36 protein-coding genes and 2 pseudogenes (1 of these 38 running past the window's edge) are annotated in these 57671 nt (G+C 63.9%); 18 read left to right on the plus strand and 20 right to left on the minus strand.

Going from position 1 to position 57671, the window contains the following annotated elements; translation table 11 throughout:
- Positions 1–101: 101 nt before the first annotated feature.
- Positions 102–788, minus strand: a complete 687-nt coding sequence (locus tag QMX96_RS04190) for a lysophospholipid acyltransferase family protein (protein WP_177332951.1) — start codon at positions 786–788, stop codon at positions 102–104.
- A gap of 45 nt (positions 789–833) precedes the next feature.
- On the minus strand, positions 834–1418 hold the full coding sequence (locus QMX96_RS04195; protein WP_043861164.1) for an acyl-homoserine-lactone synthase: 585 nt from the start codon (positions 1416–1418) through the stop codon (positions 834–836).
- Between the two features lie 222 nt (positions 1419–1640).
- On the opposite strand from QMX96_RS04195, the gene QMX96_RS04200 reads away from it, so the two are divergent.
- Both QMX96_RS04200 and QMX96_RS04205 read left to right on the plus strand, forming a co-directional pair.
- A complete protein-coding gene (locus QMX96_RS04200) occupies positions 1641–2354 on the plus strand; it encodes a LuxR family transcriptional regulator (protein ID WP_274096714.1) in 714 nt (237 codons plus the stop codon).
- Between the two features lie 136 nt (positions 2355–2490).
- Entirely contained in the window at positions 2491–4386 is a 1896-nt protein-coding gene (locus QMX96_RS04205) for a sigma-54-dependent Fis family transcriptional regulator (protein WP_282361211.1), read from the plus strand.
- Positions 4387–4487: 101 nt separating this feature from the next.
- Here the strand turns inward: QMX96_RS04205 and aldA are convergent, their stop codons facing one another.
- Both aldA and QMX96_RS04215 read right to left on the minus strand, forming a co-directional pair.
- On the minus strand, positions 4488–5921 hold the full coding sequence (aldA, locus tag QMX96_RS04210; RefSeq protein ID WP_058541274.1) for an aldehyde dehydrogenase: 1434 nt from the start codon (positions 5919–5921) through the stop codon (positions 4488–4490).
- 17 nt (positions 5922–5938) lie between these two features.
- Positions 5939–8095: a PQQ-dependent dehydrogenase, methanol/ethanol family gene (locus QMX96_RS04215; protein WP_054915158.1), complete on the minus strand. Its 2157-nt coding sequence runs from the start codon at positions 8093–8095 to the stop codon at positions 5939–5941.
- A gap of 364 nt (positions 8096–8459) precedes the next feature.
- Between QMX96_RS04215 and QMX96_RS04220 the strand changes: the two genes are divergently transcribed.
- On the plus strand, positions 8460–9296 hold the full coding sequence (locus tag QMX96_RS04220; protein ID WP_043861160.1) for a bifunctional allantoicase/(S)-ureidoglycine aminohydrolase: 837 nt from the start codon (positions 8460–8462) through the stop codon (positions 9294–9296).
- A gap of 66 nt (positions 9297–9362) precedes the next feature.
- Here QMX96_RS04220 and QMX96_RS04225 read toward each other — a convergent pair whose 3' ends face one another.
- From QMX96_RS04225 to QMX96_RS04260, 8 genes are all read right to left on the minus strand, one after another.
- On the minus strand, positions 9363–10244 hold the full coding sequence (locus QMX96_RS04225) for a LysR substrate-binding domain-containing protein (RefSeq protein WP_275727690.1): 882 nt from the start codon (positions 10242–10244) through the stop codon (positions 9363–9365).
- Positions 10245–10350: 106 nt separating this feature from the next.
- Positions 10351–11169 carry a sulfite exporter TauE/SafE family protein gene (locus QMX96_RS04230; RefSeq protein ID WP_231390634.1) on the minus strand — a complete coding sequence of 273 codons (819 nt, stop codon included), beginning with the start codon at positions 11167–11169 and terminating at the stop codon, positions 10351–10353.
- Between the two features lie 22 nt (positions 11170–11191).
- On the minus strand, positions 11192–11515 hold the full coding sequence (locus QMX96_RS04235; RefSeq protein ID WP_253086396.1) for a DUF3325 domain-containing protein: 324 nt from the start codon (positions 11513–11515) through the stop codon (positions 11192–11194).
- Between the two features lies 1 nt (position 11516).
- Complete coding sequence (locus tag QMX96_RS04240; RefSeq protein WP_282361212.1) at positions 11517–13040, minus strand: PepSY-associated TM helix domain-containing protein; 1524 nt, start codon at positions 13038–13040, stop codon at positions 11517–11519.
- Position 13041: 1 nt separating this feature from the next.
- A complete protein-coding gene (locus QMX96_RS04245) occupies positions 13042–13326 on the minus strand; it encodes a hypothetical protein (RefSeq protein WP_043861156.1) in 285 nt (94 codons plus the stop codon).
- A complete protein-coding gene (locus QMX96_RS04250; RefSeq protein WP_282361213.1) occupies positions 13326–14687 on the minus strand; it encodes a sensor histidine kinase in 1362 nt (453 codons plus the stop codon). The genes QMX96_RS04245 and QMX96_RS04250 overlap by 1 nt, the downstream gene beginning before the upstream one ends.
- Positions 14684–15394, minus strand: coding sequence for a response regulator transcription factor (locus tag QMX96_RS04255; RefSeq protein ID WP_213605856.1), 711 nt, complete (start codon positions 15392–15394; stop codon positions 14684–14686). Before QMX96_RS04255 ends, QMX96_RS04250 begins: the two co-directional genes overlap by 4 nt.
- A gap of 105 nt (positions 15395–15499) precedes the next feature.
- A complete protein-coding gene (locus QMX96_RS04260) occupies positions 15500–17716 on the minus strand; it encodes a TonB-dependent siderophore receptor (RefSeq protein ID WP_253086395.1) in 2217 nt (738 codons plus the stop codon).
- Between the two features lie 396 nt (positions 17717–18112).
- Between QMX96_RS04260 and QMX96_RS04265 the strand changes: the two genes are divergently transcribed.
- Together QMX96_RS04265 and QMX96_RS04270 are read left to right on the plus strand one after the other, a co-directional pair.
- The gene (locus QMX96_RS04265) at positions 18113–20239 is read left to right on the plus strand and encodes a methyl-accepting chemotaxis protein (protein ID WP_282361214.1); all 2127 of its coding nucleotides are present in this window, start codon (positions 18113–18115) and stop codon (positions 20237–20239) included.
- A gap of 198 nt (positions 20240–20437) precedes the next feature.
- Positions 20438–21589: an aminotransferase class V-fold PLP-dependent enzyme gene (locus QMX96_RS04270; protein ID WP_282361215.1), complete on the plus strand. Its 1152-nt coding sequence runs from the start codon at positions 20438–20440 to the stop codon at positions 21587–21589.
- A 106-nt stretch (positions 21590–21695) separates the two neighbouring features.
- On the opposite strand, the gene QMX96_RS04275 is transcribed toward QMX96_RS04270, so the two are convergent.
- Positions 21696–23075 carry an amino acid permease gene (locus QMX96_RS04275; protein WP_043861150.1) on the minus strand — a complete coding sequence of 460 codons (1380 nt, stop codon included), beginning with the start codon at positions 23073–23075 and terminating at the stop codon, positions 21696–21698.
- Between the two features lie 531 nt (positions 23076–23606).
- On the opposite strand from QMX96_RS04275, the gene QMX96_RS04280 reads away from it, so the two are divergent.
- The 10 genes from QMX96_RS04280 (at position 23607) to QMX96_RS04325 (ending at position 44315) form a co-directional block, all read left to right on the plus strand.
- Positions 23607–24011: a hypothetical protein gene (locus tag QMX96_RS04280; RefSeq protein WP_282361216.1), complete on the plus strand. Its 405-nt coding sequence runs from the start codon at positions 23607–23609 to the stop codon at positions 24009–24011.
- 93 nt (positions 24012–24104) lie between these two features.
- Complete coding sequence (locus QMX96_RS04285; RefSeq protein WP_282361217.1) at positions 24105–30677, plus strand: SDR family NAD(P)-dependent oxidoreductase; 6573 nt, start codon at positions 24105–24107, stop codon at positions 30675–30677.
- 34 nt (positions 30678–30711) lie between these two features.
- Complete coding sequence (locus tag QMX96_RS04290) at positions 30712–32028, plus strand: NAD(P)-binding domain-containing protein (protein ID WP_054915169.1); 1317 nt, start codon at positions 30712–30714, stop codon at positions 32026–32028.
- Positions 32029–32056: 28 nt separating this feature from the next.
- On the plus strand, positions 32057–35593 hold the full coding sequence (locus QMX96_RS04295) for an alpha/beta fold hydrolase (RefSeq protein ID WP_282361218.1): 3537 nt from the start codon (positions 32057–32059) through the stop codon (positions 35591–35593).
- A complete protein-coding gene (locus QMX96_RS04300; RefSeq protein WP_282361219.1) occupies positions 35590–37080 on the plus strand; it encodes an NAD(P)-binding domain-containing protein in 1491 nt (496 codons plus the stop codon). The genes QMX96_RS04295 and QMX96_RS04300 overlap by 4 nt, the downstream gene beginning before the upstream one ends.
- Positions 37068–39728 carry a beta-ketoacyl synthase N-terminal-like domain-containing protein gene (locus QMX96_RS04305; RefSeq protein ID WP_282361220.1) on the plus strand — a complete coding sequence of 887 codons (2661 nt, stop codon included), beginning with the start codon at positions 37068–37070 and terminating at the stop codon, positions 39726–39728. The genes QMX96_RS04300 and QMX96_RS04305 overlap by 13 nt, the downstream gene beginning before the upstream one ends.
- Positions 39725–41542, plus strand: coding sequence for an ACP S-malonyltransferase (gene fabD, locus QMX96_RS04310; protein WP_282361221.1), 1818 nt, complete (start codon positions 39725–39727; stop codon positions 41540–41542). Before QMX96_RS04305 ends, fabD begins: the two co-directional genes overlap by 4 nt.
- Positions 41539–41802: an acyl carrier protein gene (locus QMX96_RS04315; protein WP_043860793.1), complete on the plus strand. Its 264-nt coding sequence runs from the start codon at positions 41539–41541 to the stop codon at positions 41800–41802. The genes fabD and QMX96_RS04315 overlap by 4 nt, the downstream gene beginning before the upstream one ends.
- On the plus strand, positions 41795–43525 hold the full coding sequence (locus QMX96_RS04320) for a fatty acyl-AMP ligase (RefSeq protein WP_282361222.1): 1731 nt from the start codon (positions 41795–41797) through the stop codon (positions 43523–43525). The genes QMX96_RS04315 and QMX96_RS04320 overlap by 8 nt, the downstream gene beginning before the upstream one ends.
- Positions 43512–44315, plus strand: a complete 804-nt coding sequence (locus QMX96_RS04325) for an alpha/beta fold hydrolase (protein WP_282361223.1) — start codon at positions 43512–43514, stop codon at positions 44313–44315. Before QMX96_RS04320 ends, QMX96_RS04325 begins: the two co-directional genes overlap by 14 nt.
- On the opposite strand, the gene QMX96_RS04330 is transcribed toward QMX96_RS04325, so the two are convergent.
- Together QMX96_RS04330 and QMX96_RS04340 are read right to left on the minus strand one after the other, a co-directional pair.
- The gene (locus QMX96_RS04330) at positions 44305–44595 is read right to left on the minus strand and encodes a DUF3077 domain-containing protein (protein WP_282361224.1); all 291 of its coding nucleotides are present in this window, start codon (positions 44593–44595) and stop codon (positions 44305–44307) included. The genes QMX96_RS04325 and QMX96_RS04330 overlap by 11 nt on opposite strands.
- 776 nt (positions 44596–45371) lie before the next feature.
- Positions 45372–45737 (minus strand): DUF2388 domain-containing protein, encoded by a 366-nt coding sequence (locus QMX96_RS04340; RefSeq protein ID WP_123752376.1) that lies wholly within the window; start codon positions 45735–45737, stop codon positions 45372–45374.
- A 202-nt stretch (positions 45738–45939) separates the two neighbouring features.
- On the opposite strand from QMX96_RS04340, the pseudogene QMX96_RS04345 reads away from it, so the two are divergent.
- Positions 45940–47072: pseudogene (locus tag QMX96_RS04345) on the plus strand (IS3 family transposase).
- Between the two features lie 500 nt (positions 47073–47572).
- Here the strand turns inward: QMX96_RS04345 and QMX96_RS04350 are convergent.
- Positions 47573–49240, minus strand: a complete 1668-nt coding sequence (locus QMX96_RS04350) for a DNA cytosine methyltransferase (RefSeq protein ID WP_260328898.1) — start codon at positions 49238–49240, stop codon at positions 47573–47575.
- 13 nt (positions 49241–49253) lie between these two features.
- On the opposite strand from QMX96_RS04350, the gene QMX96_RS04355 reads away from it, so the two are divergent.
- The gene (locus QMX96_RS04355) at positions 49254–49712 is read left to right on the plus strand and encodes a very short patch repair endonuclease (RefSeq protein WP_123752375.1); all 459 of its coding nucleotides are present in this window, start codon (positions 49254–49256) and stop codon (positions 49710–49712) included.
- A gap of 21 nt (positions 49713–49733) precedes the next feature.
- On the opposite strand, the gene QMX96_RS04360 is transcribed toward QMX96_RS04355, so the two are convergent.
- From QMX96_RS04360 to QMX96_RS04375, 4 genes are all read right to left on the minus strand, one after another.
- On the minus strand, positions 49734–51797 hold the full coding sequence (locus QMX96_RS04360) for an AIPR family protein (RefSeq protein ID WP_123752374.1): 2064 nt from the start codon (positions 51795–51797) through the stop codon (positions 49734–49736).
- A complete protein-coding gene (locus QMX96_RS04365) occupies positions 51790–52761 on the minus strand; it encodes a PD-(D/E)XK motif protein (RefSeq protein ID WP_282361225.1) in 972 nt (323 codons plus the stop codon). The genes QMX96_RS04360 and QMX96_RS04365 overlap by 8 nt, the downstream gene beginning before the upstream one ends.
- Positions 52748–55405 (minus strand): Z1 domain-containing protein, encoded by a 2658-nt coding sequence (locus QMX96_RS04370; RefSeq protein WP_282361226.1) that lies wholly within the window; start codon positions 55403–55405, stop codon positions 52748–52750. Before QMX96_RS04370 ends, QMX96_RS04365 begins: the two co-directional genes overlap by 14 nt.
- A gap of 85 nt (positions 55406–55490) precedes the next feature.
- On the minus strand, positions 55491–56960 hold the full coding sequence (locus QMX96_RS04375; RefSeq protein WP_123752371.1) for an ATP-binding protein: 1470 nt from the start codon (positions 56958–56960) through the stop codon (positions 55491–55493).
- A 180-nt stretch (positions 56961–57140) separates the two neighbouring features.
- Here QMX96_RS04375 and QMX96_RS04380 point away from each other — a divergent pair.
- Positions 57141–57671, plus strand: a pseudogene (locus tag QMX96_RS04380) (IS3 family transposase) (its annotated part continues 69 nt past the right edge of the window); the annotation flags it as partial.

The raw sequence follows: 57671 nt of genomic DNA on the forward strand, positions 1-57671 counted from the left end.
CATGCGTGGGGGTTGTGGTTCAAGGCGGCGAAGTGACGGGCCTCTTCGCCCGCAAGGCTGGCTCCTGCAGGAACCAGCCTTGCGGGCGAAGGCCCCGGCAACTACACGATGGGCAACCCATTGTTGACCACTTCCCGCGTATACGACGCCAGCTGCTTGGCATCCATGCTGGCCACCAGGTCGGCCTCGATGGGCCGGTGCGCCACGATACTCACATCGGTGCAGCCCAGGGCGTTGTGGCGGATCCGGCGCACTGCCGGGCTGATGGTCACGGGGATGATGCCGATGCCCATTTCCTTGGCGATGCGAAATGCACCGGTCTTGAACGGCAGCACGCCCTGCCCTGTGTTGCGCGTGCCCTCGGGGAAGATCCAGAGCGATGTATTGCTGTCGGCCACGCGGGTGGCGATGCGCCGCAGGCTGGTGATCGACGCGCGCGGGTTGCTGCGGTCGATGAACAGGCTGCCGGTCAGCCAGTACAGTTGCCCGGCCAACGGCAGCCAGCGCAACGATTGCTTGCCCACGATCACCGTGCCTGGGCGCAGCGCCTGGGCCACGACAAATGCATCGTGGTTGCTTTGGTGGTTGGCCACATAGATGTAGGAGCGGTCGGGCGCGATGGCGTCGAAACCACCGACCTCGACGCGCACGCCAAAGATCCAGTTGATGGCCCTGTAGACCTTGCAGGCCAGGTAGAGGTTGTCCTGCTTGCGCGGATTGAGCAACAGCACCAGGCACAGGAACGGAAACGTCACCACCACGAACAGCACGACCAACAGCCAACGCACACACGCAATCATTGCTTTACCACCTTCCCTCGACATGTTCACCCGTCACGCTGCCAGTTGCAGTGCGCGGGTCGTCTGGTCATCGATTTCGATCCAGAAGGCCAGCACCGGCTTGTCGTCAATCATCTGCGGACGCGCGATTCTTCGCGTGGTCACGCCCATGCGCTTGAGCAACCGCTCGTTACCCATTGCAGTAAAGGCAATCAGCCTGCGCGCCCCCTGGGCACGGGCCACATCGATCACCTTGCCGACCATCGCCACGGTATTCTGCCAAGCCTGTTCAGCCGACAGGTATTGGCCTTTGGGCGAACTCATGGCGAAGCGCGAGAGCTCCCATATGTCCTGCTGATAGGGGAGCGGCGCATCGCCAACCAGGTGCGGAAACACTTCTGCCAGCAGGTACGGGCGATGGGTGGGGATCAGGCGGGCACAACCGAAAATATTCTGTTGCTTGTCGCATGCCAGCACATACAGCGTATCGGGGCGGTCGAACTCATCCCACTCCTGACCCTCGGGACACTGCAATGGCCAGCCCAGCTCCCTTACAAACACCTGGTAGCGGTACTCGGCCAGTGCGCTCGCCATGGTGCGCGGAAAGTCTTTGATGGTCCCGGTTACAGCAGTGAACATGAAAACGCCCCAACTCAAAGAGCTGGGAGTACAACAAACCCTCCGGAGCCTATATAGCTGCCCGAAAGGGCAGGTTTATTCGTAGGAAAAACCTGAAATGCCAGCGCACTGATGGCCATTTGCTACAGAAGTTTTCCGCGAAAACTGTACCGTACGGTATAATTCGGGCCTGTTTGCACTCTCCATTGGCCGAGCACATTCCACCCATGAAAGGCACATTGCGTGAATGACTGGCGCGAGCACTTCATTGCCGTGGTGACGGGGTGCCGCAACGAAAGCGAGCTGTTCAGCGAGCTGACCCGGCTTACCCGCGAGCTGGACTTCGAGTTCTGTTCCTATGGGCTGAAGAATCCGCTGCCGATCGCCGCCCCGCAGTTCATCCTGCGCTCCAACTACCCCAGCGCCTGGGAAGCCAGGTACGTGGCCGAGGACTATTTTTCCTGCGACCCGACGGTGGCCCACGGGCTGACCCGCACCACGCCCCTGCAGTGGGCCGCCGCGCAACAGCAGCACCAGCAGGCATTCTGGGAAGAGGCGCGGCACTACAGCCTGGACCACGGCTGGTGCCTGTCGGTGCAGGGCGACTACGGCACCATCGGCCTGCTGTCCCTGTCCCGCCCGGATGACCCGATCTCCACACTGGAACTGGACGCCAAGGAAGCCAAGCTCATCTGGCTGTCGCAACTGGCGCACAGTGCCATGACCGGCTTCTTTGCCCAGACCCACCTGCCCGAGGCCCAGAAGACCCTGACCGCACGGGAGAAAGAAGTGCTCAAATGGACCGCCGTGGGCAAGACCTACAGCGAGATCAGCATCATCCTCACCATCGACAGCCGCACGGTGAAGTTCCACCTGGTCAACGCCATGCGCAAGCTGCAGGCCAGCAACAAGGCCGAGGCGACGGTGAAGGCAATTCTGCTGGGGATGCTTTTCTAGGCCAGGGCTGCATCAATAGCTGAAAATTCCCGACACAGCGACTAAGGTAGGCACAGATCGGTGCCCGCCCCTGGCCCGAGACAACAAGATGACGGTGAGCCGCCCCTGCGCGCGCCACGGTCGACGGGAGCCCAGCATGCAGCATACCCAGACCAGCCCGAGCGATCTCGCGGCCTTCGTCGACGATCACTTCCCCGAGCGCGGCATCCGCCCCGACCCTGTCATTGCGCAGTCCTGGTACCGCAGCGTGGTCGAGCATCGCCTCGACCCCGGCGCCGCCGGGCGTACCCATGTGCTGGGCGCCGACGCCATCCGCCAGCATCAACAGCAGCACCAGCAATACCTGGCCATCGCCAGCCAGGGCGTCAGCGGCCTGGCCAGGCGCGTGGTGCCGGCCGGGTTCGCGGTGCTGCTCAGCGACGAACACGGCATCACCCTCGACACCCGCCTGCCCGAAGCCAGCCACATCTATACCCAGGCCGGGCTGGTGGTGGGCGCGCGCTGGGACGAGTCGATTGCCGGCACCAACGGCATCGGCACCACCCTGGCCGCCGCGCAGCCGCTGATCATCCACCGCGAAGAGCACTTTCTGGCCTCCAACTTTCGCCTGAGCTGCTCGGTGGCGCCGATCTTCGACGCCCAGGGCCTGCTGCGCGGCTGCCTGAACGCCACTTGCCTGAACAGCAACGGGCCCAAGGAGGCGCAGTACCTGACCCTGCAACTGGTGATCCTGTATGCGCGGCTGATCGAGAACGCGCACTTTCGCGAGTGCTACCGCGACCGCCTAACCCTGTCGCTCAAGCCCATCGACGACATAGCCGACCTGGCCAACGAGCAGTTGCTGGCGCTGGACGACAACGGCCGCATCATCGGCGCCAACCGCGCCACCTTCGTTGCCCACCAGCGCGATGCGGCGCCGCTGCTGGGTGCGCGCATCGACAGCCTGCTGCCAACCTCGATGGATGAACTGCTGCACCTGACCCAGGGCGGTGCACGCGGCGTGCGCCTGCGCGGGCAGCAGGACGACGCCTTGCTGGATGTGGGCCTGCGCATACCGTCGCAGCGCCACCGCCCTGCCCCGGCCAGACCGCCGGTGCGCAGCAGCCACCCCGACCTGCAGCAGCTGGCCGGCGGCGATGCGCGCCTGCAACAGGCGGTGCAGCGGGTGCGCAAGGTGCTCGACAAGGACCTGCCGATACTGATCACCGGCGAGACCGGCACCGGCAAGGAGGCATTCGCCCGCGCCATCCACCAGGCCAGTGCGCGGCGCGCCGGGCCGTTCATCGCGCTCAATTGCGCGGCGATTCCCGAGACGCTGATCGAGAGCGAGCTGTTCGGCTACCGCGGCGGCAGCTTCACCGGGGCCGACAAGAAGGGCATGAAGGGCAAGCTGGAACTGGCCGCCGGCGGCACGCTGTTTCTGGACGAGATCGGCGACATGCCGGCGCACCTGCAAACCCGTTTGCTGCGGGTGCTGGCCGAGCGCGAGATCTTCCCGATCGGCGCCCAGGCGCCGGTGGCGCTGGACGTGCAGGTGGTGTCGGCGACCCACCAGGACCTGCACGGGATGATTGGCGACAAGCGCTTTCGCGAGGACCTCTACTACCGCCTGGGCGGCATGAGCCTGGCGTTGCCGGCCTTGCGCGAACGCAGTGACCGGGGCGCGTTGATCGAGCAGTTACTGGCGGCGCAGAGCAGCGGCGTGCGGTTGACCGAACAGGCCCGCCAGTGCCTGCATGCCCATGCGTGGCCGGGCAACATTCGTCAGTTGCTCAATGCATTGCGCTACGCGGTGGCGTTGGCCGAGGACGGGGTGATCGACGTGGATTGCCTGCCGGCGGAAGTGGTGCAGGTGGTGCGCGGCGAGCCGCTGCGCATCGACAGCCAGGACCCGGCCAGCGAGTTGCTGCAAAGGTTGCGGCGCCATCGCTGGAACATCAGTGCGGTGGCGGCTGAACTGGGGGTGGCGCGCTCGACGCTGTATCGGCAGATGAAGAAGTACGGGGTGGTGCAGCCCAATGATCGGTTGTGATGGCAGGGGTTGCTGTGCAACCCATCGCGGGTCGAGCCCGCTCCCACAGGCTGTGGGAGCGGGCTTGACCCGCGATGAGGCCCTAACAGGCTACCTGGGCCTCAGATCTGGATGTAGACCACATGGGTATGCGTGTACTCATACAACCCATGCTTGCCATCGGCCCCACCGATCCCCGACTTGCGCGTGCCGGCATGGAAGCCCTGCATGGCTTCGAAGTTCTCGCGGTTGATGTAGGTCTCGCCGAAATCCAGCGCGTTGCTGGCATGCATCGCTGCACTCAGGCTGCGCGTGTACAGCGATGAGGTCAGCCCGTATTCACTGTCGTTGGCCAGCGCAATCGCCTCGTCCAGGCTCTCCACGATCTGGATCGGCAACACCGGCCCGAAGATCTCCTTGCGCATGATCTCCATGTCGGCCGAGCAGCCGGCCAGCACCGTCGGCTGGTAGTGGAAGCCCTGCCCGCGATCGGCCACCGCGCCCCCGGTCACCAGCTGCGCGCCCTGCCCGGTGGCGGTGCGCACCATCTGCCCGACCTTGTCCAGGGCGGCCTGGTTGATCAGCGGGCCCATGTCCAGGTCCGCCTCGGCCAGCGGGTCACCATAACGGGTGGCGGCCATGGCGCTGGCCAGTTTGTCGGTGAACTCATCCGCCACCTCGCGCTGCACGTACACCCGCTCGGCGCAGTTGCACACCTGCCCGGTGTTGATCACCCGCGACGCGGTGATCGACTTGACCGCCAGCTCCAGGTCCGCATCAGCCAGCACGATAGCCGGCGCCTTGCCGCCCAGCTCCAGGTTGAGCTTGGTGATGTTCGGCGCCGCCGCGGCCATGATCCGCGAGCCGGTGCCCACGCTGCCGGTGAAGCTGATCAGGTCGATGCCGGCGTGGCTGGTCAGGCGCTGGCCCACGGTCGCCCCGGTACCGCACACCACGTTGAACACGCCGCTGGGCAGGTCGGTCTCGGCCACCAGGCGGGCGAACTCGAAGCAGTTGATCGGTGTTTCTTCGCTGGGCTTGATCACGATGGTGTTGCCCGTGAGCAGGGCCGGCGCCATCTTGCGGGCGATCAGAAAGAACGGGAAGTTCCACGGCAGAATCCCGGCCACCACACCCAGCGGCTTGCGCAGCAGAAAGATGCTTTCACCGGCGCGGTCGCTGGTGAGCACCTCGCCTTCCAGGCGTCGCGCCCACTCGGCCATGTAGTCCAGGTAGTCGGCGGTGAAGTTGACTTCGACCAGGGCCAGGCCGAGCACCTTGCCCTGCTCGGCGGTGATGATGCGCGCCAGGCGCTCGGCGTTGTCGCGCACCTTGCTGGCGATCTTGCGCAGGTAGCCGGCGCGCTCGATGGCCGGGCGCGTGGCCCAGCCCTTCTGGGCCTTGCGCGCGGCGGCAATCGCCTGCTCCACCTGCGCGTCACTGGCCTGGGGCACGCGCCCCAGCAGTTGTCCATTGGCCGGGTTGTGCACCTCGATCTGCGCGTCGCTGTCGACGAACGCATTGGCGATGTAGTTCTGGTAGATGACGTCACTCATGGGTCAATGGCTCCTTTTCAATGGGATGACTTGGCGCTGAACTGCTTCCAGGTATCGCCTTCCTGATGAAGGTCGTGGGCGCGCTTGATCAGGTACTGGTGGATCTGGTCGACCTGCTCGGGGGTGAAGGCGTCGGCGAACGACGGCATGCCATCCGGCACGCGGCCACCGAAGAGGATGCCGAGGAACATCTGGTGCTTTTCCGGGGTGAGCTTGCGCAGGTCGGGCAGCACGCCGCCGCTGACCGCGTGGATACCGTGGCACTGCGAGCAGTAACCGTCGTACAGCTTGGCGCCCGCCTCGATCGATGCGGTGTCGTTGCTCAACGCGGGTGGTTTGGGGGTGTCCGGGCGTGGCGCCGGCTCTTGCAGCTTGGCGGTGCCGCCCAGCTTGTAGGTCAGCACCTGGGCGTACGGCTGCACGCCGGCCCGCAGCGACAGGGCACCGGCAAAGGTGGAGAACGCGCCGCCCCAGCCGGCCATGAAGGTCACGTACTGCTCGCCATCCACGCTGTAGGTGACGGGCGCGGCCATCACGCCGCTGGCAGCCGGTTGCTCCCAGAGTTTTTCGCCGGTGTCGGCGGCATAGGCGATCACCCGCCCGTCGGCGCTGCCCTCGAACACCAGGTTGCCCGCGGTACTCAAGGTGCCGCCGTTGAAGATGGTCACGTAGGGCACTTCCCAGGCGGCCTGCTGCTTGACCGGGTCCCAGGCGATCAGCTTGCCCGACCAGCTCTTGGCCATCTCCAGCAGGCCTTCGGCACCTTCGGGCATCATCCCGGTGCGCAGGCCCAGCTGGTACATGCTCTTGAACGGATTGCGCTTGGGCGCCTCGGGGATGTGCTCGTAGTAGGCCGACATGATGTGCGCCGGGATGTACACCAGCCCGGTGTCGGGGTTGTACGACATCGGCTGCCAGTCATGCGCACCCCAGAACGCCGGGGTCACCAGGTTGCGCTTGCCGTTCTTCCAGTAGGCGGCGTTCTCTTCGTCCAGGATCGGCCGCCCGGTCTTCATGTCCATGCCCTTGGTCCAGCTCTGCGGCACGATGCCCTTGGCCGACAGCAGCTCGCCGGTGGCGCGGTCGATCACATAGAAGAAGCCGTTTTTCGGCGCCTGCATCAGCACCTTGCGCGGCTTGCCGTCGATGGGCAGCTCGGCCAGGATCATGTGCTGGGTGGCGGTGTAGTCCCAGGCATCGCCCGGGGTGGTCTGGTAGTGCCACACGTATTCGCCGGTGTCGGCATTGACCGCCACGATGGACGACAGGAACAGGTTGTCGCCCTTGGCCTGGCTACGCCATTTGGGGTCCCACAGCGAGCCGTTGCCCACGCCGATGTACAGCAGGTTCAGCTCCGGGTCGTAGGCGAACGAGTCCCAGGCGGTGCCGCCACCGCCCTGCTCCACATAGGCATCGCCGAACCAGGTCTTGGCGGCGATCTCCATGCCCTTGCCCTCGGGCGGCAGCTTGGGGTCGCCCGGCACGGTGTAGAAGCGCCACGCCTCCTTGCCGGTTTCGGCGTCGTAGGCGGTGACATAGCCCCGCACGCCGAACTCGGCGCCGCCGTTGCCGATCACCACCTTGCCGTTGACCACCCGAGGGGCGCCGGTGATGGTGTAGCTGCGCTTGTGGTCGGCGCGGGTGTCGACCGACCAGGCGCGCTGGCCGGTCTTGGCGTCGATGGCCTCCAGGCGCCCGTCGAGCACGCCCACGTAGACCTTGCCCTTCCACACCGCCACGCCACGGTTGACCGCGTCGCAACAGGCTTCGCCGGCGCGGTGGCGGTCCGATTGCGGGTCGTACTTCCAGATCAGCCTGCCGTCGCGCGCATCCAGCGCGTACACCACCGAGAACGGCCCGGTGGTGTACATCACCCCGTCGACCACGATGGGGGTGGCTTCCACGCCACGGTCCAGGTCCAGCTTGTAGCTCCAGGCCAGGCCCAGCTGGCCGACGTTCTGGTCGCTGATCTGCTTGAGCGGGCTGTAGCGCTGTTCGTCGTAGGTGCGCCCGGTGCTCATCCAGTTACCGGGCTCCTTGTCGGCGGCGATGATGCGCGCGCCATCGACGTTGGCCGGGATGTCCGCAGCCAGCGCCGGTGTACCCGCCAGGCTCAGCAGCACGGCAACGGCAAGGGATTTGAGGGGAAGCGAGGCGAGGCCAGTCTGTCTCATGGGAGTGTCCTGTTCTTATTAGTGGCGCAGTCTTCGCGCTGCGCCATCAGCTCATCGCAACCGCCATGCCAGCTGTGACATGAACCGCCACAACCGCTCTGGCACGCGGCTTTTCGCGCGCCGCACCGATGCCGCCCGCGCTGCAATCAACGCTACAGGTGTTGCATCACCCGCTACACAGGGCGCACACCTGTAGCGCAGTGTTGGCCCGGCGCACGCCGCATTCACAAATCGAATGGCAGGGATTTCAACATTTAATTTGTGGATAGCTAAAGATGGTCATAACGTAGCGGTGCAATCCCTGAACGGGGCCGCCCGCCGCAGGCTGGCCCGGGGGGCACAACAACAAACATCGAGACTGTCCATGTCCAGAACCACTTACTTCGCCCCCCACGGCGGGCACCCGGCTCAGACCGAGCTGCTGACAGACCGTGCCATGTTCACCGAAGCCTACGCGGTGATCCCCAAGGGCGTGATGCGTGACATCGTCACCAGCCACCTGCCCTTCTGGGACAAGATGCGCATGTGGGTCATCGCCCGCCCGCTGTCGGGTTTCGCCGAGACCTTCTCGCAGTACATCGTCGAAGTTGCCCCTGAAGGCGGCAGCGAGCGCCCGGAGCAGGACAAGAACGCCGAGGCGGTTCTGTTCGTGGTCGAAGGTGAAGTCGACATCACCCTGCAAGGCAAGCCGTACACCCTCAAGCCAGGCGGCTACGCATTCATTCCGCCGGGCGCCGACTGGAGCCTGCGCAACAACAGCGCGGCCAACGTGACCTTCCACTGGATCCGCAAGCACTACCAGGAAGTCGAAGGCCTGGCGCACCCGGAAGCGTTCGTCACCAACGAACAGGACGTTACCCCGATCCCGATGCCGGGCACCGATGGCGCCTGGGTCACCACCCGCTTCGTCGACATGGCCGACATGCGCCACGACATGCACGTCAACATCGTGACCTTCCAGCCGGGCGGCACCATCCCGTTCGCGGAAACCCACGTGATGGAGCACGGCCTGTACGTGCTGGAAGGCAAGGCGGTGTACCGCCTGAACCAGGACTGGGTCGAAGTGGAAGCCGGCGACTTCATGTGGCTGCGCGCCTTCTGCCCGCAGGCCTGCTACTCGGGTGGCCCTGGCCCGTTCCGCTACCTGCTGTACAAGGATGTGAACCGCAACGTGAACCTGACGCTGAACCCAAAGCGTTAAGCAGGTAGCGATGCAGAAAGCCCGCCGTGACTGGCGGGCTTTTTTGTGGGGAAGTGACCCGCAGGCTCACACCGCCTGTGCTTCGAGCAGGCCGGTCAACACGCCCGCCAGCGCTCGTACCATCGGGTCGGCCGTCTGGCGATGCAGAATCAGAATCTCGTAGCTGTCGATCACCGGCAGGCCATCCGCCTCGCCGAGCACCCGATGCTCGGCGGTGACGGCGCGTGGCGGCAGCAGGCTGATGCCCATGCCGTCGGCCACGGCGGCCTGAATGCCGCTGAGGCTGGAGCTGGTGAACGCGATGCGCCAGCGCCGGCCCAGGCTCTCTACTGCGCTGATGATTTCGTCGCGGTACAGCCCGCGTGGCGGAAAGGTCACCAGCGGGATCGGGTCCAGCGCCAGGGCCGGGTTGTGTGCGCTGTCGATCCAGCGCAATTGCTCCGGCCAGCTGGCCACCCCTTCGCGACCGTTGCGCCGCTGCTTGAGCAGCACCAGGTCGAGCTCGCCGTTGTCGTAGCTCTGGCTGAGGTCGCGGCACAGGCCGCTGGTGACTTCGAGCTTGACCTGCGGGTGCCTGCGGTTGAACGCCGACAGTGCGTTGGTGGTGCGCCCGCCAACGAAGTCTTCGGGTACGCCCAGGCGCAGGGTCACGCCGACCGTGGCGCCGGCCAGGGCTTCGAGCATCTGGTCGTTGAGGGCGAGCATGTGGCGGGCATAGCCGAGCAGGGTCTGGCCGGCGTCGGTGGGCAGCACCTCGCGATTGCCGCGCTCGAGCAGGCGGTGACCGACCATCTCCTCGAGGCGCCGGACCTTCTGGCTGATGGTCGACTGGGTGGAATGCAGGCGCGTGGCCGCCGTGGTGAAACTGCCGCAGTCGGCCACCACCACGATGGCGCGCAGCAGGTCGAGGTCGAACAGAGACCTGTTGGGTTTGAGGCTGAGGCTCATGGCGGGATTCAGGTTTTGAATGGGTAGGCGGTTTTCTAGCATGTGCCGGGGGGTTGGGCAAATGCGCGAACCTGCAGGAGCCGGCCTAGCCGGCCAAAGGGTTGGGTTACCCCAGCAGGTTCGGCACAGACGAAATCAGCAGCGAGACACCCGAGGCAGTCAGCAAGCCCAGCACGATACGGCGAAACTGCAGGTCGCTGATGCCGATGTACAGGCGCGTACCAAGGAAGGTCGGAATCAGCATGGCCGGCGCGACGATGGCGAAGAACGGCAGCATGTCCACCGTAACGATGCCGGTGCCCAGGTAGGTGAGCATGGTCACGAACAGCATCGACAGGTTGAAGTTCTGGATGATCGAGCGCTGCAGGTCGCGCTCGTAGCCCTTGAGGGTGCACCACAGCGTCGGGACCGTGCCGGTGAAACCGCCAAGACCACCCATAACGCCACCGATCACACCGATGACGCCATCGACCAGCCGGCCGGCCAGCGGGATTCTCGGCAATCTGCCGGCCAGCAGCATGACCGGGCACCAAGTCACCAGCAGGGCCCCGAGCAAGGTCTTGAACCAGTGCATGTCCAGGTTGGGCAACAGCGCAACACCCAGAGGAATGCCGGCCAGGCCACCGAGGATGAAGGGCAGCAGGCGTTGCAGGCTCAAGCCCCGGCGCACCGAGAACGCGGCCACCACCTGCCCGGTGAGGCCGCCGAACACCGCCAGGGTGGCGGCCAGCTTCGGGTCGAGCACCCAGGCCCAGAACGACATCGCGACCATGCTGAAGGCGAAGCCCGAAAGCCCCTGGACGAACCCCGCAACAACGGCCCCGAGAGCGACCACCAGGTAGATCGTGAGCATCTGCAAGACATCCGGGGTGACTGTGAACGAGTTAGCGATGATGCCATCGCGCAGGGGGGGCCTGTCCAGCATGTCAGCCCCCACTGCAACATCGTCACACCGCCAGCAGCACGCCCCACAACGGCAACGCTGCGGCCAGCCAAACCATTGCACGCGGCCAGTACGGCAACAGCATCGCCACCCCGAACCCGGCCAGTGAAATACCGCCAAACCAGGCTACCGGCCCCATCGCCCAGCCCCAGGCCACGCCACTGACCCACAGGCTGATGGCCAGCGCCGACCAGCCCGCCGACCGCAGGGCCACCCGCATCCAGGGTGCAGGTGCCCTGCCCCACACCTGCTTGTAGTGCCGCTCCAGCCCCAGGCACAACGCCAACATGCCCACATAGGCAAACACCACCGCGCCGATCATCAGCATGTCATTGCCCCTCCACCGCTACCGTCGCACGCTTGCGCGCAGGTTTTTCTTCACGCGGCGCCACGCAGCGCCATGCCGTATACGCCAGCAACCCACCCAGCACCACGCTGGTGGCCTCCAGCACGCGGTGCGCCGGGTCGTGCTGTGCGGTCAACGCGCCCAGCACCGGCAGGCCGATGCACAGTACCGCGGCCAGCCCCAGCTGCTCGGCCCAGGCGCGCTGCGCCGGGCGCAAACCGGCATGCAGCAGCGACAGCAACCACACCGCGAAGAACGCCTTGACCTCCCAGTTGGCCCGCTGCGCCAGCTCCACCGGCAGCAAGCGGTTGGCCCACAGCAAGCCTGCGCAGGCCAGCATCAGGCCGGCGACGAACGCCACGTTGAAGCTCTCGGCCACCTTGTACCAACGCTGCGCCGACACCGAGGCACTGGCGTACTTGCGCCGGCGCTTGACGCAGAACAGCACCAGCCCGGTGCCGATCATCGCGGTGCTGACCAACGCACACACGAAGTACAGCCAGCGCATCGGATAGCCGCCGAACTGCGCGAAGTGCAGCCCCGCCATCACCCGCTGGGTGAGCACGGCAGGCCGCATGTCGGGCACATCGCGCAGCAGCTCGCCGCTGACGCCGTCGAACACCATGGCCTGCCCCTTGCTCAGGGCGATGCGATAGCCCAGGGTCGGGCGCACCTCGATCCGCGCGGCCGCCGTACCGGGGTTGGAGATACCGATGCTGCTGATGGCGCCCAGCCGCTCTTGCGCGCTGGCCAGTACCGGGGCCAGGTCCACCAGCGCGGCTGGCTGCTTGAGCGCCGCGCGCGGCGTGGGCAGACGCTGCTCGCCCTGGGCCTTGTAGTACGCCTGGTTGTCACCCTCGAACAGCGCATCCACCGCCGCCGGCATGTAGATCAGCAAAAAGATCACCAGCCCGGTGTAGGTGATCATCAGGTGAAACGGCAACAGCAGCACCGCGCTGGCGTTGTGAAAATCCAGCCACGAGCGCTGGCCCTTACCGGGGCGGAAGGTGAAGAACTCCTTGAAGATCTTCTTGTGGATCACGATGCCGCTGACCAGCCCCACCAGCATCACGATCGCCAGGGCGCCGACCACGAAGATGCCCCAGTTGCGCGGCAGGTTCAGGGTGAAGTGAAAGCGGAAGAAGAAGCTGCCGCCGGCCGTTTCGCGCACCTCGATCGGCTCGCCGGTATGCGGGTCGAGCGCGGTGCCGCCACCGCGTCGACGCTCGCCGGACGCTACCTGCAAACCGGGCGAACGCGCATCCGGCAGGCTGATGTTCCAGTTGCTGGCGCCCGGTGCATGCTGGGTCAGGTAGGCCAGCCCGCGTTGCGCGGCCTGCAACTGGGTGAGGTCGTGGCTGCGCACCTCGGGGCGCATCCAGTTGTCGATTTCGCTGTCGAACACCGCCAGCGTACCGGTGGCGAATATCGCGAACAGCAGCCAGCCGAAGATCAAGCCGGCCCAGGTGTGCAGCCACGCCATGGATTGGGTGAAGGTATTTTTCATCTCACAGGCTCCACAACTGCGGCCAGAAGCCGACCGCCGCCAACGGCACCGCCAGCGCCGCCGGCCACCACGCACGCAGGGCATCGCGACTGGCGAAGGCCCACAGGAACGCGCAGGTGTAGAACGCAAAGGACGGCAGGCTGGCCACGATCACCGCATCCACCGCAGGCATTGGCAGCACACGGGCCAGAAAAGCCGTGGCCGCATAGCTGAATGCATAGCCGCCCAGCAAGGCGGCCGCCGCGCGCGACACAATCAACAACCAGACCGGTCGGGTGTTGCTCATCAGGTTTCTCCTTGTGCTGCCGCTGGCAGGCGCAGGTTCACGCGCAGGCCCGGCTTGAGGTTCTGTGCCCATACCTGGCCGCCCTGCAACTGCACCCGGCAACGGGCGATCGTCAGGCCCAGGCCGAAGCCGTCGCCGCCCGGGCGTGCGACGTCGAGTCGGGTGAAGGGTTGGAAGATGGTCTCCAGCGCAGCCTCGGCCACGCCGGGGCCCTGGTCGTCGATCCACAGGTGCCAGCAATCGCCATCGCGCCGGCCGCCCAGGCGCACCTGCCCGTTGGCAGGCGAATGGCGGATGGCATTGCGCACGATGTTTTCCATCGCCTGGGCCAGGCCGTTGAGGTGGCCGCGCACCAGGCAGTCTTCGGTGAGCGCCATGGGCAGTTGCCCCTCGCGCCAGCCGGACTCGAAACAGGCGTTCTCGCGTACCACCTCCCACAGGGTCTGCACCTCGACCGTGTCCAGCGCCAGTTGCGGGCGCTCGGTGCCGAGCCACACCAGCTCCAGGGTGTCGTCGACCAGCTGGCGCATGCACTGCACCTCGCGGGTCAGGCGCTCGCGCAACACGTCATCGTCGGGCTCGTTTTCGGCGGCCATGTGCAGGCGCGTCAACGGCGTGCGCAACTCGTGGGACAGGTCGGCGAGCAGGCGCTGCTGCAGCGACACGGTCTTTTCGAGGCGCTCGGCCATGTGGTCGAAGGCCCGCCCCAGATCGCCCAGTTCGTCGCTACGCCGGGAAATCGCCGGGTCGACCCGGGTGTCCAGGCGGTCGGCACGCAGGGCATTGGCCTGGGCGCGCAGGTGCGCCAGCGGGCCGATCAGCACGCGATACAGCAGAAAACCCGCCAGCAGTGCCAACAGCGCCGGCAGCAGCCCGTGGATCAGCAGTTGCACCAGCAGCGGACGCATCGACGGCATGAAGCGCTCGGGCAACTGGATCACCAGCCTGCCGGCCTGGGGCGCCTCGGGGAACGGCACGCTGATCGCCGGCAGCTCGGGGGAGCGCTTGCTCATGGGCCAGTCGAGCTCGCGCATGAACGTCACGTACTTCTGCTGCTCATCGGTCAGCGTCTGGCTGCTCAACGAGCGCAGGTCGCTGCCCAGCACCAGCGCCCAGCCCGGCTCGCGGATCTTCAGGTCGGCCAGCCACCGGTCGACGCCTGGCATACCGCCGCTGCGCCACGCCGCGTGGGCCTCCACGGCGTAGCCCTTGAGCACCTGGCGCGCCTCCTCGCTCAGGTGATAGCTCCTGCGCTCCAGGTGCGCACCGCCCGAGCGGCTGAACCAGATGATCGACAGGCACAGCACCACCAGCAGCGCGCACAGTTTCCACAGCAGCGAGTGACGTCCGGGCAAGCTCATGCCGGCACCTGTGTCAGCACGTAGCCCTTGCCCCATACCGTGGCCAGGCGGCCGGCATAGCCGATGGCGGCCAGCTTGCGGCGCACGTGGCTGACGTGCATGTCCAGCACGCGATCCTGCTGGGAGAACGGCCTGTGCAGCACCTGCTGGTAGAGGAACGGCTTGCTCAGCACTTCCTCGGGGTGCGCCAGCAGCACTTGCATCAGGCGGTACTCGATGGGGGTGAAGCTGGCCACCGCGGTGCCCAGCTGCATGTCCTGGCGCATGTCCTTGCGCAGCGCCGCCGGCTCGCCCTGCGCGCCTTCCGGCGCGGCCCGCTCATAGGCGACCCGGCGCAGCACCGCATCGATGCGCACGTCCATCTCGTTCATGCTGAACGGCTTGGGCAGGTAGTCGTCGGCGCCCTGGCTGAAGCCGACGATGCGGTCCTGCTCGGCACCCAGTGCCGACATCAGGATCACCGGCACCATGAACCGCTCGCGCAGTTCACCCAGCAGTTGCAGGCCGTCGCGACCGGGCAGGAGGATGTCCATGAGGATCAGGTCGAAGGCCGTCCAGACCTGCAGGTCGGTGCTGTCGTCCACGCCATGACAGACGCTCACATCGAAACCGCGGCGACGCAGGTGCTGTTCCAGATGGGCCGCCAGCAGCGGATCGTCCTCGACGGCCAGAATCTTCGTGGCAGGTTGTGCTGATAGATAACTCACGCTTCACCTTGGGTAGTACGGGTGTAGAGGGCCTGAAAACACAAAAAGCCGCCCCGGGCCGATCGATGCGCGATCGACCCGGGGCAGCCTGTAGGCAATGGCGGCTCAGAACGAGATGTTCAGTGCCGCGAACAGCGCCCGGCCCGGCTGGTTGTAGGTGTTGGCGCCCGAACTGCTGGCGTTGCCACCCCGGTGGATCTGCTTGTCGAACACGTTGTTCACGCCAAAGCGCACGTCGTAGTTCTTGGTGATCTTGTAGCCGGTGCTCACATCGACCAGGCCGTAAGCTTCGACGTCCTGCTGGGCATCCAGGTCGTAGTTCTGCTGGGTGCGGTAGTTGTAGGTCGGCGACTTCTGCTTGCCGAAGTAGGTACCGGCGACCTGGAACGACAGCTTGTCGGTGGCACGCCAGTCCAGGGTGCTGTTGACCGTGTACTTGGGAATCACGCTCAGCGGCTCGCCGGTGTCGCGGTTGTCGTTGTTGAGCATCAGGGTGAGGTTGGTGTTCCAGTCCAGCGACGGGGTCAGCTCGACGAAGAAGTTGCCTTCCACCCCTTCCACCAGTGCCTTGCCGGCGTTTTCCCACTGGGTCACGCGGCGACCGCTGTTGATGTCGTAGATCACGTCGGTGCCACCGATGATCTTGTTCTTGTAGTCGTTGCGAAAGTACGTCGCGCTGGTGCGCCAGGTGCCACGGTCGTAGAGCAGGCCGATTTCCTTGTTGACGCTGGTTTCGGGGTCGAGGTTGGGGTTGCCCTGCAGGTAGCAGCCGCCGTTGTTGGTCTGCTGGGTGCTGCAACCGTTGCCCTTGCTGTAGAGCAGGTAGTTGGGGTTGGCCTGGTACAGGTTCGGGGTCTTGTAGGCCCGTGCGATACCGCCCTTGACGGTGAGGTCGTCGGTGAGCTTGTGCGCCACGTTCAGGCTCGGGCTGTAGTTGTCGCCGAACTCTTCGTGGTGATCCAGGCGCAGGCCCGGGGTGATGGTGGTGTCGCCGATCACGATGTTGTCTTCGGCGAACAGGGCGAAGCTCTTGGCCGACATCTTCGAGTCGCTGCGATCGAAGCCTGCGATTTCATTGCCGGCACCACCGCTGGGGTCGAAGCTTTGCGGGCGCAGCGAGCCCTTGTCGTTGAGCACTTCGTACAGGTACTCGCCACCCAGGGTCAGCACATGTTCGCTGCTGTCGAGGCTGAACGGCAGGTTCACTTCGCTGGACAGGCGCGTGTTGCGCAGGCGCGACATGTCGGCACCGGTGTCGTTGATCGAGCCTTCCGGGCCACCGGCCAGGCCTTCGTTGAGGCGCCAGTTGCGCACGTATTCATACGACAGCGACGACTTGGTCGAGCCCCACTGGAAGTCGCCCAGGTGCGTGAGGTCGTAGGTGCTGCGCTGCATTACGTTGGTTTCGTGGCCGTACAGGCTGGAGATGCGCTCCACGTCACCGCCGCCGTTGCTGTTCATGGTGTCGCCGGCGTAGATGTTGCCCTGGCGGCTGTAGCCGCTGCCCAGCTCCAGGCGGTGCTCATCGTTCAGGCGCCAGCTGAGCAGGCCGTTGATGTCCTTGTTGCGCACGCCTTCGCGGCCGGCCACCAGCGCGCTGTTGGCGCTCTTGGCGTTGATGTCCAGGTCATCGGCGTCGGTCTTGGCCAGGCCGCCATACACACGGAACGCCAGGTCGTCGGTGAGGCCGCCGCTGAGGCTGAAGTTGGTGCGCTTGCTGGCGCCTTCGGCGTGGTCTTCGGGCAGCGTGGTGAACAGGCTGACGTTGCCCTGCAGTTCCTGGGTGGGGCGCTTGGTGATGATGTTGACCACCCCGCCCATGGCGCCGGAGCCATAGCGTGCAGCAGCCGGGCCGCGCAGGATCTCGATGCGCTCCACCGCCTCGGCCGGTACCCAGTTGGTTTCGCCACGGGTGTCGCGGTCGCCGTTCCAGCCGTAGCGCACTGCGTTGCGGGCGCTGGAGGGCTTGCCGTCGATCAGGATCAGGGTGTTTTCCGGGCCCATGCCGCGCAGGTCGATCTGGCGGTTGTTGCCGCGCGCGCCGCTGGCGCTGTTGCCGGTGAGGTTGACCCCCGGTTCGCGACGGATGATGTCGGACAGGTCGTTGGCGGGCGGGTGACGCTTGATGTCCTCGGCGGTGATGATCGAAGAGCCCAGTGCCTGCTTGGCTTCCTGCTCGGCGGTGACCATGGTGTTCTGGATCACCAGGGTGTTCTCGCCGTTCTGCTCGTCATCGGCCTGGGCCGAGGTGGCAATCAGGGCCGGCGATGACAGCGCGACAAAGGCCCAGGCCAGGCTGTTGGGGGTACTTCTGGACTGCATTTCACGTCTCCGTCACATCAAGCACAAGGGCAGCCTGCACGGCAGGGCTGCCACAAAGAGACGCCAAATATAATGATTCTCAAATGGGTTTAAATCTTATTTACGAAATTTACATATGGTTCCGCCTGGGCTGATAACCAGTCTGTCTAATTTAATAAACAAACCATCAGTCATCACCCGCGAAAAAACGGAAAAATCGGCAATTTTGCGTTTTATCTGTGAACAACCCGCCTCAAAGTGGAAATATTAATTGACACTTGTCTGTCAATTTTCTTATGGTCCGTGCCTCCTGTATGCCATCACTGCGCCACCCCTGCCGAGCACCGCCCAACGATGCCCACCCGCGATCCAGAGCGGGCCGTTGCTGCTCGACACCGTGAAATCAAGGACCTGATCATGTTGCTGCGTCGCCTGCGAATTCAATGGAAGATCACCTTGCTGGCGGGCCTGTGCCTGCTGGCCGTCGTGGTGGTGCTGATGGTGGCGACACGGGTGCAGTCCTCGCGCAGCGCCACGCTGGTGAGCAGCGCCAGCACCCAGATGCTCGACCAGAACGCGCGCCTGCGCCTGCACACCTACGCGCAGCTGCAGGCGGCGCAGATCCAGCGCTACTTCCAGAGCGCCTACCTGTACGGCAACGGTTTTGCAGACCTGGTGATGTACCTGCGCGCCCAGGGCAATGGCGACCTGCGCCAGGCCCTGACCCGCGAAACCGAACGGGCGCTGGGCAACAACCCCGAACTGCTCGGGCTGTACCTGGTGTTCCTGCCCGATGCGCTGGACGGCAAGGACGCGGCCTTCGTCAACCAGGCCCGCGCGGGCAGCAACGAGGCCGGACGGTTCTCGTTGTACTGGTCGCAGCCCAGCCCCGGCACCCTGGAGCGCGAGGCGATGCCTGAATCGATGCTCGCCGACACCAGCGTGTCGGCCAATGGCTCGGTCTCCAACCGCTGGCTGACCTGCACCCTGGAGAGCGGTGACACCTGCATGGTGGAGCCCTACTTCGACACCGTGGGCGACCGCACCCCGCTGACCACCAGCATCTCCATCCCGCTCAAGCACAACGGCAAGCTGATCGGCGTGCTGGGTGTGGACATCAGCCTGGACAACCTGCAGCTGCTGAGCCTGGAGGGACGCAAGGACCTGTTCGACGGCAACGGGCAGGTGAGCATCGTCAGCGCGACCGGCCTGCTGGCCGGGCACAGCGAGGACAGCGGCCAGTTGAGCAAGCACTTCGAGCAGGTGTTCGGCACCGACTCCAGGGCCCTGGCCGAACAGATGCGTGCCGGCAAGGCGGCCGAATTCAACGACAACGGCCTGCTGCAGGTGAGCCAGTCGTTCGCCCCGGTGCCCGGTGCCCAGCCGTGGAGCGTGCTGCTGGAGGTGCCCGAGCGGGTGCTGCGTGCGCCGGCCGTGGAACTCAACAATCGCCTGGACACCTACAATGCCAGCGCCAACCTCGGCAGCCTGTTGATGGCACTGGTGGCCGCGGTGGTGGGGTTGCTGGTGATCTGGCTGACCGCGCGCGGCGTGACCCGCCCGATACTGGACGTGGCGGCGATGCTCAAGGACATCGCCAGTGGCGAGGGCGACCTGACCCGGCGCCTGGAGTATGCGGGCAAGGACGAGCTGGGTGAGCTGGCGGGCTGGTTCAACCGGTTTCTCGACAAGCTGCAGCCGGTGATTGCCGACGTGAAGGCCTCGGTGCACGACGCACGCGGCACCGCCGATCAGTCGGCGGCACTGGCCAGCCAGACCAGCGCCGGCATGCATCAGCAGTACCGCGAGGTGGACCAGGTGGCGACGGCGTCGCACGAGATGAGCGCGACTGCGCAGGATGTGGCGCGCAACGCCGCGCAGGCCGCCGAGGCTGCACGCGGCGCCGACCATGCCAGCCGCGAAGGCCTGGAGCTTATTGGCGACACCACCCGCGCCATCGAACAACTGGCCGGCGAGATGACCACCAGCATGCAGGAGGTGGAACACCTGGCCACGCGCAGCGAGCAGATCGGCTCGGTGCTGGACGTGATCCGTTCGATTGCCGGGCAGACCAACCTGCTGGCATTGAATGCCGCCATCGAGGCAGCGCGAGCGGGGGAAGCCGGGCGTGGCTTTGCGGTGGTGGCCGATGAAGTGCGCAACCTGGCCAAGCGCACCCAGGACTCGGTGGACGAGATTCGCGTCGATATAGAAGGGTTGCAGCAAGGCACCCGCGAGGTGGTGGAGGCCATGCACAACAGCCACCGCCAGGCGCAGGACAGCGCGGCGCGTGTGGAGCAGGCATTGCCGGCCCTGCAGCGCATTGGCGATGCGGTGGCGGTGATCACCGACATGAACCTGCAGATCGCTTCGGCGGCGGAGGAACAGAGTGCCGTGGCCGAGGAAGTGAACCGCAACGTGGCGAGCATTCGCGACGTGACCGAATCGTTGTCCGGGCAAGCCGAGGAATCGGCGCAGATCAGCCAGACACTCAACCGGCTGGCCAATCATCAGCAGGGGCTGATGGCGATGTTCAGGGTGTGATGCGGTTGGCGAGGCGCAACGGTTTAGGCATGAATACGGTCGGCGGCGCGCTATAACGAAAAAAATACTAACTCTTTGGATTCAAATAGAAGATTTTTTCTACAAACACCAAAAAAACCGAACAACAGTCAAAAATTTTCTCCGTCATCGTCGGTAGGCTACCTACCTGCCCTTCACGTGCACAAAAAGACGATGACCATGCCAGAACTACCGCTGTACCTCGACTACGCCGCCACTACTCCGGTCGATGACCGGGTGATCGAAGCCATGCTGGCCTGCCTCGGCCGCCAGGGCAATTTCGGCAACCCCGCCTCCACTGGCCACAGCTATGGCCAGGCCGCCCGACAGGCCGTGGACCACGCGCGCCAGCAAGTGGCCGACCGGGTTGGCGCTACCGCACACGCCCTTGTATGGACCTCGGGCGCCACCGAGTCCAACAACCTGGCCCTCAAAGGCATTGCCCAGGGCCAGCCTGGGCGCCGTCACCTGATCACCAGTTGCCTGGAGCACAAGGCGGTGATCGACACCGCCCATGAACTGGAGCGCCAGGGCCACACGGTCACCTGGCTCAAGCCCGATGCACAGGGGCTGATCCAGCCCGAGGCCGTGCAGGCGGCCTTGCGCGAGGACACCGCACTGGTGTCGTTGATGTGGGTGAACAACGAACTCGGCACCCTCACCGACATCGCCCGCATCGGCGACATCGTGCGCGAACACGGCGCACTGCTGCACGTGGACGCGGCGCAGGCGGTGGGTAAGGTGGCCATCGACCTGGGCACGCTGGCGGTCGACCTGATGTCGTTTTCGGCGCACAAGGTCTATGGGCCCAAAGGCATCGGTGCGCTCTACGTCGGCCCGCGTGCGCGCCCCGTGCTGCAGGCGCAGATGCATGGCGGCGGGCACGAGGGCGGTATGCGCTCGGGTACGCTGGCCACGCATCAGATTGTGGGCATGGGCGCGGCGTTCGAGCTGGCGGGCGTGCAAGGTGATGCGCAAAGCATGCGCATCGAGCAACTGAGCCAGCGCCTGCGTGAAGGCTTGCTGGCCCTGCCGGGCGTGACCCTGAATGGGTGCGCGCAGCAGCGTGTCCCGCACACCTTGAACCTGTGCATCAGCCGCAGCGGGTTCAACAGCGCGCAGGTGGCCGGCAGCCTGGCGCTGTCGTCGACCTCCGCGTGCAGCTCGGCCACCCAGGCCCCTTCGCATGTGCTGCTGGCACTGGGGCTGGATGCCGGCCAGGCGCTGAGCAGTGTGCGGGTGAGCGTGGGGCGGTATACCGAGATGGCAGATGTGGAGCGGGCAATCGAGGTGTTCAGGGCTGCGCTGCAGGCGCCGGCAGGGTTCTGGTAAAGCGGCCTGCAGGAGCCGGCCTTGCCGGCGATGGTGCGTACAGCCCCCCTGGCCCGGCATGGCCGGGCATCGCCAGCAAGGCTGGCTCCTACACCCTTGCCACGGCTTACTCGGCTTGCACGTAAGCCGCCGGTTTGTCGGCCACCCGATTGCGCTTCACGAAATAGGCCACCACCACCAGCACCGTGGTGGCCGCGATGAACCACAGTTGCAGGCGTGATGCCGGGTCGATGGCCTGGCTGCCGATCACGGCGAGCAGCGCAAGCAGTGCCACGACGTTGGCATAAGGGAAGAACCAGGCGCGGAAGGCCTTGGGGTCGACCGGTTCGTGACGGGTTTTCAGGCGCATGGCCAGGTGGGCAATGATGATGAAGATCCACACGATCATCACGAAGGTGCCGCTGCTCTTGGCCAGGGTCATGAACAGGTCGCCGCCGCTGAGAAAGTGCACGGTCAGAATCGTCAGGCAGATGCACAGGCTGAGCAGCAAGGCATTGAGCGGCACGCCCTTGGCCGTGGTGTGCGAGAACAGCTTGGGCGCATGCCCACGCTGGCTCAGGGAGAACAGCATGCGCGAGTTGGAGAACATGAACGAGTTCATCACCGACATGAACGAGACGAACAGCACGATCTTCATCGCCACCGCCGCGCCACCGAACCCGGCCAGGGTGAACAGCGACACATAGGGCGACGCCAGGTTGGCCTTGTCGGTCCACGGCAGGCACAGGATCAGGATCGACACCGAGCCCACGTAGAACAGCATCACGCGCAGGATCACGCTCTTGATCGCGCGGATCACGTTGCGGCGCGGGTTCTCGGACTCGCCAGCCGCCACGGCGGCGATTTCACTGCCGCCCAGCGAGAAGATCACCACGATCACCCCCGCCATCACCGGCGACAGGCCATTGGGCATGAAGCCGTCGTGCGCGGTCAGGTTCACCAGGCCAGGGGACGGAATGTCGCTGTGCAGGCCGAGCAGAATCGACACGCCCAGCAGCATGAAGATGAGGATGGTGGCGACCTTCAGCGCGGCCAGCCAGTACTCCACTTCGGCGAACGACTTCACCGAGTAGGCGTTGCTCGCCATCAGGGTCACCAACATGATGAACGCGCCCGCCCAGATCGGCAGCCAGGGCAGAAAATCATGCAGGATGGCGCCCAGCAGCACGGCCTCCAGGGTGATCGTCATCATCGACTTGAACCAGTACAGCCAGCCGACGGTAAAGCCGGCCCACTCGCCCAGGTACATGTTGGCGTAGGTGGAGAACGACCCCGCATCGGGGGTGCGGCAGGCCATCTCGCCAAGCATGAACATCACCAGGGTGACCACGATGCCGCCGATGAAATACGACAGGATCGCGGCGGGGCCGGCCGACGCGATCAGCGAGCCGGAGCCCATGAAAAGCCCGGCCCCGATCACGCCCCCCAGCGCGATCATGGTGATGTGACGTTGCTTCAGGCTCTGCTTGAGACTGTTGGATTGCATTTCCTTTACCTCTCTTATTATTGGGAGAAGACGGCAACGTTCTGCAGCGAGATGACGCGTCACGCTTGCAGAAGGCCGCTCCTCACGCAGGCATCGTCATGTGCCTGCGCCGCACGCTTCAGCCTTTTTCAGGCAATGGCTATCAGGGTGGCACCTTGGACGGCAAGGCCGGCCACCTCAAGCGATTTCTGCGCACAACATCCTGCATTTTTTTCCTGAGGGGCTGCAGCGGGTTTGTGGTAGGCGGCGAGCGAGTGGGCCCTGACGGTCATGTGCCGGCAGGGCTCGCAACTATCGGATAAATAAAACTTTATTCACCCGGTTATTACTTGATAACTTCACCTGCCGTGAAGCGGTTGATAACGTTTTAAGTCTCGCGCCCTAAGTAGTACGACTCTCGACCCGGCTCCCCTTCTTTGGTATTCCCCCACCGCGGCTTGCTTGACACACAAGTACCGCCCTCGCAATGCTTGCCCCCAGCAAAACCCCACGATGAATAACAACAATAACAATTGAACAAGGAGTTCGCCGATGCTTGGCTACTATGCGCAATACAGTAGTGTGTACATCACCATCCTGATGATCGTGACCACGCTGTTCTTCGCCCTGCCGATCTTCATTGCGCCACTCACCTGGGCGCGCCTGATGCAATGGACCATCCCGGAACATACCCACCTGGCCATCTATTTCGGCCGCTGCCTGGGCGCGTTCATTCTGGTGGTTGAAGTGGCCATGTTGCGCTCGGCCACCACCGGCACCAGTTTCAGTTATGCCTTCGACATACTCTTCGTGGTATTCACCCTGATGTTTGTGGTGCATGTCTATGGCGCGATAAAACGTATTCAGCCTATTACCGAAACACTGGAAATCGGCTTCTGGATGATTCTGTTCGTATTGAACATGCTGTTCTACCCCACCACCAGCATTACCCTTTAATACCTGACCCAGCCACTTGAAGGCTGACGCCACCGCGGCGTCGGCCTCTGTGTGCCTGCCCGTCGTCTGCCAACTTTTATTCAGGAATTGAAGATGCTCGATACCGAGGAAGCCCGTTCGCACGCCGCCTTGATGGATCTGGTGCGTCAACTGCTGGAGCAGGCGACCGGTGTCGAGGCCCACACCCTGTACAACGATGCGCCCTTCCACGAAATCGGCCTCACGTCGCTGGCCATCCTGAATTTCAACGAGCTGATCCAGCCCCTCTTCGCCGACCTGAACAAGACCCTGCTGTTCGACTGCCGCTGCATCCGCGACGTTGCCACGCACCTGCTGCGCGAGCATCCGCAGGCCAGCGCCAGCTACCTGCAGGGCCGCCCGCCCAACCCGCCCCCACCAGCCGCAGGCGTCGAGGCCTGGCCCTCGATTGCCCCCCTGGCGCCGTGCAACGAGGAGCCCGCTGGCGATATCGCCATTGTCGGCCTGCATGGCCGCTTCCCCGGTGCCGACGACCTGGATGCGCTGTGGCGCAACCTGCTGGCGGGTGTCGACTCGGTGAGCGAGATACCCGCCGAGCGCTGGCCGCTGGACGGTTTTTTCGCCGCGGGCAGCGACGCCCGCAGCAGCGGCCTGAGCTATGCCAAATGGGGCGGTTTTCTACCCGATATCGATCGGTTCGATGCGCAGTTCTTCGCCATCGCCCCGCGTGAAGCCGCCTGCCTCGACCCGCAGGAGCGGCTGTTTCTCGAATGCGCCTGGCATGCCCTGGAAGACAGCGGCCACCTGGGCGAGCGCGGCCAGTTGCTGCGCGGCGCCCAGGGTGCGCTGGATGTCGGCGTGTTCGTCGGGATCACCAGCAACACCTACCCCCTGCTCGGCCCTGCCCTGTGGCAGGCCGGGCAACCGGCGATCCCCAGTGGCCTGCCGTGGTCGGTGGCCAACCGGGTGTCGTTCGCCCTAGACTTGTGCGGGCCGAGCCTGGCCATCGACACCGCCTGCTCGTCATCGCTCACGGCATTGCACAGCGCCATCGACAGCCTGCGCAAGGGCGAGTGCCGGGCAGCGCTGGTGGGTGCGGTCAACCTCTACACCCACCCCGCCAAGTACGTGCAGTTGTGCCAGCAGCACATGCTCTCGCCCACCGGACGTTGCCATGCGTTCGGCAGCGAGGCGGACGGTTTCGTGCCCGGTGAAGGGGTTGCGGCCGTGGTGCTCAAGCCGCTCGAGGTGGCCCGGCGCGACGGCGACCGGATACTGGCAGTGATCAAGGGCAGTGCGATCAACCACAGCGGGCGCACCAACGGCTACACCGTGCCCAGCGCCGGTGCCCAGGCCGCGCTGATCGAGCGGGCGCTGGCCGATGCCAGGGTACCGGCCGCCAGCATCAGCTACATCGAAGCCCACGGCACCGGCACGCGCCTGGGCGACCCCATCGAGTTGCAAGGGCTCAGGCAGGCACTGGGCGGGCAACACTCGGCGACCTGCCATGTCGGCTCGATCAAGGCCAATTTCGGCCACCTTGAAGCGGCCGCCGGCATGGCCGGGCTGAGCAAGGTGGTGCTCCAGTTGCAGCACCGGCGCCTGGCGCCGTCGCTGCATGCCAGGGTGCTGAACCCCGACGCCGGGTTCGAGCACAGCCACCTGCAGATCGTGCGTGACACGCGCGATTGGACCAGCGACAACGGCCCGCGCCGCGCCGGCATCAGCTCGTTCGGCGCTGGCGGCGCCAATGCCCATGTGATTGTCGAACAGGCCCCCGAACCCACACCGTCGAGCGCCAGCACGGGCCCGGCGGTGTACCCGCTGTCGGCGCGCAGCCAAGCGCAAGTGCGCGAACAGGCCACCGCCCTGCTGGCCTGGTTGCAACGCCACCCCGACGCATCGGCCAACCAGCTCGCCTACACCCTGCAATGCTGCCGCCCGGCGTTCGACCATCGCTTCGCGCTGGTAGCTGCCGACTTGACGCAGTTGCAGGCTGGCCTGGAGCGCTTCGTGCAATCGATGCCGGGGGGCTATCAGGGCCGGCTGCTGCACGGCACACCAACGCGCGAGCTGAGCGCCAGCGCCCCCGATGAACTGGCAGCGGCCTGGGTAGACGGCACGCTCGCCCGCTGGGGCCGCTTCTGGCCGCAGCCGCCCAGCCCACTGGCCGCGCCGCTCTACCCCTTTGCCAGGGACCGCTACTGGGTGCCGCGTGTGGCGTCGGCCGCGCCCCACGCCAGCACCCAGCTGCACCTGGATGCCGGCCAGTTCTTTCTGCGCGACCATGTGGTGCAGGGCCAGCCGGTGCTGCCCGCCGCCGCCTACATCGACTTGTGCTGCAACCAGGCGCGCCGCCACGGCCTGGACCTGCCGCTGACCCTGCACAAGCTGACCTGGGCCAGCCCGATCCGCGTCGAGCCCGGCCAGCAGCGCAGCATCGAATGCCGCAGCGAGCGCACCCACGACGGTGTGCGCCTGGCGTTCCAGCCGCTGCCGGCCAGTGACCCCACCCCGAGCTTTCGTGGCGAGTGCCGCGCCGTGCAGGTGCCCGCCGACAGCCTGCCAAGCCTGGCGCAGGTGCGCAGCGAGTGCACCCGGCCGCTGGCCCTCGACGCGCTGTACCCCACCCTCGAGCGCCTGGGCATCGCCTACGGCCCCACCCTGCGCTGCATTGCCGGCGCGTGGCTGGGCGAGCAACAGGCGCTTACCGAACTGCACTGGCGCCCCGAGCAGCGCCAGGGCGAACCGCTGAGCACGCTGGACCCGGCGTTGCTCGATGCGGTGCTGCAAAGCGCCTTCGTCACCGCCGCCCAGGGCAATGCACAGATCGACACCACCTTCGTGCCCTACGCCTGCCAGGCCCTGCACGGCTACCGGCCCTTGACCGAGCGCTGCTTCGTGCACGTGCGCCCGCGTGCTGCCCAGGGCAGCCAGATGCGCCTGTACGACTTCCGGGTGTTCGATGCAGACGGCCAGGTGCTGATGGACATCGAGGCCTTTGCCTTTCGCGAGTACCGCGTCGACCCCGAGCATGCCGTGCATCTGCTCGAACCCTACTGGCAGCACCAGCCCGCCGCCCCGGCCGCGCCCGGGCCGATGCCCACCACACTGCTGCTGTGCGACGACCCGCAAGCCTTCGCCCAGTTACCCGCGCAACTGCGTGACGCCGCCTGGCGACTGGTACCCGCGCAGCAGTTCCACTACACCTCACCACGCACCGTCGAGGCCGACCTGGGCGATGCGCACCACATCGACCTGTTGCTGCGCCTGCTGACCAGCCAGCAGCAGGTACCCGCACGCCTGCTGATCGACCTGCGCAGCACCGGCAGCCAGGACGCCGGCCTGGGCGAAGGGCTGGACGCCGCCCTGGCCACCGCAGACCTGCTGCGCCACCTGTGCCAGGGCCAGAGCACCCCCGCGCTGCATACCCGGATCGTGCTGCACCCCGGCCCTGTCAGTGCCCTTGAAGGGCTGCTGCGCTCGGTGGTGCAGGAGATTCCCAGCCTGAGCGCCAACCTGATCGAAACCAGCCACCAGCCCGGCAGCGCAGAGCGTGAAGCGCTGGCGCACGAACTGCTTGCGGCTGCGCAGCCCGGTGTCAACCGGGTATCGCTGTGCGAAGGGCAACGCCGCGTGGCGAGCCTGCGCTTTGTCACCCCGGGTGCCGGCACAGCGCCGACGCAACTGAGCGCCGGCGATGTGCTGGTGATCAGCGGCGGGCTGGGGGCCGTCGGCCGTGCACTGGGTGAAGCGCTGGCGAGCCTCGGCGGCCTGCGCCTGGCCGTGCTGGGCCGTCGCGCCCTCGATGCAGACGCTGCCCGATGGCTGGAGCGCCTCACGCACCTGGGCGCCGACGATGCCGCCTACTGGCAGGCCGACTGCGCCGATGCCGACTCGTTGCACGCTGCCCTGGCCAGCATTCGCCAGCGCTACGGCGCCTGCCACGGGGTGATTCACTGCGCCGGGGTTCTGCAGGACGGGTTCTTCCTGCGGCAACCTGCCCAGGAGCGCGCCAGCGTACTCCAGGGCAAGACCCTGGCCGCCCGCCATCTGGATGCAGCCACCGCCGATGACCCGCTGAAACTGTTCATGGTGTGCTCGTCGCTGGCCGGGGTGTACGGCAATGTCGGGCAGAGCGCCTACGCGCTGGCCAACGCCTGGCTCGACCGCTTCGTGCAGGCCCGCCAGCAGCGCTGTGCCAGCGGCCAGCGCCAGGGCCGCTCGCTGTCGATTGCCTGGCCACTGTGGCAGACCGACAACGGCATGCAGGCCCCGGCGCCGGTGCGCCAATGGCTGGCTCGCCATGGCCTGGCCCTGTTGCCGAGCGATCAGGGGGTGGCCACGTTCCTGCGCTGCCTCGCCTTGGCGCAAGCGGTGTTGATCCCGGTGTGCGGCAAGCGCGACGCGGTTGCTCGGTTGTTCGGCATCGAGGCGCCGCCTGTGCAGGTCGCGCCGCAGGCGCCCAGCGACGCGCCCTGCCTGCTCGACTACCTCACCCGTCAACTGGCCGAGGTGACGGCCACGCCGCTGGACAAGGTCGACCCCGACACCTCGCTGGAGGTATTCGGCCTGGACTCGATCCTGGTGATGGAACTCAACGGCCGGCTTGAACAGCACTTCCCCACCCTGTCGAAGACCGTGCTGTTCGAAGTGCGCAGCCTGCGCGAGCTGGCCGCCCTGCTCGGCAACGAGCACCCGGCCGAAGTCGCCCGGCTGGCACCGGGCCCCGTGGTGGTCGAGCCGCCAGCACCCGCGCTGTCGGTGGTCACGCAGGGCACTGCCGACACCCAACGCCAGGACATCGCGATCATCGGCCTGGCCGGGCGCTACCCGGGCGCACGCGATGCCCAGGCGCTGTGGCAGCACCTGGCGGCCGGCGATGACCTGATCAGCGAAGTGACCTCGCGCTGGGAGCAACCGGGCGGCGACGACCAGCTGTATGCGCGCTGGGGCGGCCTGGTGGATGATTTCGACTGCTTCGACCCGCTGTTCTTCGGCATCTCGCCGCGCGACGCCGAGCGCATGGACCCGCAGGAGCGCCTGTTTCTGCAAACCGCCTGGCATGCCGTGGAAGACGCCGGCTATACCCCGCAGAGCCTGTGCGGGCCGCGCCAGCCGGGCGTCGAGCGACGCCGCGTGGGGGTGGTCGCGGGGGTGATGTACGGCGAGTACCAGTTCTATGGTGCGTCGAGCTGGCCCGCGCGGCCGGCGACCCTGACCAACTCCTCGTATGCCTCGATCGCCAACCGCGTGTCGTTCTGCCTGGACCTGGAAGGCCCCTCGTTCGCCGTCGACAGCATGTGTTCGTCGTCGCTCACCAGCCTGCACCTGGCCTGCGACCTGATTCGCAGCGGCAGTTGCGAGCTGGCCCTGGCCGGCGGGGTGAACCTGTCGCTGCACCCGTACAAGTACCGCATGCTGTGCGAGCTGAACTTCGCCTCCACCCAGGGCCAGTGCCGCAGCTTCGGCGCCGGCGGCGACGGCTACGTGCCGGGTGAAGGCGTGGGCGTGGTGCTGCTCAAGCCGCTGGCCCAGGCCCTGCGCGACGGCGACCACGTGTACGGGGTGATCCGTGGCAGCGAGCTCAACCATGGCGGGCGCACCTCGGGCTATACCGTGCCCAACGCCGAATCGCAGGCCCAGGTGATCGGCCGCGCCCTGCAGCGCTCGGGCCTGCCCGCCGCCAGGCTGGGCTATATCGAGGCCCACGGCACCGGCACCAGCCTGGGCGACCCGATCGAGATCCGTGGCCTGGGCAAGGCCCTGGCCGCCCAGGTACCCAGCGAGTGGCGCTGCCCCATCGGCTCGATCAAGGCCAATATCGGCCACCTGGAATCGGCCGCCGGCATGGCCGCGTTGACCAAGGTGCTGCTGCAGTTCAAGCACCGGCAACTGGCGCCGTCCATCCATGCCCAGCCGCTGAACCCGAACATCGATTTCAGCAACACGCCCTTCGTGGTGCAGCAGCGCCTGGCCGACTGGCCGGACCCTGCAGATGGCCTGCCACGGGTGGCCGCCATCAGTTCGTTCGGGGCCGGCGGCGCCAATGCCCATGTGCTGATCGAGGACGCCCCGCTGCAAGCGCCACCCGCGCCCACCGGCCCCCAGGCCTTTGTATTCAGCGCGCACAGCGCCGGGCAACTGCGCAGCTACCTGCAGCGCTTTGTCGACTGCCTGGAGCATGAACACGCCCTGGCACCGCAGCACCCCGAGCACTACCTGGGCCTGCGCTGCTTCACCACGCGGGATGTCGCCAGCACCCTGCTGCACGGGCGCCAGGCGTTCGAGCAAGCACGGTTGGCCGTGGTGGCCGACGACTTCGATGCGCTGCGCCGGCAGTTGAGCGAATGGTTGATGAACCCGCCGGGCGACGACGCACGGGTGCTGCTCAGTGGCCCGGCCCCTGCGCCCGAGTGTGCGGCCCTGGCCCGCACCTGGCTCGATGCGCACCTGCCCGCGACACCGCCAGCGGCGACCCAGGCGTGGCGAAAGGTGCCGCTGCCCGGCTATGAATTCTTGCGTCGTCGCTACTGGATCAGTACGCCGCCCACAGTGAGCAGCCCACCGCTGCCGGCGCCACCGCACGCTGCGCCCGCGGTGACGCCACAAGACATTCTCGACCGCCTGGCCCGCCGGGAAATCAGCCAGCAACAGGCCCGCGACCTGCTGCGTTCGATGCTCTGAATTCGCCTGTTTCCACCTTCAAGGGAGTGATGCAATGCAGCAGCCGACTATCGCCATCATCGGCGCCGGGGCCAGTGGCCTGGGCGTGGCAAAGGCCCTCGGCGAAGTGGGCCTGGCCTTCGAGATCATCGAGGCCACCGCGCGTTTCGGCGGCAACTGGCAGCCCGACGGCCCGGCCTCGAAAATGTATGAAGCGGTGCACCTGATCAGCTCCAAGCGCAACACCCAGTTCGCCGACTTCCCGATGCCCGAGCACTACCCGGACTACCCGCGGCACACCCAGGTGTTCGACTACCTGACGCAACTGGCCGAGCATTGCCAGCTGCAGCAGCACACCCGCTTCAACACCCGCGTCACCCACATGGACAAGACCGCCGACGGCTGGCTGCTGAGCTTCGACGACGGGCGCCAGGCCCGCTACGAGGCGGTGGTGGTATGCAACGGCCTGCTCGGCACGCCTAAGGTGCCGCAGTATCCCGGCACCTTCAGCGGGCAGGCCCTGCATGCCAGCGCGTACCGCAGCTCGGCACAGTTTCGCGGCAAGCGCGTGCTGGTGGTGGGTGGCGGCAACTCCGGTTGCGACATTGCCGTGGACGCCGCGCAAACCGCCAGCCTGGCGCTGCACTCGACCCGGCGCGGCTACCACTACATGCCCAAGTTCATCGATGGCCAGCCGACCCAGGAATGGCTGATGGACCAGGCGCCGAAATTTGCCGACGAGGACGAATACTGGGCGCACGTGGAGCGCAGCTTCAAGTTCGCCGGCTACGACGGGCGCGACTATGGCCTGCCCGCACCGGACCACGGCATTCGCGAATGCCACCCCATTCTCAACTCGCAGATTCTCTACTACATCGGCCATGGCGATGTGCAGGCCAAGCCCGACATCAGCCATTTCGACGGCCAGCAGGTGCACTTTTGCGACGCCAGCGTAGCCACCATCGACCTGATCGTATGGGCCACCGGCTACGGCATCGACCTGCCGTTTCTGCCGCTGCAGACCTTCGACTGGCAGCGCGATTTCGACTCGCTGTTTTTGCGCATGCTGCCGGCCGAGCACGACGACCTGGTGTTCGTCGGCTACCTCAACACGCCGTCGGGCATCGGCAACCTGGCCAACATGACCGGGCGCTTCGTGGCCGCCTACCTGCAGGCCCGTGCCTTGCGCAGCCCGGCCTGGCACACCGTGCAGCAGATCAAGCGCCAGCCGCAGCTGCTCGACCTGGGCCAGCAGCGCTTCATGCAGACCCAGCGCCACGCCCACGAAGTGGACCTGTGGAAGTTCATCCGGGCCGTGAACTTTCTGACCGCGCGGCTGCAGCCCTCGCCACCCTTGGCGCGTAGCGCCTGACCATCGACGACACGCCGGGGAACCGACCATGAACCAACCGACCCACCTGCCCCTGACGGGCGACCCGGATGCCGGCGCGCTGAGTGCGCGCCAGGCGCTGCTGCTGCTCGACAGCCTGGATGCCGGCGCCGCGCCGCCGCTGGAGCAGCGCCTGCTGGAGGACCTGCGCGATCTGCTGCTGGGCGTGCTGAAGATAGACCCGGCGGACTTTTCGCCCACGCGTGCATTGATGGACTATGGCCTGGACTCCATCGCCTCCACCGAAATCGGCACGCTGTTCACCCAGCGCTTCGGCATCAGCGTGCCACCGACGGTGTTCTTCGAATTCCAGAACCTGCAGAGCTTCTGCGGCTACCTGCTGGCCAACCATCACGGGCAGTTGCTCGAGCATTACGGCGACAGCGCGCCCTTGCCCGCCCCCGCACCGGTTGTGGCTGCGGCGCCACCGATGGCGCAGGTGGTTGCGCCCGTGGCTGCCGGCGCAGTGGCCACACCCGCTACACAAGGCCCCTTGAGCATCGAAGCGCTGTGGCAACGCTATGAGCACCTCCCCCCCGCTGCCCCGGCGGTGGTCCAGGGCACGCGAGCGAGCAACGAGTACGAGCCCAGCCAGGCCCTGCTCGACGAACAGCTCCGCCTGTGCCAGCAGGCCACGCGAGTGCAGATCCACCGACCCGGCGCGCCGCGCCTGGAATGCGCGACCTATGGCAGCGGCACGCCGGTGCTGATGCTGGGCGGGCTGGTGATGCAGTACGACGTGATGTGGCGCCTGCAACTGCAGGCGCTGGGGCGCGGGCACCGGTTAGTCATGCTGCACCTGCCCGGCTGCGGCGAGGCCGAGCTGCCGCCTGCGTTCGACATTGCGCACCTGGTGGCCGATATCGTGGTGCTGCTGGATCAGCTGGGTATCGACCAGCCGCTGCCGGTGATCGGCTATTCGTTCGGCGGCGTGCTGGCCCAGGCCTTTGCCCTGGCCCACCCGCACCGCTGCGCAGGGCTGTGCATCAGCGTCAGTTCGCCGTTCAGCGAAGGCGCGTCGAACTTCCCGGTACTGATGGGCGAGCTGCAGAAAAGCCCGCGCTTCATGACCCTCAACCGCGGATGGAACATGGCAGCGCTGCCGGCCTACCAGCAGGTGATCGGCGACTTCGACCTGCGCCCGCAGTTGGGCAACCTGCACTGCCCGTGCAGGATCATCTGCGCCAGCGACGATGCCTATCAGCCGCCGGCCTATTCGGCGCTGATCGCCAACGCCGTGCCGCATGCCGAACTGATCGAGGTGCAGGGCGCCGGGCACCTGCTGGGCTTTACCCATCACCAACGCTACAACCAGTTGCTGCTGGAGTTCCTGCACAACCTGCCAACCCCCGAAGGCCCGGCCCGGCGCCCCGTGCCCCCGGTGTTTCAGCCGGCCACCGCGCACACCCTGCAGACGCTGGAAGACTACGTGCGCCAGGGCGAACAGGGCCACTGCGCGATCCTGTCGGCGCCCGCCGCGCAGACCGCCCTGCTGCTCAATCACCTGGCCAAGCGCGGCAAGCGCGAGCCTGCCGATTACCGCAGCTACTTCATGACTTCGCTGGAGGAAGCCCTGGATGCGGCCCTGCGCCTGGCCCGCCACCATGCACGCAACCGCACCCCCGACGGCCAGGGCGAACTGCTGCTGATCGACGACAGCGGCTACTGGGCGCGCTACTTCAACCCGCTGCAGCGCGCCGATGCCAGTGCGCTGGTACCCGGCATCCGGGTGGTGGCGAGCCTTGCCCAGGCGCTGGCCTACCAGCGCCAGCATGGGCCCGAGCAACTGGCGGCGGTGGCCTGCATCCAGGCCGCCGACGCCAACGCCGAGGCCTGCGATGCCTGGCTGCGCGAGCTGGCCGGCAGCGGCATTCTCAGCCTGGTGGTGGAGCCAACCCGGCAGGCCGGGCACTGGCCATTGCTGGCGCTGTGCGAAAGCCCCGACCTGATCGTGCTGGGCGAGGGCCTGAGCGGGTTCCAGGCGCCGCTTGGCGCCTGCCTGGTACATGAACGGGTGAAGAACCCGTGGCTGATGACGCCCAACGAAAGCTATGTGCGCCATGTGATGAGCAACTTCGGCCTGCCGTTCAAGCTGGCCTTCGAGCACCTGATGGCGCAGTTCGCCGCCGGGCTGAGCGTGGATGAACAACGCGAACTGCGCCGTATCGCCAGCAGCAGCGAAGCGACCTACCAGGCGCACCTGTGCTACGGCAACCGCGGTTACGCGAAGATCGCCCGCATGCACGGCTTCGATGGGCGCTTCCACGAGGCTCGCGGGGTGCGCTCACGGCTGATGCACGATGGCGAACCCTCGCGGGAAATCATCGACTGCTTCGTCAACGTGGGCACCTGCCCGCGCGGCCTCAATCCGCTGGATGTGATCGAGCAGGTCGCGCGCCAGCACGACACCCGGCGCGACTACTGGGGCGAGCTGCAAGGCCTGCTGCAGCACAGCACCGGCCTGCCGATGGCGCTGCCGGCCTCCAGCAACGTCACCGCCGTGGAGGCCGCGCTGACCCTCGGCCTGCTGGCGGCCAGGGGCGAACGTCACAAACTGCTGTGCTTGAGCGGCGGGCTGGGGTTCTCGATGCTCAGCGCCGCGGCTTCGCACACGCTGGGCTTCGATATCTTCCGCGCGCCGTTCGAGCCACTGCATGCGCATACCGTGTTCATCGACCCGCTGGCCGAAGACGCCGAGGCGCAGTTGCAGGGCCACCTGCTGAGCGGCGAAATCGCCCTGGTGTGGTTCGAGACGATCCAGGTCGATGCCAATGCCTCGCGCCCGGTGCCGCCCCACCTGATCGCGATGATCGAGCGCCATCGCGACGCCGGCGGCTACCTGGTGGGCATCGACGAAACCCAGACCAACCTGATGACCGGGCGCTTTCTGCACAGCCAGGCACAGGTGCCGCAGCCGGATATCGTGGCACTGGGCAGCGCGCTGTGCGACAGCCTGCTGCCGATGGGCGTGGTGCTGTGCAGCGAGGCCGTGACCCAGGCTGGCGCCCAGCGACAATCGCAGCGCGTGGCCGACCTGCAGGGGCGCGGCATCAGCCAGCTGAGCGCGCACCTGGCGCTGAACTGCCTGCAGGCACTGGAGCGCGAGGGTGCGCTGGCCCATGCGCGAACGCAGGGGGAGTACTTCCACCAGCGCCTGCTGGAGCTGCAGCGGGCGTTCCCGCTGATTCGCGCGGTGCGCGCCGAGGGCCTGCTGCTGACGGTGGAGCTGGAGCTGGCCGGCACCCCGGCGTTTGTCGAGCGCAGCTTCGGCTACCTGCTGTGGGGCAGCCTGCTGCGCGACCCCGAAGGCGGGGTGGCGGCAGCCGTGTGCCCGATCCACAACCACTGCCTGCGCTACCTGCCGCCGCTGAACATCGACCGCGACAGCATCGACCTGATGGTCGCCAACCTGCGCCGGGCCCTGGCCCGGGGCGTGGACGGCGTGCTGCAGGACTGCGCCGAACACAACCGGCACCTGGGCGATACGCGCACTGCGCAGTTTCTGTCGAGCCTCACCCACCCTAAAAAAAAAGGACCCAACCTGTGACTGAGCACACTCGCGTCAACTCGCCAAGCCACGCCGCACCGGGTGTGGCCGCCATTCGCCCGCTGACCGGGCCAGGCCCCAGGGTGTGCATCGTCGGCGCCGGGGTCGGCGGCCTGTCGATGGCCCGCGCGCTCAAGCGCAAGCACATTGCCTTCGACTGCTTCGACAAGCGCGACCGCATCGGCGGTATCTGGGCCTTCGACCACACGGGCGAGCACACTTCGGTGTGGCACAGCATGAACATGAACACGCCCAAGGGCCTGTACCAGTTCAGCGACTTCCCCATGCCGTCGCATTACCCGGACTTCCCCTCGCACCGCCAGGTGCATGCGTACCTGGACAGCTTCGTCGAGCACTTCGCGCTGCGCGACAGCATTCACCTGGAGTGCCCGGTGCAGCACACCGAGCGCCTGGCCGACGGCACCTGGCGGGTGACCCTGGGCTCGGGCGAAGTACGCCACTACGACGCGCTGGTGGTCGCCAACGGGCACCACAACACGCCCAACCTGCCGGACTACGCAGCCACTGCCCGGATCGACAGCATCCACTCCAAGCACTATCGCTATCGCCACCCCTACCAGGACAAGACCGTGATGGTGGTGGGCGTGGGCAACAGCGGCGCGCAGATTGCCGTGGACGTGAGCCACGATGCACGCATGACCTACCTGTCGCTGCGCCGTGGGGTGTACGTGCTGCCGCACTACCTGTTCGGCATTCGCGTGGACAAGGTGATGGGCCCACTCAACGACTGGTGGGTGAAGAAGCTTCTGCCCTACCCGCTGACCGGGCTGATGTTCACCGGCCTGTACAAGCTGCTGATCGCCAAGCGCAAGCAACTGGGCATGCCCAAGCCCGACCACCTGATGATGTCGAGCCTGCCGACGCTGTCGGAGAACTTCGCCAACCGCGTGGGCGACGGCAAGCTCAAGGTGGTGCCGCAGGTGCAGCGCATCGACGGCAACACCGTGCACTTCGTGGATGACAGCAGCCTGGAAGTGGACGCGGTGATCTACGCCACGGGCTATCACACCGACTTCCCGTTCTTGCCCCAGAGCCTGTTGCAGATCGAGGAAAACCGCATTCCGCTGTACCAGCGGATCTTTTTGCCCGAGGTGCCGAACCTTGCCTTCATCGGCGTGTTCCAGGCCGTGACCTGGGGCTTTCTGGACATGATGGAGCGCCAGGCCGAGGTGGCCGCCGACTACTTTGCCGGTGCGTACCAGCGCCCCGGTGCCGAGGCCGAGCGCGCGCACATTGCCGCCGAGCGCAAGGTGATCGAGCGCGAGTTCCTGGCCACCCCACGCAACAACTACGAGATGCACGGCCCCACCTACCTGCACTACCTGGCCAAGGAGCTGCGCCAGGGCCGCGAGCGGGCCCAGGCCGGCAATCGCCAGAGCCCGTTGCTGAGCATCGCCCACACCTATGACGCCAGCAGCGCCGCACACCACGTCCAAGAGCGGGAGCCGGTCTCATGCCCGTCGTGACGCCGGTCGCCGTGGTCGGCATGAGCGCTCGCCTGCCGGGGGCGCCAGACCTGCGCGCGTTCTGGCAGCTGTTGCGCGAAGGCCGCGATGCGGTCGGCCAGGTGCCGGCCGAGCGCTGGAACTGGCGCGACCACGACAGCGCGCTGACCCCCGGGGAAGAGACCACCTACTGCCAGCGCGGCGGCTTCATGCCCTGGGTCGACCGCTTCGACGGGCGCTTTTTCGGCATTCTGCCCCGCGAAGCGCAAGGCATGGACCCGCAGCAACGGCTGTTCTTGCAGGCGGCCTGGGCGGCGCTGGAAGATGCCGGCTACGCGCCGGGCCAGCTGGCCAAACGGCGGGTGGGGGTGTTCGTGGGCGTGGGCCATGCCGACTACCCCACGCTGATGCGCCGCGACGGCGTGCCCAGTGATGCCTGGCGCGGCACCGGCATTGCGCTGACGGCCATCGCCAACCGGGTGTCGTACTGCCTGGACCTGCACGGCCCCAGCGAGGCCATCGACACCGCCTGCTCCAGCTCGCTGGTGGCACTGCACCGTGCCCGGCAGGCACTGCAGGACGGTGAATGCGAGCTGGCGATCGTGGGCGGGGTCAACCTGCTGCTGGGGCCGGAGCTGTTCATCGCCTTCGGCAAGGCCGGCATGCTCAGCCATGCCGGACATTGCCAGACCTTCGCTGCCAGTGCCGACGGCTATGTACGCGGCGAAGGGGTGGCCGCGCTGGTGCTTGCGCCGCTGGCGGCAGCCCAGGCCAACGGCGACTTCATCTACGGCCAGGTGTGCGCCAGCGCGCAGAACCACGGCGGCCGTGCCCACAGTTTTACCGCGCCCAACCCCAAGGCGCAGACCGAGGTGATCACCCGGGCCTGGCAGCAGAGCGGCCATTGCCCCAGCCAGGCGCGGATGATCGAGACCCACGGCACCGGCACGCCGCTGGGTGACCCGATTGAAATCAATGCGCTGAAGAACGCCCTGCCCACGACCGAGGCCGGCACGCCCATCGCACTGGGCGCGCTCAAGAGCCAGATCGGCCACCTGGAAGCCGCGGCCGGGATTGCCTCGGTGATCAAGAGCCTGCTGTGCCTGCAGCATCGCCAGGTGGTGGGCAACCTGCACCATGACGCGCTCAACCCGCAGATCGAGCTGGCGGGCAGCCCGTTCTATCTGCCCGATGCCACGCATTCCATGGGCGAACAGGATGCACCGCTGCTGGCCGGGGTGAGCGCGTTCGGGTTTGGCGGGGTGAATGCGCATGTGGTGCTCAAGGCTGCCGACAGGGGGAGCGACAGCCCTGGCGTGCCCGACGGCCAGCCGTATCTGGTGCTGCTGTCGGCCAAGGATGAAGACGGCCTGCGCGCCCGTGCGCGGCAGTTGCTGGCGGCCTTTGGCGAGCCCTTGCCCGATGCCGGCGGCGCGCTGCGCCAGGCGCTGGACGAACGTCTGCGCGACCTGCTGGGGCTGATGCCAGGCAACGGTGTGGCCACCCGGCTTGCCGAGCTGAAGATGGACGCCGAGGATTTTGTAGGTTGCCTGGAGCAGGCGCTGGACGCCCTGCAACTGGACGTACCCATCGATGCATGGCGCGGTGCGGTAAGCCTTGAAGAGGTGGTGGAGCGGCTGGTGGGCGAAGCGGCGGTGCAGCCTGAAGAGGCGGCACGGCTGGAGAGCTTGAATGCGTTGCCGGGCGGCCTGTCGGCCAGCCTTGCGGCCATCGCCCGCAGCCTGCAGGAGGGGCGCGATGCGATGGTGCGGCGGCTGGCGGTGGTGGTCGATGGTCGCGAGGCGTTGTTCGAACAGCTGCGGGCGTATCTGGGGTCGTCTGATTGCCCCTCGGATACCCGGTGGCACAGCGCTGATGGGCTGACCGGCAAACCGGCGCCGGAGGCAGGCAGTGGCCGGGCCGACCGTGCACTGCTCGAGCAATGGGCTGCGCATTGGGTGGCCGGCAAAGTGCCGAGCCCGGGCTGGGCCACGCTGTATGGCGACGAACCGCGGCCACACAAGTATCCCTTGCCGGCCTACCCTTGGCGGCTGGAGCGGGTGTGGTACAGCGCAGCCGTCGCAGCACCTGCGCCGGCCACGCCGGTACAGGCGTGGCTCGAGTGCTGGGCGCCTGGCGCGGCGCCGCCGGGTTCATGCATGGTGCTGGCCGCCCTGGTGGACCATGTGGCCCAGCCAAGCAGCGTGCTGCACTGGCACGATGTGTGTTTTGGCCCGCCGGTTACCCTTGCGGCAAGCGACACGCTGCACTTTACCCGCGCCCCACGGCATTGGCAGGTGAGTGTGCACGGGCAGGTAATGCTGCAGGTCGAGACCGCGGCTGCGGTTGCTGCCCCGCCCGTGTTGCAGGCGTTGCCCGTCACGGCAGAGGGTGTGCAGGCGACACTGCCCCAGGGGCTGGACGGCTACCGGCTGTGGGCTGCGCTGTTGACCCACCTGAGCACGACGGCGGGCACCAGCCTGCCCTATCGCGTTCGCACGCTGACGCTTGATCCCCAGGCGTTGCGAGACGCGCGGCAGCTGAGTGTCGAGCGCCAGGGCATGACCTTCGATGTGGCCCTGTGCACGGCCGATGGCCGCTGCGCACTGCGCCTGGCGGGCATGCAGATGCGCGCCTTCGACCTTGTGCGCCAGCAGGTGAGCGCATGAAGGCGTGGTTGTTCCAGGGCCAGGGCAGCCAGCGCAAGGGCATGGGCGCGGCGTTGTTCGCGCGTTTTCCCGCGCTGGTGGCCGAAGCCGATGCGGTGCTGGGTTACTCGATCGAGCGTCTGTGCCTGGAAGACCCCGAGCAGCAGTTGAACCTCACCACCTTCACCCAGCCGGCCATCTATGTGGTGTCGTGGCTTGGCTACCTGGCGGCACGTGAGGATGGCGTCGTTGCCAGCGTTGCGGCCGGGCACAGCGTGGGTGAGTACGCGGCGCTGACCGCTGCCGGCGCGCTGGACTTCAGCCTGGGCCTGCGCATCGTCATCGAGCGGGCGCGGTTGATGGCCCAGGTGCAGGGCGGCGGGCTGGTGGCGGTGCTAGGCCAGGATCGGCAGCAGGTGCAGGCACTGCTGGACGAACGGCCGGATGCAGGCCTGGCCATCGCCAATATCAACAGCCCCACACAGATCATCGTAGGGGGCACGCTGGCAGCCCTTGAACAGTTGCTGGAGCACTGCACAGCGCAGGGGATTCGGGCCATTGCGCTGAAGGTGAGCGGGCCCTTTCATACCGCGCACATGGCCGCTGTGGAGCAACCGTTTCGGGAGTTTCTGCAACGCATGAACGGAGCGTTTCGCGAACCGGCATTCCCGGTGATCGCCAACGTGCACGCGCGCCCGCATACCCGCGACGGGCTGGTGGAGGCACTGTCCACACACCTGACCCACCCGGTGCAATGGCAGCAGGTGATCGAGCGGATGCTGGCCGAGGGCGTCGAGGATTTTATCGAGATCGGCCAGCCTGCGATTCTGGGCGGGATGCTCAAGGCTGTTCGTGAGCAGCCTGCCATTGAGCGGTCGAATGCCCCTGCGCGCCCTGTGCTGGTGATTGCGCCTGACGCCCCCGCGCTGCTGAGCGAACTGGCACGCCACGGGGCCATTGGGCTGATCGACAGTCACGGCCTGGACAAGAAACAGTTGAAGGCCCGTGTGTTGCGCCTGAATGCCGAGCCGCAGGTGGGCGGCCGTTTCGGTATCCGCCTGCATGGCCGCGCTGACCCGGCACTGATTGATTGGCTGGCGGACCAGACACTGGCCTGCATCGAGGTGCCGGCCCACTGGCAGCCCCTGCGTGAGCGCTGCCCTGGAGTGCGGTGGCAGGTGCGGGTCGAGTGCATCGATGAGCTGGAGGCTGACGCCGATGCGCTGGTGATTGCTGCCGATACACACCTGCCCCTGCTGCTGGCAGCGCTGGCCCGGCGCAAGCCTTGCGGGCCGAAGATCGGCGCCAGCGGCCTGATCGGCAGCCCTGCCAGCGCCCAGGCGATGTTCGATATGGGGGTGGATTTCGTGGTGTGCGGCAGCGTGTTTCTGCTGGGCAGCGAGGCCGGCCTGCCCGTCGAGCGTCAGCAGCAGCTTGCCGGCATGACACAGGCCGAGCATCGCCCGTTGACGGACTGGCGCTACCCCGAGTTCGCCAGCCGCACGCCCGGCTATGTGCTCGACAGGTTGCGCAACGAACAGGCCGAGGCGATGCAGGCCTTCTACCTCAGCGACAGCGGCGGCGATCAGGCCGCCCTGCGCGACCGCCTTGGCGACGCTGCCAACCCCGCGACCCAAGCCACCTGCGCACGCCGCGCACTGCAGGCCCACATGCTCGCCGGCCTCAACCAATGGCAACAGCCGGGCGATGCCTCGCTGTGGCTGTTCAATCACTGGCGCCAGCGCTGCCGGCCCGAGCTGCCCATTCCCATGCCCACGGAGCAATTGCTCAACCTGCTCTGCCCTCCCCTCTGCCCTTCAAGGACAACGCCATGACCCTGGTCGAGACGCTGCAAACGCGCATCAGCGAATTCATCTGCTGTGAAATGGACCTGCCGCCCGAGGACATCGACCTGGATACGCCCCTGGGTGCGTTCGGGCTGGGCTCGCTGGCGGGCATGAAACTGATCGGCAGCCTGGAGCAGCAGTTTGGCTTGCGCCTGTCGCCGACCCTGGTGTTCGAGCACCCGACCATCGCCGAATTGGCCCTCGCCATCGCGGCGATTGCCGCCCGTGGGGAGGCCGCGCATGTTTGACAAGAGCTGCCTGAGCCCACAGGAACTGGCCAGTGCCACCGGCCTGCTGGCGGTGCACGATAGCCTGGCGCTGCGCGCCTGGGTGCACCCGCACAAGGTGCTGTTCACCCTGCTCGACGACCAGGGGGAAGAACAGCAGCAGGTCAGCTACCAGCAGTTGCTGGGGCGGGCCAACGCCATCGCCCGCCAGTTGCAGGCCGTGAGTGAGCCGGGTGATCGCGTGGCGCTGTTCTTCCCGCAGGGCCTGGACTTTATCGCAAGCTTTCTGGCCTGCCTGATCGCCGACCGCATCGCCGTCCCCGTCAACCTGCCGAACCGGCGCCGGGTGGAGCGTTGCCTGAGCATTCTGCATGACAGCGGCAGCTGCCTGCTGCTGGTGGCCGCAAGCGAACAGGCAATGCTGCAGCAGGCATTTGCCGGCACCCCGGCGGCGGCGCTGGCGATGCTGAGCCCTACTGACGATTGCGACGCACCGTTGACGTTCGCCCGGCCTGCGGAGCGTGACCCACAGCGCGTCGCCTTCTTGCAGTACACCTCCGGCTCCACCTCGGCGCCCAAGGGCGTGAGGGTGAGCCACGCCAACATCACTGCCAACCTGCGCATGATGCGCGACAGCTGGGCGCTGGACCACACCAGCGACTTCGTCACCTGGCAGCCGCACCACCATGACATGGGCCTGATACTCGGGCAGCTGCTGCCCATCGTGTTGGGCAACCACACGGTGATCATGGCGCCGGCGACCTTCGTACGTCAGCCGCTGATCTGGCTGCAGGCCATTGCGCGGTACAAGGTGCGGTTGGCCGGGGGGCCGAACTTTGCCTACAACCTGGCGGTGGAGCGTTACGACGCCGAACGCCTGCAGGGCCTGGACCTGTCCCACTGGACCCACGCCCTCAACGGCGCCGACGTGGTTCGCCCGGCAAGCCTTGCGCGCTTTGCGCAGCAGTATGCGGGGCATGGCTTCAGGGCCAGCGCGTTTGTGCCGTGCTATGGGCTGGCGGAGGCAACGCTGTTCGTGAGCGGCGGGCCGCAGGGGCGGCCGGTATGCTCGGTGGTGGTGCCCGTGGATGCGGGGGCACCGCAGAAGCTGGTGGGGTGTGGCGAGCCATCGTGGGAGGTGGAAATCGCGATCGTCGACCCGGCCAGCCGACAGCGCTGCACGCCTGGGCACATCGGCGAAATCTGGCTACGCGGGCCGAACATTGCACAGGGCTACTGGCAGAACCCGGCGGCGACCGAGGCGGGTTTCAAAGCGCGGATCGACGATGGCAGCCCCCTGGATTACCTGCGCACCGGCGACCTGGGTTTTGTCGGCCCCGACGACCGCCAGCTGTACGTGTGTGGCCGGCTCAAGGACCTGATCATCTGCGAGGGCCGCAACCTGCACCCCGAAGACATCGAGTACACCGTGATCGAAGCCCTGGACGAGGTGCGCCCGCAGAGTTGCGCGGTGTTCAGCCACGACAACGAGCAGCAGCGCCAGACCCTGGTGGCGGCCATCGAACTGAACCGCGAGATCAAGCGCTGGCTGCAGGACAACCCGCGTCAGCTCAAGGCGGTGGTGCGCAGCGCGGTGGTGGACCAGCACGGCATCACCCTCAACCGCATCGTGTTCGTGCAGCCCACCAGCATGCACAAGACCACCAGCGGCAAGATCCAGCGCGCGAAGATGCGCCAGTTGTACCTGACGAGCGAGCTGGACCTGTTCGATGAAACCCGCTGAGCCGCTGGTGCAGTGGCTGGCAGACGCCGAAGCGCCGGTCAGCCTGGTCTGCTTTCACTGCGCGGGCGGCAGCGCGCAGAGCTTCTTTGCGTGGAAGCAGGCGGCGGCTGGGGTATGCGAGTTGTACGCCGTGGAACTGCCGGGGCGCAGCCGGCGCTTGCGCGAGCCGTTCGCCCGCTCGGTAACGGAGGTGGCCGCGGCGTTTGCCGAGCAGTGCCAGGCGTTGCCTGACAAGCCGCTGGTGCTGTTCGGGCACAGCTTGGGCGCCCTGCTCGCCTACGAGACTGCGCGGGTGTTGCTGGCGCAGGGGGTGCGCAAGCCCGTGCACCTGCTGGTGTCTTCTCGCCAGAGCCCGGACTGGCTGCCCGTGTGCGCTGGCCTGCCAGCACTCAATGACCAGGCCTTGCGCGATTACCTGGCGAACCTTGCCGGCACGCCACGGGAGGTGCTGGCGAACCAGGCGATGATGGACCTGGCGGTGCCGATACTGCAGGCCGACCTGGAGTTGATTCTGGGGTATCGCCACACGCATGTGCGCGGCCTGGACATCACGGTGGATGCGTTTGGCGGTATGGGTGACGAGCAGGTGCGCTTTGAATCGCTGGCTTGTTGGCAGCGCGTGACCGAGGGTGGCTTCAGCTTGCGCATGATCGAGGGCGGGCACTTTGCGGTGATGCAGCAGCCGCAGGTGGTGATGGCGCGGGTGCGGGTGATCGGTGACGGCCTTGCAGCGACCGAGGGGCAGCATCGGCGCCCTCGCCCGCTGCTGTGCGGGGTGACTAGTCGGTGAGCATGGCGTGAGCCACGTCCTCGACCAGGGCTTTTGACATGCCGCTGAGGCAGTGCGCGGCCCAGATCAGCGAGGTGTCCTGCTGGGTGCCGGCTTGCAGGGTGAGCTTGTACACGCAGCTCATCAGCGCGGCGGCTTGTTCCAGCGCGAACTGCGCATTGTGGCCGGGTTGCACGCGGAACAGCCGGTCGGCGTTGGAGCCTGCTTCGCCTTCGCCGAAGGTGCCGACGCCGATGGTTTTGACCGCGTTTGTGGCGGGTGCAATCGAATCCTTGTCCATCCAAAATGCTCCTGCAGCGTTGCCAATTTCAGGAGGTGTGGGGGCTCTACAGGCGCCGCATAACCTTGTAGGCGCTGGCCTTGCCAGCGAATGCAGACACCGCCGTAGCCGAATGCACACCACAAAACCCTGTAGGAGCGGGCTTGACCCGCGAACGACCGCTACGCGGTCGCATAGCACCCAAGCCCCCTCCTACCCCATCAGTGAACAGCCTGAACCCGACTCAACGCCACCTCCACCAACCCCCGCGCGTGCTCTATCTCATGCACGGCCGCCAGGCTGAGCATCTGCTGGGGGGCTTGGGAATGAAGTAGCACCGCGTGCTGCGATACGGTCTGTGCGCAGAGCAGGTATTCGGAGAGTTGAATGAGGATATCTTCGAGGGTTTGGGGGTGTGGTGGGGTGGGTCTGGGACGATCTTGAGTATGATGAACCTCTAGAGTCGATGAGGCTGCTACAGACCTGCTGTCAAACAAGAAGGTGGCAGCGGTACGCGGGTTGACAGACCGAGGACTCTAGAACTCGGCGCACACGAGTGTGCCCCACGTACAGCCGCCATAAAGGGTGCACGTGCGCCAAGAGTCAGGGACGGCCTGTCAAAGCCGGTCGTTGATGAGCAACGACGCGGAGGAGACTAGAGCGCTGACTGGGCCGGCGCAATGGCTGGCGTGCGGCGGGAGTATGATTGGGAAAGAGCCTACAGGGAATAGGGAAAGGCTGAGGTTTGGATGTAACGGATTGCAAATTCGTTGTGAGAAATGCGCTTTAGCAGGACTTTAGTTCGCTGGTTGATAGGCCAGGATCGCCTTCGCCAGTTGCATCTCGTCCTCAGTAGTTTCCGTGCTTGCGGGCCGCAGCGCTGACAAGGCAGCTTGCAACTCCACGCCCAGAATGGCGCCGTCGCTTGCCACGTAGGCCGCCGCGTCATTGCGGGCGTCTACGATTTTTTTATCCTGGTTTTTGCTGCTATTTCGGCTGCTGGCCTCCGCGTCCTCGGTCAGGGTCACGGGAAACAGCGTCACGGCCAGAGACGAGGTAACGATTACTCCGAGGAACGTGGGTTCTACGGCGCGGCCATCCCCCGCCAAGGCGGGCAGAGAGCAGGAAAAACCGAGCACTATTGCCGCTAGTAAATGACGCACCTACTCGCTCCATGCGTTAGACCGATCATCAAAATCGAAATGTGCGCGCATTCTGGCGGAGTATCGTCTGGAGGAGAAGTGCTACTCGCAAATGCCGAGCTCGGCATTTGCTGGGAAGTCCGGAATGACTTGCTGCGTCATATGGACTGCCCCCGGCACCGTAGACATCTCCAGCCTATGCTTTGAGCATAGGAGGAAGTCTATGAGCACCCAACGATTCACGCCGGAATTCAAGGCTGAGGCCGTCAGGCAAGTCATTGAGCGCGGATACTCCGTTGCGCAAACAGCCGAGCGCCTCGGCGTGTCGCCCCACAGCCTCTACAAATGGGTCAAAGCCGTGACGCCTGACAAAACCGAGAAACAGGCCAGCGAGTTGCTTGAAGCCAAAAGTGAGATTTTACGGCTGCGAGCCCAAATGCGACGTTTGGAAGAAGAGCGCGACATATTAAAAAAGCAGCGCGGTACTTCGCCAGGGAACCCGAGTGAAATACCGCTTCATGAACGAGCACCGACATCAATACGCGATCACTACGCTGTGTCGAGTGTTGAAAGTTGCTCGTGCCGGGTTCTATCAATGGCTACACAAGCCTGTTTCTGATCGCGAAAAAGAGAATGGTCGGCTGTTAGGGCTGATCCGCGACTCCTATGCGGCCAGTCGAGGTGTGTATGGCGCACGGAGGGTGTTTTCTGACTTGCGCGAGGCTGGAGAAAGTTGCGGCAAGCACCGTGTCGCGGCATTGATGCGCACCAATAAAATCAAGGCGCTCAGAGGCTATAAAGCCCCGCGCGCAATCAAAGGCAGACCATCGATCATTGCCCCCAATCATCTCAACCGGGCCTTCACTGTCGATGCCCCTAATAAGGCTTGGGTGACCGATATCACTTACATCCGAACGTGGCAGGGTGGTTATATCTGGCCGTCGTACTGGATCTGTATGCTCGCAAGGTGGTCGGCTGGTCAATGAAGCCAACGCTGGGCAGGGAGCTGGCATTGGATGCGTTGCTCATGGCGGTATAGCGCCGTAAACCCAAAGCCAGAGTCATCGTGCATTCGGATCAAGGGAGCCAATATGGCAGCGATGACTGGAAACGTTTTTGTCTGGCCAACCACCTCGAGCCGAGTATGAGCCGGCGAGGAAACTGCTGGGACAATGCGGTGGCGGAGTCTTTTTCAGCAGCCTGAAAAAAGAGCGTATCCGTAAGCGGATCTACAAAACCCGGGACATGGCCCGGGCTGACGTATTTGATTACATTGAAGCGGTTTACAACCGAACGCGCCGTCACAGCTACTTGGGCTGCGTCAGTCCTGAGGCCTTTGAAAGAGCCTCACTTTGAGGCTGGAAAATGTCTATGGGGGCGGGGGCAGTCCAACCTGCCGCAGGAGCTATATATATACAATCAAGAACAGAACCCTTTAGGCGTCACCGAAATCACCGCAAAGGGCCTTAGCGGCAGAGTAACTACGCCGAGAGTTCTTGAGTATAAATTCTCTCTCGATGGTTTGATTGAAGATTTTGACAGCGAAGACAGAACATCAAAGATGTAGATCTCTGCGTCGCATGGGAAACTGGTGATCTGCATAAAGAAAAGTACAGCATAATTTCCCTTCTAATTCCCGAGAACTCAGACCAGCGACAATATCATGGAGTCACCCACTACCTCGCTGATCTCGAAAACGGCGCTAAGAACTGCGACTTAATAATTTTAAGCGAATTGATTGATTTTTTAAACTACGGCGAGGCATCTACAGAGAACCAACGAATCAAATGCGAGTAACAATAAGCAAATTGAAAGTCTGCCGATCGCCCACATCGGCAGATTTCCTCATACATTTTTTAATCGCCTACCATGCCCCCTACACAAGAAAAATTGCTAGACTTCTCTTTTGATGCTTTTTCACACACGACACTGAAAACAATCCCCGCAATTTTATTTGCCAGAAGCGGAGGCACCGCATTACCGACCTGCTGAAACTGCTGAGTTCTATTTCCCTGGAAAAAGTAGTTATCGGGAAAAGTTTGTATCCTAGCGGCTTCACGGACAGTCAGGCTACGGCACTGTTTGGGATCATAATGAATAAAATAGTGCCCATCTTTTGAAATGTGACTAGTGATGGTTGTAGCAGGCAGATTCGCCAGTTGAACTCGAAACCTGTCGCTAAACTTTCCAGTTTCCCAGTTCTTGTGTGCTGGAGCCAACCCCTTCAGAGAAAACTGCTGATGCCCTTTAGGAGACACCCCATGAGCTCGGGCAAACAGACTTGCAAATATATAGCGACGTAGATCCGAAGGCATATGTCCACGCGCATCATGGTTCAGCCAATAGTCCAAGTCGTCATCCAGATACCACTCATCCAAAGAAGAAAGACCCGTCCTTCCATCTTTTCCGACTCGGGCGACCCGGATATCTCCAACATCAATCGAAGCGGACAGTAGACTGCTTCTGACAATATCCATCTCTGAAGCCAGTTTCGGGTCAGCTCTCTCATCGAGTTCTGATCTCAGCTCGTCCAACTGATCTGCAACCACTCGGTACCAGGCTTCATTTCCATCACGCTGCCGGGTCAGTCGGCTACGCAGCATTGGGAGGTCGTCCAGAACCTGTTTGACCACTACCTTCTCTTCCGCCTTTGCAAGCAGCGCATGAGATGGAATGCTGCCCTCCTCATCCAGAGCTATGCCGAGGAGAATCACTCGATGCCTAGCTTGAGGAATCCCGTGCTCCTCTGCCCTGATGACGAAAGCATGAGGATCTACCTGCTCGACATCATCTCCTGGCCCATAGGTTTGCCCACTCACGAGCGAACAAATGCGGTACTTGATGCCGGGCTCGGCATCTTCGAGAGCCTTGTTGGGATCTGAGAGATCTTTCAGTATCTGGGAGAAGATTCTCTCCCCTCCCACTTTGGACGAAAGAATACCCTTCACATTCTCCATGACAAAGACTGCAGGCTTTCTCTCCTTGATGATTCTCAGATATTCCTTGTAGAGGAAATGGCGATCATCCTCTTCGGCACTATAGTTTGCCTTTGCCTGATTACGCGCACGGCCGACAACCGAATAGGCTTGGCAGGGCGGACCACCTATCAATACCCAGGGTCGACTGCTGTCAAGCCGTACATCGAGAACCTCATCAAGCTCTCGATTTCCCTCCTTCGTGCCAAGCGTTATGCATCGTGCCTCTGCCTCTGCCTCTTTCCACTCGGCTTCGCTCGCATCCGAGTAGGGCCGATCCGTAGTACCGTTGCAAAACCGGTAGTAGTCGATCAGCCGCTTCGGATTTCTTGTTTTCAAAAGACGGAAGAATGCCCTCAGTCTGAGGGTTTGCCATGCCGCAAGATCCTTTTCGGCAGACACGACGATCTCGAACTGCTTGCCATCCCCAGAAGCCGAAACCCCCTCACCCAACCCCCCCGGGCCTGCGAAGAGATCGACGACCTGAATCGGCCTGGGAAGCACTGCCACAGCATCAATAGCTGTATGCTCCCTGAAAATCATGTTCATCTGGATTTCTGTCATGGATGTAGTCAGCAAAGAAGTCAGGTCTCGCATGATGGCCGGGATTCGCGGTAGCGACACGTTGCCGGAAATGAAGGTTCGGCGACTGTTGCATAGGCACGGCTTCAGATATCGCTTGCATTCGCGGGAGCTTCCGGGCAGACCCGATGTGGTTCTCCCCCGCTACCGCGTCTGCATATTCATTCACGGGTGTTTCTGGCACAGGCATCCAGGGTGCAGGTACACCACTACCCCATCCACTCGAGAGGACTTCTGGCGTCTGAAATTCGAGCAGAACGTGAAACGAGATCTCAGAAACCGGAACGAGCTGTTGCAACTTGGATGGCGCGTCATCGAGCTCTGGGAATGTGGAACACGCCGTCCGGAAACGGACATGCACTGGTTGCTGGAAACTATCCCGGATTGTAATCAAAAATTCGTGGCCTGGCCCGAGTTTTCCCATACTACCCCTTCCTGACCGAAGCGGCTCGCGCGGGCTTTAGTATTCGATTTCCAGTCGCTCCAGCAGATATTTCAGCGCGCCCCTCTCCCCCTTCGAGAGGCTGGTGAAACGCCCAGCCGCAAGCTTCTTGAGCGCATCCATGTTCTTGGGCGAAGCAGCCCCGCTCTGTCGGGCCTGCTCCATGATCTCAACTGCTCTGTCTGCCAGACCGAAAAGGGCAATATCGAAATCGATCTCCTGATTCCTGATCGCTTCTCGCTGCCCCTGCCTTGTTTCGTCTGCGTATTCCTGCAGAGAAACCCCATACTGCTTCACGGCGAAGCCGGGTAACCCCACCCTCCCCTTGACATACTGCGCCCAGCAGAATTCCCGCTTGGCGAACTCGGATACGTTTCGCACGCTTTCCGGAGGCGACTTGAGAATTTCGGACACTCTCCAGGCCTCCACTAACATCCAGTCCAGGAGAGTCCGAGGAACCTCCTGCTCCCGCCAGATCCTGTCCAGATCGATCTGAAGCTCTGCAGCCCGAAACCCCTCGGCACATGCCGCAATCGTGTAGGTTACTATCTGGGCCTTGTAGCCACGGTCACTGCGATACCATTCCGATTTCTGCACAATCTCGTCGAGCCGGAGAAAAAGCAGAGCCTTGGCCACAGCCCGGCGAAACCACGTCTCTGTGATCTTCGAAGCATCATCGAGCCCAGCAAGCACTGATGTAAACCTGCTGAAGCATTTTTGAGCCCCTTCACTGACATGATGGGGCTTGCCTTCAAAAGACAACTCGTATTTGGCCAAGTCGGTCTTGGTCAGTAGTTGGGATTTCGGATAGGTCAGTTCCAGCTTGCTGCGCTCGACCTTCGACTTGTAGGCAAAGAGATTCTTGTACTGCCCCCGGGCACGCTCGTAGAACCATTTGCTGCTGTGCAGGGATCCTGCCCTCTGTGGCACAGATACATCCTTGGAGAGACGCTCGAGCCTAATCTGAACCGGGCTGTTGGAGGCCAGGTCGGCAAGGGAAACCTTGTTCTGGGTGTTCGCATATTCGGAGATGCAGGGAACCACCTCCTCGAGACGCCCCTCATCGACAACCGACAGTTTGACCTGAACATACACATGATCGAGATCCCGCCCCAGCCCATCTCTGGCGTATAGCAGGGAGGCTGTAGTCTGGCCACCATTGACGATCTGGAAATCCCTGATGTGGGAGATGGCCGGCCTACCTTCTTCCAGTCTACGGATATCGACCGATGAAGCCGTGGCAGTGATTCCGTTGTTGTAAGCGAAGAACATTCCGGGCTCTTCGGCAATGGTTCGCAGAATGCCCTTGTTGACGCTCGTTCTCGCCTGCAGATAACTCCTGACATTCTGCTCCAGCAGGCGATTGCCGAAAGCAGCAAATACCTTCGCCAATGCGCTGCCAGACATGGCAAACAGATAACTCTGATAGCTCTCAGCTCCAGTCGATATAGGCAGACATTCGATCGCCCCATCGAAGTCATCATCGAAGTCAATCTCGACCGGCTCGCCACCGACGGACGAGATTCTTGCATAGCGCTCGAGATCCAGGACGTTGACGTGCAATGTCACCGAACCGACATCCCGGTTCTCGAAGAGACTCTTGCGGACACGGAGATGACAGTTGGTGAAGAGAATGACGCGCAGTCGCCTGATTCTGCTGCCATACTGCTGAATCAGTGCAGCAAGCTGATATGCAGGGCTGGCCTCCTCGAGACTGGCCAGGAACTTCTGGCTCATGGCCGCCTTGAAGAACCGCTCGACACCATCGACGGCCCTGTCCACATCCCGGCTGTTGACGGCAGGCATATCCGCCTCCTGCCGATAGTCGCAGACTGCGAGATAGAGATCGCCGGCCTCGGAGCTGTCATCACTGAGCATACCCAGTGCGTACCCATCGACACGGTACCCTCCAGAACCTTCCTTCAGCACCGGACAATAGTCCATGTCCGGTGTATCCCCATTTTCTGCAGCCAAAGTCGAATAGATTCGGAAGAACTCGGTGATCTGCAATTCGTGACCGGCAACGCTGCCTACACGCACCTCCTCGAGCAGGTCTTCGTACTCATCCTGAAGATCAGCCATTGATCAACATCTCCAGTTCCATCTGATCTATCCGGTAGTCGTCTATGGTTTCGCAAGCGATATCGTACTTCACTCGAACGATCCCGTCAGGAACGGTCGAAGGGACGAGCCGCGGAAATCCCTCGGTAACACGATAAACCCGCACGGCGTCCAAGTTGAACGCTTCACTGACATAACCGGCGTCATGCTGATATCCAACGAGGAACAACTTTCGCTGGAACTCCATCAGACCAGAATGGGTGCCAGAAAGCCGGAAGGATATGTCCGCCACGAGCGACGCCAGACTGACTCCACTTTCCGAAACGGTGAATCGGTGCAGAGCAACGCAGAGCTCTCGCCCATCACTGTCAAGCTGTTCCAGCGAGGACACCCTGATCATGATAGGCTGAGTCGAAAGCTGCGACTTGACTTCTATACGAACGTTGTTGAGGCCGATATCGTTGGTATCACCATCCGGCCCTCGCCACCCGCGGGTGATCACCGCTGGAGCGACCCCACAATCGTCGATCAGCCACTTCACCAGACAGAGCTCACCGAGCAGACCGAGCCGCTCCCTGAACGACATTTCCCGAGATCGCCCTCGGCGCAGCAGGTCTGCCCAGCGATTCAGCCGCACGGCGAATATGTTCGCGGCTCCGGCAGGGCTTTCCGATCGCGAAGAGGCATCCGCGAGGTCGGAACACATGATCGAAAAGAGATCCTTCAACTGATGGTCTGTCAGGCAGAGCACAAGACGGTGCCCCCCGTCGATCTCGCAGTGACGAACTGCCACATTCTCGAACTCCGGCAAATTCGAGCCATTCAGCTCCGATGCGCTGGACTCCAGAATGAATTCTCGCTCGCCTGTACTGGAGTAGCTGATGAACAGATCGAGGAGATGATCCGGACAAACCCTGAAGCGCCCGGCTCCTCGGCCGAGATGCGCGATCTCGTCCCACTTGGCAATGAAGTCATTCGTCACCATCAAGGTCCTCGTCCGACTCTGCTTCCTGACGTTGCCGCTCCATCATCTGAGCCAGACGCTTGGTCACCGCATATTCGCGCGGCTGTGGAGCCACACCCGTGTCTGGAAATGCCAGACTGATCGACACGACAGGCTTGCCAGCCTCGAAGTCGAGCTTCTTGCTCTTCTCATCGGATTTCTTAAGCTCGAAGTCCAGAAGATGTATCAACAGGAGAGGCCGTGTTCTGGCCATCAGGTACTGCATCTCTGGGCTGAAATCCGGAAATTCGCTCTCTATTTTTGTAATCTGCTCACGCAGCTCTTCTCTTTCGCCATACTGAAGGTCGGTTCTTGCAGCATCTGCGACAACGTTCTTTGCCGTTATCTTCACGGCATTGGGGTCATCCGATTTGGAAACCCCGGAATGTCGTACTCGACAGTAGATATTCTTCCCCCCCCCTCGCCCGAACGGAAAACCTATTCCCGGATCACCAGTTCGCCGGAACGGGATCGCAATGTCCCATAGTGCCAATTCACCGCTGGCACGATCAGCAATGTAGTCCGATGTGAGACTTCGACCGTCGTATCCCAAAGCAAAATGCAGTTGTGGAAGCTTGAACTCTCGAAGCAGCTCCTGAACCAGAGCAACCCCAACGCCCTTCCAGACCAGAGCGCCATCATCTGGCACCTCATGCTCAGCCCAGCCTGTTCCAAGCTCCTCCACGAGGGACGTCACGGCAGCGAAATGCTCAGCATTGATGCTCCCGTCGTTGAACAGCTCGAACGCCTGAAGATGCTTGGTGGAAAGATCCACTGCCATCAGCACAGGCTTGGCGGCCCGCATCTTGTTCGCGGCGGTAATGGCGATACCTGTTGGACTTTGGCGAACCTTGAGACCGAACTCGTTAGGCGTGATCCCCATCCGCTCCATGCGAACAAGGTCTTCCCTCAGCTCTTCAACCGCGTTGCTTACCTCACGAAAGTCCCCCAGCATCTCGCCGGTAGCATGGATCCGACACAGTCGCTCATAGCCCGGCCGATAGCCGAACCAGCGCCCCATCTGCAGCAGTGTGTCAGCAGCACCGACATTCCTCAGTACGTACGATACCACCAGCCCCTCGAGAGTCAGTCCACGGGCCAGGGCCAGACCACCGACTGCAATCACATGCATGCCTGACTCGGGGGCCTTCGTATAGTCCAGACCACCGCCCTGCATGTTTACCAGCCGGACCTCGACAGGTGCTAGGCCACGCCGCAAGGCACCACGAACATCGTCCCAGCCGAAATCGCAGTGCTCCGCATATTCCTTTTCCCAGGTTTCGTGCAGCCTTGAAAGCAGCCGCGAACTACCCCAGGAGCTGCTGGATGCCCAAGCATCAACAGCAGCCTTCAGATCCTGCAGCTGCAAGTAGATGAGATCGTGGATCTGGCGCTGAATGGCATTGAATCTGCTGACATTCACCAGCATCGAGGAATGCCTGCGGCTCTCGCCGGCAAGAACCCGAATGGCCCTGAATACAGTGTATTCAAGAACTGCATCCTCGAGACTTTCCGGCAGTTCACTGACCGGATCTCCGGACTTGTGGCTCAGTGGAAGCAGATCAAGGTAGTCGCCTGGTATTTCGCGGACGCAGGCCTCGAACAGCTCTCCGCCATCGGAAAAGAGCTTCTCGGCGCCAATATAATTTCCTGGCGGCTCAAGAGACTTGATGAAGTGCTCCGGGAAAAGGTCATCCTTGAGCATGCTGTCTTCGGTATCCGGATCGATGAAGATGTTGGCAAATGGCGTAGCCGTGTAGCCAACGTAGGAAGAGCGCCGCGAACAGCTCAGCAATTCACGTATTCGAGCGTTGATGCGCGTGGTAACACCCGGATCCTTTGCGGTATTGACCGATGCATTGTCCGCTTCGTCATCGATCAGCAACATCGGCCCCTCGAGTTGCCCGTCCTGACGAAGCCCTCTCAACCAGTCGGCAAGACGAGCCAGAACCTTCTCGTTCTTCTTGGTAACAAACAGTATTGGATCAGCAAAATTGCCCTCTGTGGCACCGACACTTTTCGCCGTTTTCACACTGAAGTCAGCACTCTGGGTAGTCCCACAGAAGGGATGCCTTATCTCCCCTCCCTCTCCCTCAAGCCCCTTGAGAACATAGGAGACCGGATATATTTCCGAAACAAAATTGTCTCCGAGGGATGATTTTCCGACAAAAGTCTGATCCAGCCTGACCTGAGTCTGGTATCTCAGTGAATTGGTCAGCCCAGCGAGAACCACGATTACCCGATAACCTGCATCTGCCGCCTTGGCAATCAACGCGGAATAGTTCGTGGTCTTTCCCGACTGCACATGCCCCATGACCAGACCTCGGCGCCGCCAAGAGTCGCCCTCAAGAGGGTCTCCCAGATATCCCAGAATCTCGTCGGTAACCTTGTCGACGGACTGGACAACCTGAACAGGCAGGATCGAATGATCCAGCCAGTACTTCTGCAGCCTGCGCCAGTAGTAGAAGTCGATTTCTCCCTTCCGCCCAGGGTACCAATCCTGGAAATCGGTCTTGAGAACGTGTCCCTCCCCCTGCTGGGTACCATATATCGTTTCCAGATGCCTGATCAGGCGACTCGCCAGCTCTTCATCGAGAATACTTGCAAGAGCAGAAATTTCCTTCACATGTGTGTCCAGAAACCCCTGAGGTACCGGAAACCGACCCTTAATCCGTCTGTCTATCTCCACTCGCAGAAAGCTCAAGCTAGCATCAAAGTCCATTCGACATCCCCCACTTCCTGGCCGTATTTTTACGAACATAGCTTTCCGTATAGATCCATTGGCTTGCAAATGGCTCCATTACGGCAATGAACTTCAGAAAGCCATCAATCTCCGGAGTACCATCACAGTCCTGCAGATAGTTGATCATGCACTGGTCAACCAGCGACTCGAACTCCTCGACAGAGGTGGAACACTGATTCACCCCTGCTTCGGCATCTTTCAGAAACATGTCAGTCGGAAAATAGGACTCAAGCAGCCGGAGTACCGCAGAGAAGTCCGGCTGCCCCAAAAGCCGGGCCACCATTGGGTGCTCGCGGTTCACGCGATAATGAATCTGGCCGTTCTTTACGTATCGTCGCCAGACCGAGTGAATCTCAAGCCGATCCAGAGCAACACCTTTATTGCGATGTACTCGAATCGAGCGTCGATTGAAACGCCTCACAACCTCCTGCAGTCTGCGCTTCAAGACTGCGGGTAGCTGAGCGTCGGACTTGTCCACGGTTATTCGCCAATCGGCATCCAGCGTATTTGGCAGATCCACCCGAACCCGCGTCAGTTGAGTTAGCTCCCCATGCGGAACCAGACGGAACCACGTTCCGTAGATTATGAGGCGTCGATTCCGATATACATAGAACCCTTGGTTTCGAACCATGCCCTCTGGCCCGCCCAGCCTCTCCTGGTCTTCGGTCGACAACTTGGAGAAATGAGGCAATACATAGGGCTGAACCCTGATCTGCTCCCCACTGGGCATGACGATGTTCTCTGCATCCAGTGTCTGGGTTGCATCATGGGAGGTCATGAACGGGTCGATCGGGAGAAGCTGATTGCCATTGATGGCTATCGTCAACCGTCGCTTGCCCTCACCGGCAAGATAACGATGAAATATCAGGGAAAGTTTCTGAATGGCGTGGGCAATTGTGTGGGTAAGCGACTCGTCTACTGAAACACTGTGCTCCCGATCCAGAAGCCTGTCCGAGTTACTCCATATCACCTCGGTTCCCGAAGGGGTACCCGGCTTCCCGTCAAGTAAGTGCAGAGCCTCGGCTCCCTCCAAGACATCCATGCTCCAGTCGTCGATGTCATCGATATCCCAGCGTGCGGCAGTAGTGGCGCTCTGCTGCCAGGAAACAACCGTCAAGATGCGTGCTTGGGAAAGCGATGCAGACTTGAGCCCCCATCCGAACCGGCCCAAATCCTCAGGCTCGCGCTCTGCCTGAGGATTGGCACTGGCAGGGCGCATAGCGACGGTCAAGGTCTCCCTGTCCATACCGACACCATCATCCCTGATCCTCACCTGCACATCATCCGGCTTCGGGATGAAGGTAATATCCACCCGTTTCGCGCGTGCCTTGATGCTGTTATCTATCAGATCAGCCAGAGCCGCGGCCAAGTCGTAGCTACCAAAGCTTCTGGCGGTAGCCATAAGATTCTTGGCCAAAGGCGGATTCGGGATCCTCATGTCCTCTCCTAGATTCGAACTGCGTCCTAAGACTTCAAGTCGACGACAACACTAGCCGGAACACACGGGCCTAGTAAAGAAGTTCAAGAGCATAGTGCCATCATCTCGAGTCCCGCTGTTCTCTACTGTGTCGATTCAGTACCGAGTAAGAGATGTCTAGACCCTACAGGCACCATGAAGCTGATTAGCAAACAACCCGGCTAACACGCCTACAAAAAAGCGACGGTGGAGCGGCCAGACATCCCGAACGTGCTGGATCGAGCGTTCACGGTGGCGGCGCCGAATGAAGTCTGGTGCGGAGATATCACGTATGTCTGGGCGCAAGGTCGCTGGCATTATGTGACGGCCGTGATCGACCTATTCGCACGCCGAGTAGTAGGCTGGGCGTTTTCAACGAAGCCCGATGCTGAGCTGGTGCCCAAGGTTTTGGACATGGCCTATGAAAAGCGCGGCCGCCCTCAGAACGTGCTATTTCATTCGGACCAAGGCAGTCAATATGGCAGTCGTAGCTTCCGTCAGCGCCTGTGGCGTTATCGCTTCAAGCAGAGCATGAGCCGACGAGGAAACTGTCACGATAATGCCCCAATGGAGCGGCTGTTTCGTAGCCTGAAAACAGAATGGGTACCGGCCACGGGCTACATGAGCGCTTCGCTGGCACAGCAGGATATCGGTTGCTTTTTGATGCAACGCTACAACTGGCAGCGACCGCAT

Origin of the sequence: Pseudomonas sp. PS01300 (assembly GCF_029960155.1) — a bacterium.
Lineage (GTDB): Bacteria > Pseudomonadota > Gammaproteobacteria > Pseudomonadales > Pseudomonadaceae > Aquipseudomonas > Aquipseudomonas palmensis.

Excerpts from the sequence above, each read along its gene's own strand:
- QMX96_RS04265 (WP_282361214.1), top strand. The coding sequence starts at position 18,113 with ATGTTGCTGCGTCGCCTGCGAATTCAATGGAAGATCACCTTGCTGGCG.
- QMX96_RS04260 (WP_253086395.1), bottom strand. The coding sequence starts at position 17,716 with ATGCAGTCCAGAAGTACCCCCAACAGCCTGGCCTGGGCCTTTGTCGCG.
- QMX96_RS04235 (WP_253086396.1), bottom strand. The coding sequence starts at position 11,515 with ATGCTGATGATCGGCGCGGTGGTGTTTGCCTATGTGGGCATGTTGGCG.
- fabD (WP_282361221.1), top strand. The coding sequence starts at position 39,725 with ATGAAGGCGTGGTTGTTCCAGGGCCAGGGCAGCCAGCGCAAGGGCATG.
- QMX96_RS04205 (WP_282361211.1), top strand. The coding sequence starts at position 2,491 with ATGCAGCATACCCAGACCAGCCCGAGCGATCTCGCGGCCTTCGTCGAC.
- QMX96_RS04220 (WP_043861160.1), top strand. The coding sequence starts at position 8,460 with ATGTCCAGAACCACTTACTTCGCCCCCCACGGCGGGCACCCGGCTCAG.
- QMX96_RS04215 (WP_054915158.1), bottom strand. The coding sequence starts at position 8,095 with ATGAGACAGACTGGCCTCGCCTCGCTTCCCCTCAAATCCCTTGCCGTT.
- QMX96_RS04355 (WP_123752375.1), top strand. The coding sequence starts at position 49,254 with ATGGATGTAGTCAGCAAAGAAGTCAGGTCTCGCATGATGGCCGGGATT.
- QMX96_RS04330 (WP_282361224.1), bottom strand. The coding sequence starts at position 44,595 with ATGGACAAGGATTCGATTGCACCCGCCACAAACGCGGTCAAAACCATC.
- QMX96_RS04230 (WP_231390634.1), bottom strand. The coding sequence starts at position 11,169 with ATGCTGGACAGGCCCCCCCTGCGCGATGGCATCATCGCTAACTCGTTC.
- QMX96_RS04195 (WP_043861164.1), bottom strand. The coding sequence starts at position 1,418 with ATGTTCACTGCTGTAACCGGGACCATCAAAGACTTTCCGCGCACCATG.
- QMX96_RS04375 (WP_123752371.1), bottom strand. The coding sequence starts at position 56,960 with ATGAGGATCCCGAATCCGCCTTTGGCCAAGAATCTTATGGCTACCGCC.
- QMX96_RS04365 (WP_282361225.1), bottom strand. The coding sequence starts at position 52,761 with ATGGTGACGAATGACTTCATTGCCAAGTGGGACGAGATCGCGCATCTC.
- QMX96_RS04240 (WP_282361212.1), bottom strand. The coding sequence starts at position 13,040 with ATGAAAAATACCTTCACCCAATCCATGGCGTGGCTGCACACCTGGGCC.
- QMX96_RS04270 (WP_282361215.1), top strand. The coding sequence starts at position 20,438 with ATGCCAGAACTACCGCTGTACCTCGACTACGCCGCCACTACTCCGGTC.
- QMX96_RS04275 (WP_043861150.1), bottom strand. The coding sequence starts at position 23,075 with ATGCAATCCAACAGTCTCAAGCAGAGCCTGAAGCAACGTCACATCACC.
- QMX96_RS04350 (WP_260328898.1), bottom strand. The coding sequence starts at position 49,240 with ATGAACATGATTTTCAGGGAGCATACAGCTATTGATGCTGTGGCAGTG.
- QMX96_RS04290 (WP_054915169.1), top strand. The coding sequence starts at position 30,712 with ATGCAGCAGCCGACTATCGCCATCATCGGCGCCGGGGCCAGTGGCCTG.
- QMX96_RS04305 (WP_282361220.1), top strand. The coding sequence starts at position 37,068 with ATGCCCGTCGTGACGCCGGTCGCCGTGGTCGGCATGAGCGCTCGCCTG.
- QMX96_RS04325 (WP_282361223.1), top strand. The coding sequence starts at position 43,512 with ATGAAACCCGCTGAGCCGCTGGTGCAGTGGCTGGCAGACGCCGAAGCG.
- QMX96_RS04295 (WP_282361218.1), top strand. The coding sequence starts at position 32,057 with ATGAACCAACCGACCCACCTGCCCCTGACGGGCGACCCGGATGCCGGC.
- QMX96_RS04320 (WP_282361222.1), top strand. The coding sequence starts at position 41,795 with ATGTTTGACAAGAGCTGCCTGAGCCCACAGGAACTGGCCAGTGCCACC.
- QMX96_RS04360 (WP_123752374.1), bottom strand. The coding sequence starts at position 51,797 with ATGGCTGATCTTCAGGATGAGTACGAAGACCTGCTCGAGGAGGTGCGT.
- QMX96_RS04315 (WP_043860793.1), top strand. The coding sequence starts at position 41,539 with ATGACCCTGGTCGAGACGCTGCAAACGCGCATCAGCGAATTCATCTGC.
- QMX96_RS04225 (WP_275727690.1), bottom strand. The coding sequence starts at position 10,244 with ATGAGCCTCAGCCTCAAACCCAACAGGTCTCTGTTCGACCTCGACCTG.
- QMX96_RS04285 (WP_282361217.1), top strand. The coding sequence starts at position 24,105 with ATGCTCGATACCGAGGAAGCCCGTTCGCACGCCGCCTTGATGGATCTG.
- aldA (WP_058541274.1), bottom strand. The coding sequence starts at position 5,921 with ATGAGTGACGTCATCTACCAGAACTACATCGCCAATGCGTTCGTCGAC.
- QMX96_RS04250 (WP_282361213.1), bottom strand. The coding sequence starts at position 14,687 with ATGAGCTTGCCCGGACGTCACTCGCTGCTGTGGAAACTGTGCGCGCTG.
- QMX96_RS04280 (WP_282361216.1), top strand. The coding sequence starts at position 23,607 with ATGCTTGGCTACTATGCGCAATACAGTAGTGTGTACATCACCATCCTG.
- QMX96_RS04245 (WP_043861156.1), bottom strand. The coding sequence starts at position 13,326 with ATGAGCAACACCCGACCGGTCTGGTTGTTGATTGTGTCGCGCGCGGCG.